Origin of the sequence: Agromyces aerolatus, from assembly GCF_031432255.1 — a bacterium.
GTDB lineage: Bacteria > Actinomycetota > Actinomycetes > Actinomycetales > Microbacteriaceae > Agromyces.
Map to the genome: position 1 here is coordinate 593597 of NZ_JAVKGQ010000001.1, position 54221 is coordinate 647817.

At 71.3% G+C, this 54221-nt stretch carries 40 protein-coding genes and 2 pseudogenes; 17 read left to right on the forward strand and 25 right to left on the reverse strand.

What is annotated here, in order from left to right:
• The first annotated feature begins 178 nt into the window (after positions 1 to 178).
• From purD to RH864_RS02715, 3 genes are all read left to right on the forward strand, one after another.
• Entirely contained in the window at positions 179 to 1504 is a 1326-nt protein-coding gene (purD, locus tag RH864_RS02705) for a phosphoribosylamine--glycine ligase (protein WP_310515957.1), read from the forward strand.
• A gap of 48 nt (positions 1505 to 1552) precedes the next feature.
• The gene (locus tag RH864_RS02710; protein ID WP_310515958.1) at positions 1553 to 2494 is read left to right on the forward strand and encodes a phosphoribosylaminoimidazolesuccinocarboxamide synthase; all 942 of its coding nucleotides are present in this window, start codon (positions 1553 to 1555) and stop codon (positions 2492 to 2494) included.
• A gap of 83 nt (positions 2495 to 2577) precedes the next feature.
• On the forward strand, positions 2578 to 3426 hold the full coding sequence (locus RH864_RS02715; RefSeq protein WP_310516017.1) for a VOC family protein: 849 nt from the start codon (positions 2578 to 2580) through the stop codon (positions 3424 to 3426).
• Between the two features lie 108 nt (positions 3427 to 3534).
• Here RH864_RS02715 and RH864_RS02720 read toward each other — a convergent pair whose 3' ends face one another.
• A complete protein-coding gene (locus tag RH864_RS02720) occupies positions 3535 to 4164 on the reverse strand; it encodes a TetR/AcrR family transcriptional regulator (protein ID WP_310515959.1) in 630 nt (209 codons plus the stop codon).
• 219 nt (positions 4165 to 4383) lie between these two features.
• On the opposite strand from RH864_RS02720, the gene RH864_RS02725 reads away from it, so the two are divergent.
• Entirely contained in the window at positions 4384 to 4968 is a 585-nt protein-coding gene (locus RH864_RS02725; RefSeq protein WP_310515960.1) for a TetR/AcrR family transcriptional regulator, read from the forward strand.
• Positions 4969 to 4978: 10 nt separating this feature from the next.
• Positions 4979 to 5845 (forward strand): tryptophan 2,3-dioxygenase, encoded by an 867-nt coding sequence (gene kynA, locus RH864_RS02730; RefSeq protein ID WP_310515961.1) that lies wholly within the window; start codon positions 4979 to 4981, stop codon positions 5843 to 5845.
• Between the two features lie 43 nt (positions 5846 to 5888).
• On the opposite strand, the gene RH864_RS02735 is transcribed toward kynA, so the two are convergent.
• Positions 5889 to 6383 (reverse strand): hypothetical protein, encoded by a 495-nt coding sequence (locus RH864_RS02735; protein ID WP_310515962.1) that lies wholly within the window; start codon positions 6381 to 6383, stop codon positions 5889 to 5891.
• Positions 6384 to 6524: 141 nt separating this feature from the next.
• Here RH864_RS02735 and RH864_RS02740 point away from each other — a divergent pair, with 141 nt between their 5' ends.
• The 3 genes from RH864_RS02740 to RH864_RS02750 all read left to right on the forward strand — a co-directional run bounded on the left by RH864_RS02740 (position 6525) and on the right by RH864_RS02750 (position 9607).
• Positions 6525 to 7565 (forward strand): amidohydrolase family protein, encoded by a 1041-nt coding sequence (locus tag RH864_RS02740; protein ID WP_310515963.1) that lies wholly within the window; start codon positions 6525 to 6527, stop codon positions 7563 to 7565.
• Positions 7566 to 7603: 38 nt separating this feature from the next.
• Positions 7604 to 8863, forward strand: a complete 1260-nt coding sequence (locus RH864_RS02745) for a kynureninase (RefSeq protein WP_310515964.1) — start codon at positions 7604 to 7606, stop codon at positions 8861 to 8863.
• A 201-nt stretch (positions 8864 to 9064) separates the two neighbouring features.
• Positions 9065 to 9607 carry a hypothetical protein gene (locus RH864_RS02750; RefSeq protein ID WP_310515965.1) on the forward strand — a complete coding sequence of 181 codons (543 nt, stop codon included), beginning with the start codon at positions 9065 to 9067 and terminating at the stop codon, positions 9605 to 9607.
• Positions 9608 to 9624: 17 nt separating this feature from the next.
• On the opposite strand, the gene RH864_RS02755 is transcribed toward RH864_RS02750, so the two are convergent.
• Entirely contained in the window at positions 9625 to 11142 is a 1518-nt protein-coding gene (locus RH864_RS02755) for a DHA2 family efflux MFS transporter permease subunit (RefSeq protein ID WP_310515966.1), read from the reverse strand.
• A 168-nt stretch (positions 11143 to 11310) separates the two neighbouring features.
• On the opposite strand from RH864_RS02755, the pseudogene purS reads away from it, so the two are divergent.
• Positions 11311 to 11544: pseudogene (gene purS / locus RH864_RS02760) on the forward strand (phosphoribosylformylglycinamidine synthase subunit PurS); the annotation flags it as partial.
• Positions 11545 to 11651: 107 nt separating this feature from the next.
• Complete coding sequence (purQ, locus tag RH864_RS02765) at positions 11652 to 12350, forward strand: phosphoribosylformylglycinamidine synthase subunit PurQ (protein WP_310515968.1); 699 nt, start codon at positions 11652 to 11654, stop codon at positions 12348 to 12350.
• Between the two features lie 193 nt (positions 12351 to 12543).
• On the opposite strand, the gene RH864_RS02770 is transcribed toward purQ, so the two are convergent.
• The 5 genes from RH864_RS02770 to RH864_RS02790 all read right to left on the reverse strand — a co-directional run bounded on the left by RH864_RS02770 (position 12544) and on the right by RH864_RS02790 (position 19897).
• Positions 12544 to 13896: a mechanosensitive ion channel family protein gene (locus tag RH864_RS02770; protein ID WP_310515969.1), complete on the reverse strand. Its 1353-nt coding sequence runs from the start codon at positions 13894 to 13896 to the stop codon at positions 12544 to 12546.
• 319 nt (positions 13897 to 14215) lie between these two features.
• The gene (locus tag RH864_RS02775) at positions 14216 to 15739 is read right to left on the reverse strand and encodes a catalase (RefSeq protein WP_310515970.1); all 1524 of its coding nucleotides are present in this window, start codon (positions 15737 to 15739) and stop codon (positions 14216 to 14218) included.
• A 90-nt stretch (positions 15740 to 15829) separates the two neighbouring features.
• Positions 15830 to 16297 carry a Fur family transcriptional regulator gene (locus RH864_RS02780; protein WP_310515971.1) on the reverse strand — a complete coding sequence of 156 codons (468 nt, stop codon included), beginning with the start codon at positions 16295 to 16297 and terminating at the stop codon, positions 15830 to 15832.
• A gap of 70 nt (positions 16298 to 16367) precedes the next feature.
• Positions 16368 to 19223, reverse strand: coding sequence for an RHS repeat domain-containing protein (locus RH864_RS02785; protein ID WP_310515972.1), 2856 nt, complete (start codon positions 19221 to 19223; stop codon positions 16368 to 16370).
• A gap of 140 nt (positions 19224 to 19363) precedes the next feature.
• Positions 19364 to 19897: an adenine phosphoribosyltransferase gene (locus RH864_RS02790; protein WP_310515973.1), complete on the reverse strand. Its 534-nt coding sequence runs from the start codon at positions 19895 to 19897 to the stop codon at positions 19364 to 19366.
• Positions 19898 to 20095: 198 nt separating this feature from the next.
• Between RH864_RS02790 and RH864_RS02795 the strand changes: the two genes are divergently transcribed.
• Together RH864_RS02795 and RH864_RS02800 are read left to right on the forward strand one after the other, a co-directional pair.
• Positions 20096 to 20557, forward strand: coding sequence for a DUF3817 domain-containing protein (locus RH864_RS02795; protein ID WP_310515974.1), 462 nt, complete (start codon positions 20096 to 20098; stop codon positions 20555 to 20557).
• Between the two features lie 33 nt (positions 20558 to 20590).
• Positions 20591 to 21406: a shikimate 5-dehydrogenase gene (locus RH864_RS02800; RefSeq protein WP_310515975.1), complete on the forward strand. Its 816-nt coding sequence runs from the start codon at positions 20591 to 20593 to the stop codon at positions 21404 to 21406.
• 116 nt (positions 21407 to 21522) lie between these two features.
• Here RH864_RS02800 and RH864_RS02805 read toward each other — a convergent pair whose 3' ends face one another.
• On the reverse strand, positions 21523 to 21936 hold the full coding sequence (locus RH864_RS02805; RefSeq protein ID WP_310515976.1) for a DUF7144 family membrane protein: 414 nt from the start codon (positions 21934 to 21936) through the stop codon (positions 21523 to 21525).
• A gap of 224 nt (positions 21937 to 22160) precedes the next feature.
• Between RH864_RS02805 and purL the strand changes: the two genes are divergently transcribed.
• The 3 genes from purL to RH864_RS02820 all read left to right on the forward strand — a co-directional run bounded on the left by purL (position 22161) and on the right by RH864_RS02820 (position 27414).
• A complete protein-coding gene (gene purL / locus RH864_RS02810) occupies positions 22161 to 24491 on the forward strand; it encodes a phosphoribosylformylglycinamidine synthase subunit PurL (RefSeq protein ID WP_310515977.1) in 2331 nt (776 codons plus the stop codon).
• Between the two features lie 173 nt (positions 24492 to 24664).
• Positions 24665 to 26794: a putative Ig domain-containing protein gene (locus RH864_RS02815; RefSeq protein WP_310515978.1), complete on the forward strand. Its 2130-nt coding sequence runs from the start codon at positions 24665 to 24667 to the stop codon at positions 26792 to 26794.
• Between the two features lie 107 nt (positions 26795 to 26901).
• Positions 26902 to 27414, forward strand: a complete 513-nt coding sequence (locus RH864_RS02820) for an NUDIX domain-containing protein (RefSeq protein WP_310515979.1) — start codon at positions 26902 to 26904, stop codon at positions 27412 to 27414.
• A gap of 95 nt (positions 27415 to 27509) precedes the next feature.
• Here the strand turns inward: RH864_RS02820 and RH864_RS02825 are convergent, their stop codons facing one another.
• The 8 genes from RH864_RS02825 to RH864_RS02865 form a co-directional block, all read right to left on the reverse strand.
• A complete protein-coding gene (locus tag RH864_RS02825; protein ID WP_396129936.1) occupies positions 27510 to 28430 on the reverse strand; it encodes a ribosomal RNA small subunit methyltransferase A in 921 nt (306 codons plus the stop codon).
• A 333-nt stretch (positions 28431 to 28763) separates the two neighbouring features.
• A complete protein-coding gene (locus RH864_RS02835; protein WP_310515980.1) occupies positions 28764 to 29435 on the reverse strand; it encodes a hypothetical protein in 672 nt (223 codons plus the stop codon).
• Complete coding sequence (locus tag RH864_RS02840; protein ID WP_310515981.1) at positions 29432 to 29854, reverse strand: pilus assembly protein CpaE; 423 nt, start codon at positions 29852 to 29854, stop codon at positions 29432 to 29434. The genes RH864_RS02835 and RH864_RS02840 overlap by 4 nt, the downstream gene beginning before the upstream one ends.
• Before the next feature lie 46 nt (positions 29855 to 29900).
• On the reverse strand, positions 29901 to 31502 hold the full coding sequence (locus RH864_RS02845; RefSeq protein WP_310515982.1) for a gamma-glutamyltransferase: 1602 nt from the start codon (positions 31500 to 31502) through the stop codon (positions 29901 to 29903).
• Positions 31503 to 31534: 32 nt separating this feature from the next.
• Complete coding sequence (locus RH864_RS02850) at positions 31535 to 33349, reverse strand: ABC transporter ATP-binding protein (protein WP_310515983.1); 1815 nt, start codon at positions 33347 to 33349, stop codon at positions 31535 to 31537.
• Positions 33346 to 34260: an ABC transporter permease gene (locus RH864_RS02855; RefSeq protein ID WP_310515984.1), complete on the reverse strand. Its 915-nt coding sequence runs from the start codon at positions 34258 to 34260 to the stop codon at positions 33346 to 33348. Before RH864_RS02855 ends, RH864_RS02850 begins: the two co-directional genes overlap by 4 nt.
• Positions 34261 to 34266: 6 nt before the next feature.
• Positions 34267 to 35223: an ABC transporter permease gene (locus RH864_RS02860; protein WP_310515985.1), complete on the reverse strand. Its 957-nt coding sequence runs from the start codon at positions 35221 to 35223 to the stop codon at positions 34267 to 34269.
• 42 nt (positions 35224 to 35265) lie between these two features.
• Positions 35266 to 36849: an ABC transporter substrate-binding protein gene (locus RH864_RS02865; protein WP_310515986.1), complete on the reverse strand. Its 1584-nt coding sequence runs from the start codon at positions 36847 to 36849 to the stop codon at positions 35266 to 35268.
• Positions 36850 to 37091: 242 nt separating this feature from the next.
• On the opposite strand from RH864_RS02865, the gene RH864_RS02870 reads away from it, so the two are divergent.
• A complete protein-coding gene (locus RH864_RS02870) occupies positions 37092 to 38195 on the forward strand; it encodes a LacI family DNA-binding transcriptional regulator (RefSeq protein ID WP_310515987.1) in 1104 nt (367 codons plus the stop codon).
• Here RH864_RS02870 and RH864_RS02875 read toward each other — a convergent pair.
• From RH864_RS02875 to RH864_RS02895, 5 genes are all read right to left on the reverse strand, one after another.
• Entirely contained in the window at positions 38183 to 39817 is a 1635-nt protein-coding gene (locus RH864_RS02875; RefSeq protein ID WP_310515988.1) for a hydantoinase B/oxoprolinase family protein, read from the reverse strand. The two genes, RH864_RS02870 and RH864_RS02875, sit on opposite strands and share 13 nt — an antisense overlap.
• Positions 39814 to 41877, reverse strand: coding sequence for a hydantoinase/oxoprolinase family protein (locus RH864_RS02880; RefSeq protein ID WP_310515989.1), 2064 nt, complete (start codon positions 41875 to 41877; stop codon positions 39814 to 39816). The genes RH864_RS02875 and RH864_RS02880 overlap by 4 nt, the downstream gene beginning before the upstream one ends.
• Complete coding sequence (locus RH864_RS02885) at positions 41874 to 42743, reverse strand: PfkB family carbohydrate kinase (RefSeq protein WP_310515990.1); 870 nt, start codon at positions 42741 to 42743, stop codon at positions 41874 to 41876. The genes RH864_RS02880 and RH864_RS02885 overlap by 4 nt, the downstream gene beginning before the upstream one ends.
• Before the next feature lie 21 nt (positions 42744 to 42764).
• Positions 42765 to 43790, reverse strand: a complete 1026-nt coding sequence (locus tag RH864_RS02890; protein ID WP_310515991.1) for an SIS domain-containing protein — start codon at positions 43788 to 43790, stop codon at positions 42765 to 42767.
• A 243-nt stretch (positions 43791 to 44033) separates the two neighbouring features.
• A complete protein-coding gene (locus RH864_RS02895; RefSeq protein WP_310515992.1) occupies positions 44034 to 45239 on the reverse strand; it encodes an NAD(P)/FAD-dependent oxidoreductase in 1206 nt (401 codons plus the stop codon).
• A gap of 345 nt (positions 45240 to 45584) precedes the next feature.
• Between RH864_RS02895 and RH864_RS02900 the strand changes: the two genes are divergently transcribed.
• On the forward strand, positions 45585 to 46964 hold the full coding sequence (locus tag RH864_RS02900; RefSeq protein WP_310515993.1) for a putative Ig domain-containing protein: 1380 nt from the start codon (positions 45585 to 45587) through the stop codon (positions 46962 to 46964).
• 30 nt (positions 46965 to 46994) lie between these two features.
• On the opposite strand, the gene RH864_RS02905 is transcribed toward RH864_RS02900, so the two are convergent.
• From RH864_RS02905 to RH864_RS02915, 3 genes and pseudogenes are all read right to left on the reverse strand, one after another.
• Positions 46995 to 49790, reverse strand: a complete 2796-nt coding sequence (locus RH864_RS02905; RefSeq protein WP_310515994.1) for a hypothetical protein — start codon at positions 49788 to 49790, stop codon at positions 46995 to 46997.
• Entirely contained in the window at positions 49787 to 52576 is a 2790-nt protein-coding gene (locus tag RH864_RS02910) for a hypothetical protein (protein WP_310515995.1), read from the reverse strand. The genes RH864_RS02905 and RH864_RS02910 overlap by 4 nt, the downstream gene beginning before the upstream one ends.
• A 14-nt stretch (positions 52577 to 52590) precedes the next feature.
• Positions 52591 to 54221: pseudogene (locus RH864_RS02915) on the reverse strand (hypothetical protein); the annotation flags it as partial.

Consider the following 54221-nt stretch of genomic DNA (forward strand, 5'->3'; position numbering starts at 1 on the left):
CGCCATGGACGACGGACCGCGCCACGCAGAACCGTCGGGCCTGGCGCGATCGGTAGAAGACGGCGCGGACGACGAGAGGGCCTGGCGCGGACGACGAGAGGGCCTGGCGCGGACGACGGGAGGGGCCTGGCGCGGACGACGGAAGGTGGCGCGGCCGGCGCTCCGGTAGCCTGAACCGGTGCGTATCCTCGTCCTCGGTTCCGGTGCACGTGAGCACGCGATCATCCTGGCGCTCCTCGCGGAGGAGGTGGGGCACGAGATCGTGACGGCTCCCGGCAACGCCGGCATCGCGGCCAGCCCGACCTCGTCGTCGCGCGGCAGTGTGACCCCGGTCGCGCTCGACCCGAACGACCCAGTGGTCGTCGCCGACTACGCGATCGAGCACGATATCGAGCTCGTGGTCGTCGGCCCCGAGGCCCCGCTCGTCGCGGGCGTCGCCGACGCGCTGCGCACCCGCGGCATCGCCGTGTTCGGCCCCGGCAAGGAGGCCGCCCGCCTGGAGGGCTCGAAGACCTTCGCCAAGCGCATCATGGAGGCCGCGGGCGTGCCCACGGGCCGCGCGACCCTCGCCGACACGATCGACGAGGTCGCGACCACGCTCGACGAGTTCGGCGCCCCGTACGTCGTCAAGGCCGACGGCCTCGCGGCCGGCAAGGGCGTGCTCGTGACCGAGGACCGCGACGCGGCGCTCGCGCACGCCGAGCACTACCTGCACCAGGGCCCCGTGCTGATCGAGGAGTTCCTCGACGGTCAAGAGGTCTCCCTCTTCCTGCTCTCCGACGGCACGAACGTGCTGCCGCTCTCACCCGCGCAGGATTTCAAGCGGCTTCGCGACGGCGACGCCGGCCCGAACACCGGCGGCATGGGCGCGTACTCGCCGCTGCCGTGGCTGGCCGACGCGTCGAACGGCCGCGGCGGCAGCTTCGGCGACGAGCGGGCCTTCGTCGACGAGGTGGTCGAGACGATCGCGCTGCCGACCGTGCGCCGCCTCGCGGAGGAGCAGACCCCGTTCATCGGCCTGCTCTACGCCGGGCTGATCCTCACCGGCCGCGGCATCCGGGTCATCGAGTTCAACGCGCGCTTCGGCGACCCCGAGACGCAGGTCGTGCTGCCCCGTCTCGCGACCCCGCTGTCGGAGCTGCTGTTCGCGGCCTCGACGGGCCGCCTCGCCGAGCAGCCGCGACCCGAGTTCCGCGACGACGCGGCGGTCACCGTGGTGCTCGCGAGCGAGGGCTATCCCGAATCGCCGATCACCGGGCGCCCCATCGAGGGCGTGGAGGACGCGGCATCCGTCGACGGGGTGCACGTCGCGCACGCCGCGACCGCGCTCGCGCCCGGCGAGTCGGGCACCGATCTCGTCGCGACCGGCGGTCGCGTGCTCAACGTCGTCGCCGTCGGCGACGACCTGGCCGACGCGCGGCGTCGCGCGTACGACGCGCTCGAGCGCATCCGTCTCGACGGCGGCCAGTACCGCACCGACATCGCGGCGCGCGTCGCCGACTGACGAGCGGATGCCCCGGCCGGGGCGTCCGACCTGGGGAAGGAGCCGACCATGGCGAACCCGTCCGAGCTTCCCGGCTGGACCCACGTCTACTCGGGCAAGGTGCGCGACCTGTACGTGCCGAGCGCCGTGCTCGATGACGACGACACGTGGACCGGCGACCCGCTGTCGCTCTCACCCGTCGTGCTCGTCGTCGCGAGCGATCGCGTGAGCGCGTTCGACCACGTGCTCGAGCCCGCGATCCCCGGCAAGGGCGCGCTGCTCACCGAGCTCACGCGGTGGTGGCTCGAGCGGCTGCCCGATGTGCCGAACCATCTGGCGTACCCCGAGGACGACCGGCTCGACGTGCCCGGGATCCCGGCCGAGCTCGCCGACCGGGCGACCCTCGCACGCACGCTCGACATGTTCCCGGTCGAGTGCGTCGTGCGCGGTTACCTCACCGGCAGCGGCTTCAAGGAGTACCGGGCGACGGGCGCGATCTGCGGCGTGGCCCTGCCCGCGGGGCTCGAAGACGGCGATCGGCTGCCCGAGCCCATCTACACGCCCGCCTGGAAGGCGCCCATGGGCGAGCACGACGAGAACATCACGTACGAGCGCACGGTCGAGCTCGTCGGCGAGACCGTCGCCGAGCAGCTCCGCGCCATCTCGCTCGAGGTGTTCGCGCACGCGTCGACCGTCGCGGAGGCGCGCGGACTGATCCTCGCCGACACCAAGTTCGAGTTCGGGGCCGACCGCGGGACCGGCATCGTGACGCTCGCCGACGAGGTGCTCACGAGCGACTCGAGCCGCTACTGGGACGCCGAGGCGTACCACACCGCGCCGACGCCCGAGCTGCGCATGGCGAGCTTCGACAAGCAGATCGTGCGCGACTGGCTCGCGGCGAACTGGGACCAGGATGCGTCGGAGGTGCCGCCGACCCTGCCGCACGAGATCGTCGCCCAGACGGCCGAGCGGTACCGTGCGCTCGTCGACCGCCTGACGACCGGCGCGTAGCGGGCGGCGGGAAGCTTTCCGCCGAGGCATCCGTTGCACCCTGTGTGACGACCTCTTCGAACCTGCTCGCCGCCGACACCGGCATGGGTGCGGTGACGCTGCGCGTCGCCGACCTCGACGCCATGATCGCGTACTACCGCGACGGCGTCACGCTCGAACTGCTCAGCCACGACGGCCCGGTCGCGGTGCTCGGCCGCGGCGCGACGCCGGTCGTCATCCTGCAGCACTCGCCCGAGCTGCGGCACGCGTCGCCGCGCGACGCCGGACTCTTCCACACCGCGGTGCTGTTCGACTCGCGCGAGTCGCTGGCGACGGCGATCTTCTCGGTCGCGTCACGCTACCCGGGCACGTTCACGGGCAGCGCCGACCATCTCGTGAGCGAGGCGTTCTACTTCACCGACCCCGAGGGCAACGGCGTCGAGCTGTACTTCGACCGCGACCGGTCGACGTGGAGCTGGGTGCACGGGCAGGTCGAGATGGGCACCGTGTTCCTCGACCCGAACGGGTACCTGCGCGAGCACCTCACCGAGGCAGGGCAGGCTGCCGCGGGCGGTGGCGCCGGGCTGGGCGACGCCGTCGTGGGGCACGTGCACCTCTCGGTGGGCGACATTCCGAGCGCCCGCGAGTTCTACGTGAACCGGCTGGGCTTCGAGACGACGGCGACCTTCGGGCCCTCGGCGCTCTTCGTCTCGGCCGGCGGCTACCACCACCACATGGCGATGAACACCTGGAACAGTGCGGGCGCGGGCAAGCGGCAGCTCGCCCTCGGGCTCGGCAAGGTCGAGATCGTCGTGCCGACGGCCGACGATCTCGGCGAGCTGGGCGAGCGGATGTCTCGCTACGGGGTCGCGGCACGCGACGACGGTCGCACGCTCGCGTTCGACGACCCGTGGGCGAACCTCGTCGAGGTGCGCACCCCGTCGGTCGAGTAGCGAGCGCCAGCGAGCGTATCGAGACCTGCCGGGCCGATCTGTGCGCTCGACCACCGGGTCTCGATACGCGTGCTCGTTCCTCGCGCGCTACTCGACCAACGAAGGAGACTAGCGGCGGTGCGCCATGTCGTGGAAGTCGGCGAATGCCTGCGGCGCGACGGGCAGCGGTTCGAGGTCGGGCCGGGCACGCAGGCCGTCGAGCACGATCGCGAGCTGGCGCCGCCAGTGCGGCAGGTAGTCGCCGCCGAACTGCCCAAGCGAGCCGAGCATGTTCACGAGCACGTTCAGGTCGACGCCCGTGACGTCTTCGCGTAGCGCGCCCTCGGCCTTCGCCCGCTCGACGACGCCGTCGAGCGCGGCCTCGAACTCGAGACCCGGCCGGTACTCCGGGTCCTGCTCGGCGACCCGGCGCATGAGCTCGGGGAGGTACGGCGTGGTCGCGACCCATTCGCTCAGCCGCTCGAGGAACAGCTCGATCGAGCGCCAACCCGTCTCACCGCCGACGATCTCGGGCGCGAGGTCGTGGAACATGGTGATCGATTGCTCGTAGAGTTCCCGGAAGAGCGCGTCGCGGGTCGGGAAGTGACGGTACACGGTGCCGGCGCCCACGCCGGCACGACTGGCCAGCTCGTCGAGCGGGGCGTCGATGCCGCGCTCGGCGAACAGGGCCTTCGCCTCCGACAGCAGCCGCTCATGGTTGCGGCGGGCGTCGCGGCGGGAGGATGTTGCTGAACTCACCCTTCGAGACTACTCCCGTTACCCTCCGCTTATCCGGAGAGCGTTTTCCGATTCTCAGGATTGCGCTTACCAACAGACGCGCCGGGTTGCATACATCGGCATCAATGAGCGGGAGTTCTCCGCATTTCCCCGCGGATGTCCGCCGAAATGACGACTGGATGACGCTCGGTGACGTCACAGGCCTTCCTCAGGCGGATCAGTGAGTGTACAGTCACTCACATGGTGAGACCGCTCTCCACTTCCGATGCTCGGCGACCGATCGTCGTGCAGGCCGCGATCCACGCCTTCGCCCGCACCGGAATCCGTGCGACCGTCGCCGACGTCGCGGCCAGGGCCGGCATCTCGACGGCCTACGTCCTCAAGCTCTTCCCCCGCAAGGAAGCGCTCTTCGCCGCGGCCGTCGACAGCAGCTTCGGGCGCATCCTCGACGTGCTCGGCGAGGGTGCGCGCCGGGCCACCGACCACTCCCCCGACGCGATCATCGCCGCCATGCGCCGCGCGTACGCCCACCTCCTCACCGAACCCGATCTGCTCTGCCTGCAGATGCACGCCCAGTCCGCGGCGGACATCCCCGAGATCGGGTCGGCACTGCGGCGCGGCTACGCGAGCGTGACCGAGTTCGTCTTCTCCCGCAGCGGGTCGACCGACGCGAGCGTGCAGCGGTTTCTCGCCTTCACGCAGCTCTGCCAGCTCATCGCCTCGCTCGGCATCACCGAGGCGACCGAGCACTGGACGCGCGTGCTCACGCACGGCTTCGCGCTGCAGCACGGCGATCCCGAGCAGCGCTTGACCACCGGCGGCTAGGCTGACCGTCGTGCCAGACCTCGACGGCGTGACCGCCAACACGCGCGACATCGAATCGACGGTGATCACCGACTTCGCGGATCGCATGAGCTACGCCGGCTATCTCGACCTGCCGACGCTGCTCTCGGCGCAGCGGCCGCTCTCGCGGCCCGAGCACCATGACGAGCTGCTGTTCATCATCCAGCACCAGACGACCGAGCTCTGGCTGAAGCTCGTGCTGCACGAGCTCGAGACCGCGTGCGAGCTGCTCAGGGCCGATCAGCTCGCGCCCGCGCTGAAGTGCATCGCGCGCGTCAAGCACATCCAGAAGACGCTGACCGAGCAGTGGTCGGTGCTCGCGACGCTCACCCCGACCGAGTACGCCGAGTTCCGCGGCATCCTCGGTCAGGCGAGCGGCTTCCAGTCGTACCAGTACCGCGCGGTCGAGTTCGTGCTCGGCAACAAGCACGCGGGCATGCTGCGCACCTTCGAGGCGGATGCCACGGCCACCGCCATGCTCACGCGCGCCCTCGAGGCGCCGAGTCTGTACGACGAGGTCTTGCGACTGCTCGCGCGAGCGGGGCATCCGGTGCCTGCGTCGGTGCTCGAGCGGGACGTGACGCTCGCGTGGACCTTCCAGCCCGAGCTCGTGCCCGTCTTCCAGGCGATCTACAGCGATGCGCGCGGCAACTGGGACGCGTACGAGACGTGCGAGGAGCTCGTCGACCTGGAGGACAACTTCCAGCTCTGGCGCTTCCGCCACCTGAAGACCGTGGAGCGGATCATCGGCTCGAAGCCAGGCACGGGCGGCTCGAGCGGGTCGGCCTTCCTCGCACGCGCGCTCGAGCTCACCTTCTTCCCCGAGCTCTACGCGGTCCGCACCGAGATCGGCGGGTGACGGATGCCTCCGGCCGCCGCTGCCCTTCGTCGCCGCTGATCGCTCAGAGCGGGCGGGGGTCGTCGCCGGCTCCATCGAGGGGATTCGCGACGCACTCGATCTGCAGTGCGAACTGCTCAGCGCCGAACGGGTTGTAGGTGTGCACGCGGACGCTCACCCCTCGATAGACGCGCCAATCGACGCCGGCCGATGCCACGCGATTCTCGGCATACGCGAGATACGAGTCGAAGATGATGACCGGTTCGGCGGTCACTCTCACCCCGCCGGGGTTGCCGGGCCGGTCGGGCGCCAGGTCGTTCTTGATCAGCGTGCCCGGCACGAAGCGCTTGAGCCACGGGTGCGACGAGGGGCAGCCGAGCACGTGGGTCTCTTTCTCGTTCGGCGGTGCGGTGAACACCTGATACGCGGTCCAGACCCCGTCGGACGACTCGCCGCCGACGGCAGCGCTCGCGGACAGCGGCGTTGCCGAAAGGACCGCGACGAGGGCGACGGTCGCTGCAGCGAACGGCAGACGTGGTGGGGTACGGGATGAGCTCATGTGCATGGCCTCCTCAGAGCTGCGGAACAGACTCGCTCAGTATACTGCTATCCACAGCTCGTCGAGTCCGCGACGGCCCCGCGGCGGGGCATACGATGGCCGCAGCGCGGGCGTCCCCCGCGTGGGCGATTGAGGGGCGACATGGATCACCGTGACGGGCGCACGCAGGAGCCGGCCGAGACGCTCGATCTCGGGCCGCACGCGCAGCGTGCGCGGCGGTCCCTGAACGGGGATGACCCGGGCGAGACCGGCACAGTGCTGCCGCCGTTCATCGACCATCACGTGCACCTCGAGCTGTTCGAGCCCGACCATCTCGCGGCGGGCGGCATCGCCGCGGTCGTCGACCTCGGCGCGAACCCGTCCGTCGTCGCCCGGTTCGCCGCGCGGGATCCGCTGCCGCACGTGCGCTTCGCCGGCCGGTTCCTCACCGCGCCGGGCGGATACCCGGCGGGCCGGTCGTGGCTCCCCGCGGGCGCGCTGCGCGAGGTGCAGTCCGTGCCCGAAGGCCCGGCGCACGCGCACGGCAGTCTCTACGACGACGCCGAGACCGCGGTCGACGAGCAGGTGCGGTTCGGGGCATCCGTCATCAAGGTCGCGTTGCACGCCGGAGGTCCCGCCTTCGACCGGGCCACCCTCGATGCCGTGGTGCGCGCCGCGCACGCCCGGAGCCGGCCCGTCGCCGTGCACGCCGAGGGCCGTGGCATGGCCGAGCTCGCGATCGACGCCGGGGCCGACGCGCTCGTGCACACGCCGTGGACCGACGAGCTGCCGCCCGCGCTCGTGGCGCGCGCTGCGCGCGCCGGCCAGGTCTGGATCTCCACGCTCGACATCCACGGCCACGGTGCGGCGAACGCCGGTGCCGCGCGGGCGCGCGCGAACCTGACGCGCTTCGCCGGGGCCGGCGGGCGCGTCGTGTACGGCACCGATCTCGGCAACGGCGTGCTGCCGATCGGCGTCAATGCGCGCGAGGTCGCCGCGCTCGTGAGCGCGGGCCTGCCGGCCGCCGCGATCGTCGGGGCGCTCACCGACCCGTGGCCGCACGCCGACCGCGCCGCCTGGTCGATGGACAGCCTCGCGACGTTCGTGCCCGGCCCGCCGCCCACGCGGCTCGACGAGCTCGGCGCGTGGCTCGCCGCGGCCCGCGTGCTGCCCGCCGACGGGCTCGACCCGCTCGACGACTGAACGCGTAGTCTGCGGGGAGACCCACCAGGAGGCCATCGATGACGCTCGACCCGCTGCTCGCCTACGCCCGCCGCCAGGACCGGGCCGACGGGCTCGCCCACTACCGCGCGCGCTTCCACGACGCGTCGAGCGACCTGGTCTACTTCGACGGCAACTCGCTCGGCCGCCCGCCGGTCGCGGCCATCGAGCGGATGCAGCACTTCATGCGCGAGGAGTGGGGCGGCCGGCTCATCCGCGGCTGGGACGAGTCGTGGCTGTCGCTGCCCGTCGAGCTCGGCGACAAGATCGGCCGGGCGGTGATCGCGGCGAAGGCCGGGCAGACGGTCATCGGGGACTCGACGACCGTGCTGCTCTACAAGCTCGCGCGCGCGGCCGTCGACGCGCAGGTCGCGCGCGACCCCGCACGTCGTGAGATCGTCGTCGACTCCGACAACTTCCCGACCGACCGGTACGTGCTCGAGGGCATCGCCCGCGAGCGCGAGCTGCGGCTGCGCTGGATCGAGGTCGACCCGGCGACGGGCGTGACCTCCGAGCAGCTCGCCGAGGCGGTCGGCCCCGACACCGCGCTCGTCGTGCTGTCGCACGTGGCGTACCGTTCCGCGTACCTCGCCGATGCCCGCGAGCTGACCCGCATCGCGCATGACGCGGGCGCGCTCGTGCTCTGGGACCTGTGCCACTCGGCGGGATCGGTCCCGGTGCGCGCCGACGAGTGGGGGTTCGACCTCGCGGTGGGCTGCACGTACAAATACCTCAACGGCGGGCCCGGGTCGCCCGCGTTCGCGTACGTGCGTGAGGACCTGCAGCGCGCCCTGTCGCAGCCGATCCAGGGCTGGTTCGGCGCGGTCGACCAGTTCCAGATGGGGCCGAGGTACGAGCAGGCGCCCGGGATCCGCGGGTTCCTCTCCGGGACGTCGCCCATCGTGGCGATGCTGCCGATGGACGAGACGCTCACGATGATCGAGGAGGCGGGCATCGCGGCGATCCGCGCGAAGTCCGTCGCGCTCACCTCGTACGCGATCGAGCTCGCCGAGGCCTGGCTCGCCCCGCTCGGCGTGACCCTGGCCTCGCCCGCGGACCCCGAGGAACGCGGCGGGCACGTCACGCTGCATCACGACGCGATGCGCGAGGTCACGGCGCGGCTGTGGCAGCGCGATGTGATCCCCGACTACCGCGACCCGGGCGGGCTTCGCATCGGGCTGTCTCCGCTGTCGACGAGCTTCGAGGAGGTGCACCGCGGTCTGGATGCCACGCGCGAGGTGCTGCGCGAGGTGCTCGCCGAACGGGCCGGGCTCGGGTGACGCATGCCTCGTGGCCGGTCGCGTGCCGGGGCCCCGTCGGGTCGCACCCGGTCGCACCCGGTCGCGCCGGGTCGCCGGCAGGCGTAGCGTCGACGGTACCGGCGCGCAAGCCCGTCGGCCGATCCGGGTACGTACGGGCCGCCGGCTCTACCATGACGGAGTCGGGGTCGTGGGCCCCGGCCGCAGGCGAGGGAGGGCATCATGACCGATCGTGAGGACCAGGCGAAGGACGCCACCGAGACGACTCGCGAGGCCGCAGCCGAGATGAAGGATGTCGCGGCCACAGCCGCTGAAGACGTGACGACGCAGGCCGGCACTGCCGCCGCCGATGCGAAGAGTGCGGCGGCCGAGGCATCCGCCGACGTGAAGACCGCCGCGGCCGACGCGGCGGCGGGCGCGGCCGATGCCGTGAAGGACGCGAGCGGCGACGCCGCCGAGCAGATCGCCAACGCGAAGCAGTCCGCGGCCGAAGCGATCGACACCGCCAAGCAGGCCGCGGCCGACGCCGCGCAGCAGGTGGCCGGAAGCGTGAGGTCGGCGACCGAGCAGGTGAAGGACTCGGACGCCTTCGAGTCGGTTCAGGAACAGGCACAGCACGCCGTCGACCGCGGCCGGGAGCTCGCGAACGACGGGGTCGGCTACGTGAAGCGCAAGTACCGCGAGAACCCGGGTGCGGTCGTCGCCGTCGGCGCCGCCGCGGGCATTGTGCTCATCGCGATCGTGCGGAGGCTGTTCAGGCGCTGAGCGAGGTTCGTGCGCGGCTACGGAGCCGGATCGGCGACCTTCGCCGCGTCGGCGTCTTCGGCGCCACGCTCCGACCAGTCGACGGTGACCTTCGGCCGCGCGAACCAGAGCACGACCACCGCGCCGGCGAGAAACGCGGCGACGGGCAGCCAGAGCGACTGGCTCATGGCGGCGCTGAAGCCCTCCGCGACGGCGGGCGGCAGGCCACCCGAGCCGCCCGCGCCGGCCTGCTGGGCGGTGGCCGAGTCGAAGCCCGGCAGCTCGGCCGCGAGGCGTGCGTCGAGCAGCGCGGCGATGGCCGCCGAGCCGAGCACCGCGCCCACCTGACGGGTCATGTTGTAGACGCCGGATCCGGCGCCCGCCTGCGCGGGCGGAAGGTTTCTCGTCGCGGTCGAGGCGAGCGGAGACCAGATGCCGGACTGGCCGAGGCCGAGCAACGCCGACGGGATCAACAGCACCCAGAGCGGCTGGTCCGGCGTCAGCAGCACCGCGTAGAGCGCGAGCGAGGCCGCGACGATGAGGAAGCCCGCGACCGCGAGCCACTTCGGGTTCATGCGGTCGTTGAGCCGGCCGACGACGGGTGCCATGACGCCCGCGAGCACGGCCATGGGCACGAGCATGAGCGCCGCCTGCGTCGGCTCGAGCCCCCGCGCGACCTGGAAGTAGAACGCGAGCGGAAGCGGCATCGCGGTGATCGCCAGCCCGACGAGGCCGATGCCCGCGTTCGACAGCGCGAAGTTGCGGTCGCGGAACAGCGTGAGCGGCAGCAGCGGCTCGGCGCGGTTGAAGTGCTGCCAGACGACGAACCCCGCGAGCACCACGAGACCCGCGACGATCAGGCCCCACACCGTGATCGGCCCGGCGACGACGCCCCAGTCGAAGGTCTCGCCCTCCTGGATGCCGAACACGAGCAGGAACATGCCGGCCGCCGAGAGCACGACGCCGAGCCAGTCGAACCGGTGCGAGTGCGTCTCCAGGTGGGGCACGAGCCGCCAGGCCAGCACGAACGCGACGATGCCGACCGGCACGTTCACGAAGAAGATCCACTCCCAGCCGAGCGAGTCGACGAGCACGCCGCCGAGGATGGGGCCGACGAGCGTCGCGACGCCCGCGACCGCACCCCAGAGGCCCATGGCCGTTCCGCGCTGCGTCGGCGGGAAGATACGCGTGATCACCGCCATCGTCTGCGGCGTCATGAGCGCCGCACCGAGCCCCTGCACGGCCCGCGCCGCGATGAGCCACTCGACGGTGCCCGAGAGCCCGCACCACAGCGAGGCGAGCGTGAACACCGTGAGCCCGACGAGATACACGTTCTTGGGCCCGAACCGGTCGCCGAGGCGGCCCGTGATGAGCAGCGGCACGGCATAGGCGAGCAGGTAGGCGCTCGTCACCCAGATCACCGCGGTCAGCGTCGTGTCGAGGTCGGCGAGGATCGCGGGGTTCGCGATCGACACGATCGTCGAGTCGACGAGGATCATGAAGAAGCCGATGACGAGCGCCCAGAGCGCCGGCCACGGCCTTCGTTCGGTCTGCATGAGGCGTCCTTCGTACCGGGGTGCGCGGGGAATCCTACGCCTGCCCGCGGCCATCGCCGACCACCGAGGACCGACCACGCGAGCGCCGCGCCGCCGCCCGGAGAACCCGCACCGCCGCAGCGGATAGAATCGACGCATCCCACACCCGCCACCGGACGGAGAAACTCGGTGCCCACCATCGTCGTCGACGTGATGCCCAAGGCCGAACTGCTCGACCCGCAAGGCAAGGCGCTCGCCGGAGCGCTCGCCCGCACCGGCCACTCGGGCTTCGCCGGCGTCCGCATCGGCAAGCGCTTCGAGCTGACCGTCGACGGGCCGGTCGACGACGCGCTCAAGGCCGACGTCCGCAAGATCGCCGAAGAGATCCTCTCGAACTCGGTCATCGAGGACGTCGTCGGCATCCACTACGAGATCTCGAACGCGGAGCTCGCCGAGGAGGCCTCCGACGAGGCATCCGTCACCGGCGCCGGATTCGGCGCGCCCGCCGGCGAGACGCACTGAGGCCCGCCATGCGCATCGGTGTCATCACGTTCCCCGGCTCGCTCGACGATCGCGACGCGCAGCGCGCGGTGCGCCTCGCGGGCGCCGAGCCCGTCGCGCTCTGGCACGGCTCGCACGACCTCGACGGCGTCGACGCGCTGATCCTGCCCGGCGGGTTCAGCTACGGCGACTACCTGCGCTGCGGCGCGATCGCGTCGCTCAGCCCGATCATGACCGAGGTCGTCGACGCGGCGAACCGCGGCATGCCCGTGCTCGGCATCTGCAACGGCTTCCAGATGCTGACCGAGGCGCACCTGCTCGAGGGCGGCCTGATCCGCAACGACCACGGCGGGTTCGTCTGCCGCGACCAGGTGCTGACCGTCGAGAACGCCTCGACCGACTGGACGAGCGAGTTCGAGGCCGGCCAGCAGATCACGATCCCGCTCAAGAACGGCGAGGGCGGGTTCATCGCCGACGAGGACACGCTCGACCGGCTCGAGGGCGAGGGTCGCGTCGTGTTCCGCTACGTCGACGTGAACCCGAACGGGTCGCTGCGCCGCATCGCGGGCATCACGAACGCGCGCGGCAACGTGGTCGGCCTCATGCCGCACCCCGAGCACGCGGTCGAGCCCGGCTTCGGCCCCGACACCGCGGCCGCGATGCGATCAGGCGTCGACGGGCTCGGCTTCTTCACGAGCGTCATCACGCGCGCCCTCGTCGAGGCGTAGCCCGCGCGCAGCGCCCCTCCCACGCGCAGCGCCACTTTCTGCACGCAGCGCCAGCCCCGACGAACCGCGCCACCTCCAACTCGCCGCGCCACCTCCTGCGCGCAGCGCCAGCCCCGACGAACCGCGCCCGGCACGACGGTCGGGACGGGCGCAGTTGGTCGAAGGCGGCGCACTTGGGCAGAGCGATATGCGGTCAGCGCGGGTCGGGGTCGCGCGACGGGTCGGTTCCGAGCACGGATGCCTCGGTGGTGAGCGTCGGCTCGTCGAGCGGCTCCTCGGGGTCGGCGCCGTCGGGGTCCGCGGACCGCACGATGGGGATCGCCTGCGTGAACTGGCGCCCGCGCGCCTCGGCCTCGGGCGTGCCGGTGAACAGGCCCGAGCGGCCGCCGTCGCCGGCCGCGGCCGGAGCCTCCGCTGCGCGCTCGGGCTCGGCGTCGTGCACCGTATGGCGCTCCTCCGGCTCGAGGTCGGTGATGCCGCGCGTGCCGCCCGAGGCATCCGTCGCCGCCGCGCCCTCGTGCACGAGCACGCGCTGCGCGGGTGCCGACTCGGGGTGGGCGCGCTGCACCCAGTGCACGAGCTCTTCGCGCACGAAGCAGCGGAGGTCGAACAGCGTGCCGGCGTCGGCCGCGGTCAGGAGCACACGGACGCGGACGAGCCCGCCGACCGCGTCGGTGACCTGGAGCACCTTCGCGCGACCGTCCCAGAGGTCGGTGCGCTCGAGGATGCGGTCGAGCTCGTCGCGCATCTCGCCCGGCGAGACGCGCCAGTCGAGGTCGAGCTCGACCGAGCCGAGCAGCTCGCTCGTGGTGCGGGTCCAGTTCTCGAACGGCTGCGACGTGAAGTAGGTGCAGGGCAGCACGAGCCGCCGGTCGTCCCAGATGCCCACGACGACGTAGTTGAGCGTGATCTCCTCGATGCGTCCCCACTCGCCCTCGACGACGACCACATCGTCGACCCGGATCGCATCGCTGAATGCGAGCTGGATGCCCGCGAAGAGATTGGCGAGCACCGACTGAGCGGCGAGACCCGCGACGATCGACGCGATACCGGCCGAGGCGAGCACCGAGGCGCCGAGCGCGCGCACGCTCTCGAACGTGAACAGGATGACGCCGACCGCGATGACGATCACGATGACGACGACGAGCCGCCGCACGATGGCCAGCTGGGTGCGCGCGCGGCGCGCGAGGCGGTTGTCGGCCACATCGACGCGGTAGCGCCGCATGCCGAGGTCGGTGAGGAACAGGAACAGCTGGCAGACCAGCCAGGCGCCGACCGCGATGACCGCGATCAGGAACGCGTGGTCGACGCCGGGCCGCCACTCGGCAGCCGGGAACGAGATCGCGACCGCGATCCAGACGCCGACGACCGCGATGACCGTGCGGAACGGCCAGCGCAGGCGCTGCACGAGGAGGCCGCCCCACTCGCGTCCGCGCGCCGCGGCCCGCACGATGAGCGAGGCAAGCGCCGACACGGCGACGATCGCGACGACGACCGCGACCAGGGAGATGCCGAGCATGAGCCAGGACTGCCAGGTGGGAGTCATGCCTCCAGACTCACCACGGGCGCGGTCGGGCCGCAAGCGGCGTGCGGGGATTTGACAGGTCGAGGGCGGACACACGTCGGGGCCGGCCACGCGCGTGACCGGCCCCGACGATATTCGGTACCCGACTATTTGGCGCAGTATGCCAGCCAAGCGATCATGGCGGGTGGGAACAGCATGGCGAACGGCAGTGATGCAGCGCAGTCATTGCTCATGATCGAACCTCCTTCCATGTAACATTCTAATATCCCAGTCGAGTTTTGGAAAGCCGGAGGGCCGGCCGCCCGACGGCGACCGGCCCCTGCCCTGCGTTCGTGCGCGACTACGCTGCGGCGCCGTCCTCGGCGGGCACGCCCGTCTCGGGGTTCTGCGGCGCGTCGGCGTTCACGCCGGCGGCGTAGGCCTGACGGAGCGCGTCGCCCAGCGAGGCATCCACATTCGTCCAGTACTGGAAGAAGCGCTCGCGGATCGCCCCCACACTGATCGCCGAAGCCTGCCCGGCGAGCGTCTGCTGCAGTCGCGCCTTCGACTCGTCCGAGTACACCTCGCGGTAGAGCGTGCCGGCCTGGCCGAAGTCGGAGTCCTCGGCGTGCAGGGTCGCGGCGCTCCGCACGAGCTCGCCGTCGGACTCCCAGCTGCCCTCGCCCGCGGCGACCGCGTCGGCGACCGGTCCGCCGAACGAGTTCGGCGCGTACACCGGCGTCGACGGCGGGTTGTATCCGTGCCGCTGCGCGCCGTCCTGCGAGTAGTTGTGCACGGGCGCCGCGTGCGGCGCGTTCACGGGCAGCTGGTTGTAGTTCGTGCCGACCCGGTAGCGCTGCGCGTCGGGGTAGCTGAACACGCGGGCCATGAGCATCTTGTCGGGGCTGATGCCGATGCCGGGCACGGTGTTCGCGGGCGAGAACGCGGCCTGCTCGATCTCCGCGAAGAAGTTCTGCGGGTTGCGGTCGAGCGTGAGCGTGCCGACGGGCACGAGCGGGTAGTCGCCGTGCGGCCACACCTTCGTGAGGTCGAACGGGTTGAAGCGGTACGTCTTGGCGTCCTCGTACGGCATGATCTGCACGAACAGGTCCCACTTCGGGAAGTCGCCGCGCTCGATCGCCTCGTGCAGGTCGCGCCGGTAGAAGTCGGCGTCGGCGCCCGCGATGGCCTCGGCGGTCTCGGCATCGAGGTGCAGGTCGCCCTGCTGGCTCTTGAAGTGGTACTTCACCCAGAACCGCTCGCCCGCGGCGTTGATCCACTGGTACGTGTGCGAGCCGTATCCCTGCATCTCGCGCCACGACTTCGGCAGCCCGCGGTCGCCCATGAGGTAGGTGACCTGATGCGCCGACTCGGGCGAGAGCGTCCAGAAGTCCCACTGCATGTCGGCGTCGCGGAGGCCCGAGCCGGGCAGGCGCTTCTGCGAGTGGATGAAGTCGGGGAACTTGATCCCGTCGCGGATGAAGAACACGGGCGTGTTGTTGCCGACGATGTCGTAGTTACCCTCGCTCGTGTAGAACTTCAGCGAGAAGCCGCGCACGTCGCGCCACGTGTCGGGCGAGCCCTGCTCACCCGCGACCGACGAGAACCGCAGCAGCGTCTCGGACTCGGCGCCCTGCTGGAACACCGCGGCGCGCGTGTACGCCGACACGTCGTGCGTGACCTCGAACCGGCCGAACGCGCCGCCGCCCTTCGCGTGCACGATGCGCTCGGGGATGCGCTCGCGGTTGAACTGCGCGAGCTTCTCGACGAGGTAGCGGTCGTGCAGCGCGGTGGCGCCGTCGGTGCCGCTGGTGAGCGAGTGCGCGTCGCTCGCGACGGGCGTGCCCGTCTGGGTGGTGGTGGGCGGGGTCGTGGGATTCGACATGTCGTCCTGTTCTTCTCGAGGGGTGGCGCGCCCGTCTCCGGGCGCGACGAACAGCGCCCTGGCCGGGCGCCGGTGAACGGATGCCTCGGGCTAGCCTCGCGGCTCGCCCGCGGCCGTCCGCTGACAGTCGCCGCAGAGGCCCCAGAAGGTGACCTCGGCGGTGTGAATCTGGAAGCCGTCGGTGTTCGACGGCGTGAGGCACGGCGCTTCACCGACGACGCACTCGACGTCGACGACCCGGTGACAGCTCGTGCACGCGAGGTGGTGGTGGTTGTCGCCGATGCGGCTCTCGTAGAGCGCGGGCGAGCCGGCGGGCTCGATCTTGCGGAGCAGCCCGGCGGCGGCGAGCGCACCGAGCACACCGTAGACGGCCTGCAGCGAGGTCGTCGGCAGGTCCGCGCGCACGCGCTCGAACACCGATTCGGCGTCGAGGTGCTCGCCGCGACCCGACAGCGCCTCGAACACCGCGACGCGCGACGCCGTGACTTTGAGCCCGGCGGCGCGCAGGCGCGCGGCGGCGCCGTGCGCCTCGAGCTCGGCCGTGGCATCCGTGGTCATGTCATCGACCGTAGCAGTTGTCTTGAATCATTCAAAACAACTGACGATTCGTCGGGCTCGTGCGGTGATCTCAGAGGACGGCATGCCCCCAGGTGATGTACTTGGAGAAGAACCCGTGCTCCTGGAAGTGTTGCACCACCCCTCCGCGGCCGCTCCAAGCGAACGTCACTCCAGAGCGATATCCGCCCTCGAAGACGCGCCGCCCGGTGTGCATATCGGTCGCGTTCTCGAGTTCCCGCCCCATGTTCCGTCTGGCACGCTCGAGCGCCTTCGAATAGCCTGCGATGTCGCCCAATTGCTTTTTCCACGCCTCCACGTGCGACATGGCATTGAGCCTGCGCCCCGTCGATGCCGCGAGATTGGCTACTTCGATCGTCTCGTCGACCGCGCGGAAAGTCGCAGCGAATTCGCGCAGATCGTGGGTCAGCGCATTCTCGATCGAGGTGAGCTCGTCAGCGTGTCCGGCGGCGGTCCACGTCTTCCCATCATCGCTCTGTTGTTTTGCCGCTCTGATCGCCCGGGCATTCAGGCCGAGCCGGAATCTATGCTCATCCAGGCGCACTCCGAGCTTGCGGAATTCGCCGACCACGCTCTCCACGATGCGCTTCTCTCGTCGATCGATCGTCCGAGCGCCTCGCTCGCTCGCGCCCTTCGCCATGAGCTTGTTGATGGCGACGCGGCCGACGGCACGGGTGAAGACGGCGGCGAACATGGTGCTGCCGCCGAGAGCGGCGCTGGAGGCGCCCAGCGCGAAGGCGGCGTCCTCATCCATGAACTTTGGCCCGAAATCGTGGACGCCGGTCAACACGCTCGCCACGACGTCGAAACTGGCGACGACGACCACCGCGCCGAGCGCGACCTTGGATCCGATCATCCCCGCCAGAGCGGAGGTGGTCGCCGCGGTCGCGACGGCGGTCGAATAGGCGCTGATCGCACCCCCGAGCCCGGTGAACGCGGCAGCGACACCCACCATCGCGAGCACGAAGTTCGCCCAGGTGGGCAGCGCCGGAAACCGGCCACTGGGATCGGCGAGGGTGATCGGGTTGAGGTCGGCATAGTGGTACGTGTTGAAGCGAGGTTCAGGATCGACGGTGGTCATCCGCATGGTGACCGGGTCGTACGTGCGCGCTTGGAGGTGCTGGGTGCCGGCGGCGTCCGTGTACTCCCCCGCGTACTGGAACGGATTCCGGTGCGCGTCGCCGGCAGGCCGGGCCGCGTCGGCGTCGGCATGCGGCGACTCGGCCGCGACCCCGTAGTCGGTGTAGTCGTAGCTGGTCGTGAGGCGCGCGTCGGCATCGGTCAGCTCGGTGACGTTGCCGTGGTGGTCGAGCTCGTAGTACGCGGTGGTCGCCGCGGTGCCGAGTGTGCGGGCGTGGCGGCCAGCACCCATGAGGTACGCCGCGGTCACGGATTCGTCGGCTCCGCCGGTCACGTGCGTGTCGTTCATCAGCGACGCGTCATCCCAGTGGAACGTGGTCGTCGCACCGGTGCCCGGTTCGGTGCGCGTGGCGCGCTGCCCCGACGCCCAGTACGCGGTGTCGACGGCGCCGCCCGTGGCGGCGGTCACGCTCACCGGCTGGTTCATCGCGTTGTACGCGTAGGTCGTCCCGTCGAGCGCGCGCATCAGCCGGCCCAGCTCATCGAACTCGAACGACTCGGAGGTGTCGTGTCGACCCCCGGCCGCGTCGAGATGGGTCACGGTCGCCCCGGTCGGCTGGGCGTATTGTGGCGACAGCGGCGCATCGCCCTCCGGCTCCGGATAGTCGTAGGCCTGCCGCTGGACCAGCCTGGAACCCGAACGAGTCGTAACCTCGACCTCGCGCCCCCGCAGCAGATGGTTTCCATCGAACTCGGAGACCACCGTGCTCGCCCCATCGGTGAGCGCGGTCGCATACCGGTCGTCGTTCGCCGCCGCCGAGGGCGCGACGAGGCCGGCGACCGCCGGCCAGCCCGAGGCCAGCCCGCCCTGGACCGTCCAGCGCCGGGCCGACAGCTCAGTTCCCGTGGCGACCTCGAGCACCCGCACCCGGTCGACGGCGACCCGGCCATCGGCCAGGCTCTGCCAGCTCACCTCGGTCGCGGCACCCGACACCCCGGCCAGCCGCCCCACGAGCCCGGCAGGGCTGTAGCCGACCTGCAGGCGACCACCCGTGGCATCCACCACCGCGGCCACGCGGCCGTCGCCGAGCTCGATCACGCCGGTGACGCGACGAGCCGGACCGACCGAGCTCGTGACCTGCACCCTCGCCGGATCCGCCCAGTCGAGCGTCGTCACCACGCCGTTCACGCCCATGGTGCGCACGAGCCGATGGCCGGGCTCCCACTCCCAGTCGGTGCGATTGCCGTTCGCATCCATGCGCACCAGCGGGTCGCCGGCCGCGGAGAACCACGTGCGCACGCCACCCAGCTCGACCAGCTCGAACGTCGCCTCCACGGCCGGCCTGAGGCCGTCGGCTCTCACCGGGATCGTCGCCGGCTCCTGGCGGAACACGACATCGCGCAGCAGGTAGCCGTCCAGTCCGCTCGGCGCCGTCGAGTTCGCGGGGTACGACCCACCCGACGACGGCGACACCCGCACGCCGCCCTCGGTCTCGACGTGCGCGACGCCCGCGATCGACCAGCCCGCACCGAGGCCGGACCGGTCGACGCCCGCCGCTCGGGAATCCCACCCGATCGACGCCCCGGCCACCGGCAGCGTGAACGAGAACGCACCCGTCTGCGGGTCGACCAGCCCCTCGACGTCGTCGCCCAGCGCGAAGCCGCCGAGCACGGCCGGCTCGATGGTCTCGCCCGCGCTGGCCCAGGACGGCGCGACCATGCCGGTCGTGATGACGGCGCCGCACACCACGGCGCCGACCACGGCGAGCATCGTGCGGACGCCGAGCAGGCGGGGGGCGAGCGGGGACGGCGGTGTCGGCTGTCGCATAGCATTGCAGTATACAGTTGCGGAGGCGGCGCGGTAGGTCTCGATACGCGTGCTCCTCCGTCGCTCGCTACTCGACCAACGGGTGGGCGCGAGCCCGTCGCTCGCTACTCGACCAACGGGCGGGCGCAACCCGTGGCGCGTCAGAAGCGGAAGAGGCTGTACGTCTCGAGCTCGCCGCCGAGGGCGGCGCGGCCACCGAGCGCTTCGAGCTCGATCGCGACGGAGATGCCGGCGACCTTCCAGCCCGCACGGGTGACCAGCCGCGCAGCGGCGCCGACCGTGCCGCCGGTCGCGAGCACGTCGTCCACGATCAGCACGCGCGTGCCGGGCGGCAGCTCGTCGCGGTGCACCTCGAGCGCCGCGGCGCCGTACTCCAGGGCGTACTCCTCGGTGAGCACCGCGCGCGGCAGCTTGCCGGCCTTGCGCACGGGGAGCACCCCAGCACCGCACAGCGCCGATGCGGCGCCCGCGAGCAGGAACCCTCGCGCCTCGACGCCGGCGAGCACGTCGAACCGGCCCGCGAACGGCGCGGTCAGCGCTTCGGCGAGCGCGTGGAACGCGGGCCCGTCGGCGAACACCGGCGTGAGGTCGCGGAACACGATGCCCGGCTCGGGGAAGTCGGGGATGGTCGCGATGCGGGGCTCGACGATCGCTCGGGCTTCGGACTCATGCACCGCCCAAGGCTAACGCCCCCGCCCTCCCGCCCCACCCGCATACCCCCTCAACCCACGAACGGGGTCCACACCGCAGGCCGCAGGCCCCAGACCGCAGGCCCCGCGTCGCAGGGCGTCGGCCGCGCACTCGGCTCGCCCGCAGGTCGGCACGTCATGATGGAATCACCCCCGTTTCCGCCTGCCCCGTCTGGAGCATCCGTGTCACCGAAGCGTCTGTTCCGCACCCTCGCGATCGCCGAGGCGATCACCTGGACCCTGCTCATCACGGGCATGATCCTCAAGTACGGTGCCGGCATCGACATCGCCGTGACGATCGGCGGCGGAATCCACGGGTTCGTCTTCCTGGCCTACGCGTTCACGGTGCTGCTCGTGGGCGTCAACCAGCGCTGGAGCGTGGGCCTCATCGCGCTCGGCGTGGTGACCGCGATCGTGCCGTACGCCACCATCCCGTTCGAGATCGTCCTCGCCCGGCGCGGTCGCCTCGAGGGCGGCTGGCGCCACGAGGCATCCGATCACGCGTCCGACGGAAATCTCGTGAACCGGATGCTCCGCTGGTTCCTCGCCCGCCCGGTGCTGCTGACCGTGGTCGCGGCCGTCGGCGTCGCCGCGGTGTTCACCGCGCTGCTCGTGATCGGCCCGCCCGGCGGCGCCAAGGCGTAGTCGGCGCTGCCGCGAGCGGCGAGAATGGGACGCATGCCCATCCTGAACAAGGACATGTCGGTGTGCATCTCGCTCGCCGGCCGCCCGTCGAACCTCGGCACGCGCTTCCACAACTTCCTGTACGACGAGCTCGGCCTGAACTTCGTCTACAAGGCGTTCACGACCGACGACATCGAGGGTGCGATCCGCGGCGTGCGGGCGTTGGGCATCCGCGGATGCTCCGTGTCGATGCCGTTCAAAGAGGCGGTCATCCCGCTCGTCGATGTGATCGAGGAGTCGGCGCGCGCGATCGAGTCGGTGAACACGATCGTGAACGACGACGGCGTGCTGACCGCGTCGAACACCGACTACGAGGCGATCGCGCTGCTCATCGACGAGCACCGGCTCGACCCCGCGCAGCGGGTGCTCGTGCGCGGTTCGGGCGGAATGGCGAAAGCGACGGTCGCGGCGTTCCGCGGCGCGGGGTTCAGCAAGGTGACGGTGGTCGCCCGCAACGCCGAGCTCGGCCCGGCGATCGCCGGCCAGTACGGGTACGAGTGGACCGCGACCGACCCCGAGCCCGGCACGGCCGACCTCATCGTGAACGTGACCCCGCTCGGCATGGCCGGCGCCGACGCCGACGCGCTCTCGTTCTCACGTGCGCACGTCGACGCCGCGCAGGCCGTGTTCGACGTCGTGGCGTTCCCCGCCGAGACGCCGTTGATCCGCGCTGCGCGCGACGCGGGCAAGACCGTCATCACGGGCGCCGAGGTGCACGCCCTGCAGGCCGCGAAGCAGTTCGAGCGCTACACGGGCGTCGCGATCACCCGTGAGCAGGTGCGGCGCGCGGCGGCGTTCTCACGCGAGTAAGTCGCTGGTCGAGTAGCGAGCGAGGCACGAGCACGCGTATCGAGACCCGGTGATCCAGTCCTGAGATCGGGTCACGGGGCCTCGATACGCTTCTCGCTACTCGACCAGCGAAGACGTCAGCGCGCGGCTTTCAGCTCGCGGCCGTGCACCGTGAGCGCGTAGATCACGAGGATGTCGAGCGTGAGCACGATGAGCGACCACCACGGCTGCACGGGGAGCAGGGCGAGCTGGCCGATCGCGTTCAGCACGACGAGGATGATCGCCACGACGCGCGCCCAGGTGGCGCCCGTGATCAGCGCGGCGCCGACCAGGATGAGCAGCACGCCCAGGATCAGGTGCCACCAGCCCCAGCCGGACGTGTCGAACAGGATGAGCCCGCCCTCGGCCGTGACGAAGTAGGCGCTGTTCGGCATGAGGATCGCGACCAGTCCGTAGATCGCGTCGAAGACGCCCGCGACCATGATGACGATGGCGGCGAACCATCCCCATCCGACCCAGCCCGTCGTCTTCTCGGTGTCCGCTGTCGTCATCTGAACCCCTTTGTTCGAGCATCCCTCACGGAATGCGGATATCCGCATCATCCACCCAGCGAACATCCAGGGTCAAGCACCGTCGCCGCGGGTCTCGAGACGCGAGCTCGTCCCCCGCGCGCTCCTCGGCCAGCGAACACCACCACCACGCGCGGGTAGACTGGGCCGGTCAGGCACCCGCCCCGCGGCATCCGCTCGCCGCCGTTCTCTGGAGCTCGCCACCTGTGACCGCTGAAGCCGCACCCACCGCTGCGCCCACGAAGCCCGTGCTCGACACCGTCGAGGTCGCCGCGGCCACTCCCGAGAAGGAGCAGCCGTACGCGGCGCTCGGGCTGAAGCCCGACGAGTACGAGCGCATCCGCAACATCCTCGGCCGACGCCCCACGAGCGCCGAGCTCGCCATGTACTCGGTGATGTGGAGCGAGCACTGCTCGTACAAGTCGTCGAAGATCTACCTGCGCCAGTTCGGCAAGAAGGTCACGCCCGAGATGCAGCAGCACCTCATGGTCGGCATGGGCGAGAACGCGGGTGTGCTCGACATCGGCGAGGGCTGGGCCGTCACGTTCAAGATCGAGTCGCACAACCACCCGAGCTACATCGAGCCGTTCCAGGGCGCCGCGACCGGCGTCGGCGGCATCGTGCGCGACATCATCTCGATGGGCGCCCGCCCGGTCGCGGTCATGGACGCACTGCGCTTCGGTGCGATCGACCACCCCGACACCGCGCGCGTCGTGCACGGCGTCGTGAGCGGCATCAGCTTCTACGGCAACTGCCTCGGCCTGCCGAACATCGGCGGCGAGACCTGGTTCGACCCGGTGTACCAGGCGAACCCGCTCGTGAACGCGCTCGCGGTCGGCGTGCTGCGGCACGAGGATCTGCACCTCGCGAACGCGAAGGGCGCGGGCAACAAGGTCGTGCTGTTCGGCGCGCGCACGGGCGGCGACGGCATCGGCGGCGCGTCGATCCTCGCGTCGGACACGTTCGCCGAGGGCGGCCCGACCAAGCGTCCGGCGGTGCAGGTCGGCGACCCGTTCGCCGAGAAGGTGCTCATCGAGTGCTGCCTCGAGCTGTTCGCGGGCGACCTCGTCGAGGGCATCCAAGACCTGGGTGCGGCCGGCATCTCGTGCGCGACGAGCGAGCTCGCCTCCAACGGCGACGGCGGCATGGCGATCGTGCTCGACGACGTGCTGCTGCGCGACCCGACGCTCACGCCCGAAGAGATCCTGATGTCGGAGAGCCAGGAGCGCATGATGGCCATCGTGGAACCTTCGAAGCTCGAGGGCTTCATGAAGGTCGTCGAGAAGTGGGACGTCGAGACGAGCGTGCTCGGCGAGGTCACCGACACGGGCCGGCTCAGCATCATGTGGCACGGCGAGGAGATCGTGAACGTCGACCCGCGCACGGTCGCGGTCGACGGCCCCGTCTACGAGCGCCCCGTCGCCTACCCGAGCTGGATCGACGCCGTGCAGGCCGACTCAGCCGCGGGCCTCGCGCGCCCGCAGACCGGCGACGAGCTGCGCGACCAGTTCCTGCGCCTCATCGGCTCCCCCAACCAGGCGGATGCCTCGTGGATCACGAACCAGTACGACAAGTACGTGCTCGGCAACACCGCGCTCAGCTACCCCGACGATGCGGGCATGGTGCGCGTCGACGAGGCATCCGGTCTGGGCGTCTCGGTCGCGACCGACGCGAACGGCCGCTACTCGTACCTCGACCCGCGCCAGGGCGCGAAGCTCGCGCTCGCCGAGGCGTACCGCAACGTCGCCGCGACCGGCGCCGTGCCCATGGGCGTCTCCGACTGCCTCAACTTCGGCTCACCTGAGAACCCCGAGGTCATGTGGCAGTTCAGCGAGACCGTCGAGGGCTTGAGCGACGGATGTCTCGAGCTGGGCATTCCCGTCACGGGCGGCAATGTGAGCTTCTACAACCAGACCGGCGACGTGCCGATCCACCCGACCCCCGTGATCGCCGTGCTCGGCGTGATCGACGACGTCGCGCGCCGCATCCCGAGCGGCTGGCAGGACGACGGGCACAACATCTACCTGCTGGGCGACACCGCGGCCGAGCTCGACGGGTCGGCGTGGGCCGGCGTCGTGCACGGGCACCTCGGCGGGCGGCCGCCGGCCGTCGACCTGGGTCGCGAGAAGGCGCTCGCGGAGCTGCTGAACGCGGCCGCGATCGAGGGTCTCGTCGACTCGGCGCACGACCTCTCCGACGGCGGCCTCGCGGTCGCGCTGGCCGAGGCGGTCGGTCGCTTCGGCGTGGGTGCGCGCGTGTTCCTCGGCGAGGTGACCGAGGATGCCGGGCTGGATGTGGCGACGGCGCTGTTCTCGGAGTCGACCGGGCGCGTCATCGTGACCGTGCCGCGCGAAGACGACGTGCGCTTCCGCGGCCTGTGCGAGGGGCGCGGCTACTCGGTGCGCCGCATCGGCGTGACGGATGCCTCGTCGCAGGCGCTCGAGGTGCAGGATGCGTTCACCGTGTCGATCGACGAGCTGCGCAAGGTGAACCGCGCGCCGTTGCAGGACGCGTTCGGCCCGGTCGTCGGGTACTGATCGGGGCTCTCGAGCGTCGCTTCGCGCTCGGGTTCGAGAACGCCGGATATTTTCTGCGCGAAGCGCGCTACAGGTATTGCGGTGTATCGGCTTCGGGGTGTAAGCCATCATCGACGCCGTGGTCCAGGGGTGGGTGCGTTAGCTGAATTACCGACGCCGCAAAGGAGCCCCTCATGTGGAAGACCGCACCCCATCAGCCGGTTACGCCGTCGCGACCGACGGCGCATGACGATCCACCGCGCCGGCCGCGCTGGAGGCGCGCCGCCGTCGCCATCGGCCTCGCCGCGGCACTCGTCGGCGCCGGCACCGCCCCCGTGTTCGCTGCCCCCGGGACCCAGGGCGTCATCGAGTGGGGTGCCGCCAACCGGCCGCTGCCGGTTCCCGCCGAGGCGGGATCGAACGTCACCGCCGTGGCGGCCAGCAAGTCCAATCCGCCGCATGCCTTGGCCCTGCGCGCCGACGGCTCGGTGATCGGCTGGGGCAACAACGGCAGCGGCCAGGCGACGCCGCCGCCCGCGGCCCAGTCCGGCGTCATCGCCATCGCGGCAGGTTCCAGCCATTCACTCGCGCTGAAGTCCGACGGATCGGTGATCGGCTGGGGCTCGAACGGGCAAGGCGAGACGACGATCCCGCCGGCCGCACAGTCGGGAGTGGTCGACATCGCTGCGGGCTCCCTCGTCTCACTCGCCGCGAAGGCGGATGGAACCGTGGTGGCCTGGGGTGCTTCGACCCAGGTCACCGCGCCGAGCGGTGGCTTCCCGACGGGAGTGACCGCGGTCGAGGTGGCCTTCGGCTGGGCCGTGGCGCTGAAGTCCGACGGCACGGTCGTCAGCTGGGGCTCGCCCGGCTCGCCGACTCCCCCGCCCGGGCTGTCCGGCGTGGTCGCGATCTCGGCCGGGCTCGACCACGCGCTCGCGCTGAAGTCCGACGGATCCGTGGTCGGCTGGGGCAACAACTTCGCGAATCAGGTCCCCCCGCCACCTGCGGCGAGCTCGGGCGTCATCGCCGTGGCCGCCGGAGTGTCGCACTCACTGGCCCTGAAGTCCGACGGCTCGGTCATCGGCTGGGGCAACAGTGTCGCGGCGACGCCGATCCCCGAGGCCGGCAGCGGCGTGGTCGCGATCGCGGCCGGGTCCGACACCTCCCTGGCGGTGAAGGATCTCGGCGCCGCCCCCACGATCGCCGGAACGCCGCCGGCGGGCGCGGTCGGCGAGCCGTACTCGTTCGCGTACACCGTCACGGGGGTTCCCGCCGCGACGACCACCGTGACGAGCGGATCGCTTCCGCCCGGGGTGACGCTGTCCGCCGATGGGGTACTTTCCGGGGCGCCGACCGCCTCCGGCGAGTACGCGTTCGAGGTGACCGCGTCGAACGGGGTCAGCCCGGATGCCGTCATCGCGTCGACGATCACCGTGCAGCAAGCGCCGACGATCTCGGGCACGCCGCCGAACGGCGCGGTCGGGACCGCGTACTCGTTCGCGTACTCCGTGACCGGGGTTCCGGCGCCGACCGTGACGCTGCAGGCGGGCGCGCCGCTCCCACCGGGACTGTCGCTCTCGCCCGAGGGGGTGATCTCGGGCACGCCGACCACGGTGGGTACGTACTCCTTCGCCGTGGAGGCCTCGAACGGGGTCGACCCGACCGCGCTGCTCGGGTCGACCATCACCGTGAACGAGGGTCCGGCGATCTCCGGGACGCCGCCGGCGGGCATCGTCGGCAGCGGGTACTCGTTCACGTACACCGTGACCGGGACCCCGACGCCGACCGTGTCGTTGGCCTCCGGCACGCTGCCGCCCGGACTGACGCTCTCGTCTGCCGGGGTGCTCTCGGGGACGCCGACCACGGCCGGGACGTTCACCTTCACGGTGGGCGCGTCGAACGGTGTGGGGTCGGACGCGACGGTGACGTCGACGGTCACGATCCAGGCGGCGTCCAAGCCGAAGGCGGATGTCTCGGTGGCGATCACGGGTCCCAGCACGGCGAAGAAGGGCACGCCCGTCTCCTACGTGGTGACGGTGCGCAACGCCGGCCCGCAGCAGGCGGTGAACGTGCACTCCACCCTCCTGGTGTCGTCGGACTTCACCATCCAGACGATCCCGTCGGGCGCGACCAAGGTCGGTCAGCTCGTGATCTTCCCGACCGCGAGCTTCGCCACCAACCAGCAACGCCAGTACTCGGTCACGCTGCTGCCGAAGGCGAACTCCGGCACCGCGCACCTGGCGGCGGCGACCGCGTCACTGGTCACCGGTGACCCCAAACTCACCAACAACGCCGCGGCGCTGTCGGTGAAACTCACCAAGTAGCCCACCCCGGGCCGGTAGCGGGATCCTCCTCGGAGCGATCCCGCTTCCGGGTGCCCCGACCGTGCCAGACTCGTCTCGAGCACGCACTCGCGGATGGAGGCAGGTCGATGGCTGATGGGCGGCAGGCGTACTCCGACGGGTACGCGGCCTCGCACGGGCGGTTCGCGCTCATTCCGGCGGCGTACGTGTTCCTGTTCGACGGCTCCGCGGGCGACGGTGACGAGCGCGTGCTGTTGCAGCGTCGCGCCAACACCGGGTACTACGACGGGTGGTGGGCGGCGTCGGCCGCGGGGCACGTCGAACCCGGTGAGTCGGTGTTCGCGTGTGCGGCACGCGAGGCGGCCGAGGAGATCGGCGTCGAGCTGTCGGAGTCGGCGCTGCAGCCGCTGACCGCCATGCACCGCACGACCGTCGGCGGCGGCCCGATCGAACAGCGCGTCGACGTGTTCTTCGCGTGCCTCTCGTGGGCCGGCGAGCCCGCGCTCCGCGAGCGGAAGGCCGACGCCCTCGAGTGGTTCGCGCTCGACGCGCTGCCCGACGAGATCGTGCACCACGAACGCTTCGTGCTCGAGGGCCACCGCGACGGCACCCTCCTACCCGTCACCGCCTTCGGCTTCTGAACGGCGCTCCCCTCTGATCCTCCATCGAGAAGTCGCAGATGGCGGGTCCGCGGCGAAAGCACCCGCCATCCGCGACCGTTCGGAAGGATCTGGGGTCACTGACGGGTGCGGCGGACGGCTTCCCAGAGGGCGGACCAGTCGGCCGGGGTGAGGCGGGCGGGGAGGGCGTCGGCCGGGATGCCTCGGCGGGCGAGCCAGGTCTTGGCGTTCGGCAGCGGATGCGGCGCGCGGGACAGGACCTGCGCGAGGCCGCGACCGCGACCGCTGAACAGCGCGGCGACGTACGCCTGGTAGGCCCGACGGTCGCGGTCGGGCACGAGTGGCTCGGCGCGGCGGCGGATCGTGAAGAGTCCGCCGTCGACCGACGGTGCCGGCCGGAACGCGCGAGCCGGTACACGCCGGTCGAGCGCGAACTCGAACCACGGCGCCCATTGCACCGTGAGCTGACTCGTGCCGCCGACGCCGCACCGGCGCCTGGCGACCTCCCACTGGGTGAGCAGGATCGCGTCGGTCCACGCGGGTTCGGCGAGGACGCGTCGCAGGACGGCGGTCGTGACGTGGAACGGCACATTGCTCGCGATCACGTGCGGCGTCCCGGGGAAGCGCCAGGACAGCGCATCCGCGGTGACGACACGCACCGGCGACGGCGCGTTCGGCGAACCGGGCGGAGCATGTTCGCGCTGCGTCGAGCGGCGGTCGGCGCCGCTCCGAGGCATCCGCCCAGGGTCGTGCGCCGGGGCCGAGTGACCCGCCGGGCCAGCGCGGTGCGAGCCGCCGTCGCGGCGGTCGGCGCCGCCGCCGCCGCCGAGCTCACGCCGGAGCGCGTCGGCGCGTCGGGGATCGAGCTCGACGGCCGTGAGCGGACGGCCCAACCGGGCGAGCGGCCGGGTCAGCGCACCGCCGCCCGCGCCGAGCTCGACGATCGGGCCATCGGTAGCGCCGACGAGCTCGGTGACGCGATCGATGACGCGGCGGTCGACGAGGAAGTTCTGACCGAGCTCATGCCGGCCGCCCACGGGTGGCGAGACGGGACCGCGCGGCCGGTGCGGGCTCGATGGGTGACGTGAGAGATCTGAGGATCGATGGGTGTGCAACTGCTGCTCCGCTGGCGAGAAGACCTGCAGCCGGGCACGCCGAACGCGCACCGGCCATGGACAGGTGGCCGAGGCGAAGAGTCGCGAAAGAAGGGCCGGACGCTCCGCCTCAGGCGGTGCGGGGCCGAATGATCATCGCGGAGAAGTCAACTGACACGGTTCGAGAGCCTAGCAAGGCACGCCGACCCGTCACAATCTGCGGGTGCGGAGCGCGCAACACCCGCAAATTGTGACGGATTCGAGCGGATGCCTCGGTCAGGCACCCTGCGGCGGGTGGGCGAGCAGGTCGGCGCGCTCGGCGAGGTATCGGTCGAGGGGGACGAGGGCGTTCGCCTGAGTCGGGCTCCAGCGGACCTGCACCACGCCGTCGCGCAGCTGCACGTCGGCGTCGGGGTCGGTGAGCGCGCCATCGGCGAGCGCGGCGGGGTCCAGGGCGACCGGGCGCGCGTCGAACACCACGGTCTCGCCCTCGGCGATGCCGCCCTTCACGGCGGCCGCCCGATAGGCGCGATGCTCGGCGACGGCGTTGGCCGTGATCGACCGACGCGCCGGACGTTCGGCGCGGACGACCCGGCCCGCCTCGTACACGCGCCCGGCGTCGTCGAGCACCAGCACACCGAGCCGCCACACACGCCCGACGGGGCGCAGCCGCGCCGGCCGCGGGAAGCCCAGGACCCTCCGCGCGGGCTCGTAGTCGGCCAGCACCTCGGTGCGCGCGCCGGCGGCCGCGAGCGTCGCGACCGCGTCGGTCACCGCCCGCCGTGCGACGGCGAGCGCGAGCGCCGCGGCCTCGCCACCCGAGCCATCCGGCCAACCCGAGGCATCCGGCCCACCCGACGCATCCGCGCCACCCGAGGCATCCGGCCCACCCGACGCCTCCGCGCCCCCCGAGCCATCCGGCCCGCCCGAGGCATCCGGCCCGCTCATCGCGACCGCTCGATGAGGTCGAGCAGCCCGAGGCCGTAGGCCTCGGCGGGGTCGGGATGCTCGAACCGGCGCCGCTCACCGGCGAGCTCGAGCTCGACCTCGAACGCGTCGTCGAGGCGCCGCAGCGCCTGGAACGTGTTCCGGAGCAGGTCCCGCAACTGGTCCTCGCGCGGCAGCCAGACGGCGTCGCCGAGACTCAGCGAGTCGAGCGCCCACTCGGTCGTCCCATTGAACCCGAGGATCGTCGCCCCCGACGGCGTGCGGTGCGACTCGATGGTCATCTCGCTCACCGTGAAGACCTGGGACTCGAACTCGTGCTCGGTCTGATCGGGCAGGTCGAGCTGGAAGCGATCACCCGAGGTCGGATGCCATTCGAGGCCCGCGCGTTTCAACGCGACGGCGAGTTCCCGGCTGATCATGGTTCCAACGTACGCGCATCGAATCGGCAGACCGATCCGTGCCCCGCTACGCGGCGACCGCGATCCCCATCCGGCGCGGGTCGCCGCATGAGCGCATCTCGCCCGTGGCCTGGTCGATGGTGATGCCGTCGAAGTTGCCGGTCATCGAGTTCCAGGGGCCGATCTCGCGCGTCCACAGCCGGTTGCGGCCGGCCCACCGCTGCACGTCGGCGAGCACGGCGTCGGGGAACCCGGACTCGAGCGTCGTGCCGGGCACCCAGCCGCGCGCGGGGTCGTGCGGGCGTGCGCCGAAGCGCGGCTCCGCGACGCTCTGCTCGATCGGCATGCCGAAGTCCATGAGGTTGACGAGGTTCTGCAGCACGCACGCGACGAGCGAGACCGACGGTGAGCCCGAGACGATCACGGGCGCGCCGTCGCGCAGCACGAGGCTCGGCGCGAGGTAGATGGTCGCCCGCTCCCCCGGCTGCGGCATCACGCGCTGGAAGAACGAGCCGCCGCCGGCCAGCTGGAACCCCTCGGCGTAGAGGCCGTTCACCCACGGCGACGCCATGTGCGAATGCGTGAGCGTTGCGACGTTGTGGTCGGCGTCGATCACCGAGAGGTGGATCGTCCCGGGTGAGGGCGGCGTGGCGCCGGCCGGCGCGGCGAGCGTGTCGAGCAGCGCGAAGCGCTGCCGCGCGTACTCCTTCGAGAGCAGCACGTCCATCACGCGTGCGTCCTCGCGGAAGCGGCGCTCGCGCGGCGCGGCGTAGTAGACGGCGTTGTGCACGGCGATGAGCGCCGAGAGCGTCTCGGGTGAGGCGCTGGCCGGTCCCAGGGCCGCGAGGTCGAGCTGTTCGAGCATGTTGAACGCCTCGACCAGCTGCAGGCCGCCGTCGTCCGGCGGCGCCGACCCGATGAGCTCGAAGCCCCGGTAGGTCCCGCGGACCGGGTCGGCCCACTCGGGCTCGTAGGCCTCGAAGTCGGCGATCGTGATGACGCCGCCGTCGGAGTCGCTCGCCGCGCAGAACGCGCGCGCGAAGTCGCCCAGGTAGTAGTCCATGCCCTCGTCGCGCAACCGCTTGAGCGTGCGCGCCGTACGCTCCTGCACGAGCGCCTCGCCGGGGCCGATGAGCGAGCCGTCACGGAAGAACATCTCGCGCGACTGCGGGTTCCGGCCGAGGTTCTGGCGCGCGTGGTACATCTCGCCGAACAGGTACGGCGACACCGCGAACCCCTCGCGGGCCGCGTCGATGGCGGGCGCGAGCAGCCGCCCGACCGGCATCGTGCCGAATCGTTCGTGGGCGGCCGCGAAGGCCGGCCACCACCCGGGCACGGGCACCCCGCGGGCGCGCGTCAGGTCGGCGCCCCCGAAGTCGGGCAGCTCGGCGAGCGGCGCATTGATGTTGCCCGACAGGTACGACGCCGTGCCGGTCGCGGCCTCGCGGTAGACGAGCGAGATCCCGCCCGTGATCGAGGTCATGTGCGGCTCGGTCACGAGCTGCGTCGCCGCGACGGCCAGCGCGGCGTCGAGCGCGTTGCCGCCCTCGCGGAGCACCGCGGCGCCCGCCTCGACAGCGATCGGCTCCGAGCTGACCACCATGCCCCGGGTGCCGGTGACGACGGACTTCGCGCCGAACCGGCCGGGGGTCGCGTACTCAGGCTTCACCAGATCCTCCTCGTCGCCGCGTCGACCGCGGCCTATCCCACCTCGACGGCTTCGCGACGCGCGCGCTGCGCCACCGGGTCCGGCACCGGGATGGCGCCCAGCAGCGTGCGCGTGTACGCGTTCTCGGGGTCGTTGATGACCGCGTCGGTCGGGCCGTTCTCGACGACCTGCCCGTCCTTCATCACGAGCACCCGGTCCGAGATGGTCGACACCACGTAGAGGTCGTGGCTGATGAAGATGCAGGCGAAGTCGTGCTCGCGCTGGAGCCTGGCGAGCAGCTCGAGCACCGTCACCTGGACGGTCACGTCGAGCGCGGAGGTCGGCTCGTCGGCGATGAGCACGTCGGGCCGGTGCGAGATCGCGCGCGCGATGGCCACCCGCTGGCGCTGCCCGCCCGAGAGCTCGTGGCGCCGCCGCTCGATCCACGTCGGGTCGAGATCGACGGCCGCGAGCAGCTCGCCCGCGCGTCGCCGCAGCTCGCGCGTGTCGCGCACCGTGCCGCTCCGCCAGAGCGGCTCGGTCACCACACGCCAGAGCGGCAGGCTCGGGTCGAGCGAGGACGTCGGGTCCTGGAACACGACGCCGAGGCGCGAGAGCGCCCGCCGGCGGTTGCGCCCGCGGAGCCCGACCAGCTCGGTGCCACCGAGCGAGACCGACCCCTCGGTCACCGGGGCCAGGCCGAGGATGGCGCGCGCGATGGTCGACTTCCCGGATCCGGACTCGCCCACGATCCCGAGCGTCTCGCCGCGCGCGACCGTGAGCTGCGCGCCGCGCACGGCGGCACGCCGGTTCTCCTCGGTGCGCGGGCGCCGCAGGCCCGACCGGCGGTACTCGACCACCAGGTCGCGGACCTCGAGCGCCGGTTCGGCGGCGCGATCGGCACGGCTCGGCGCCGAGGCATCCGGAACCTGCGCGGTCGCGACCTGCGCGCCCGGCTCGGTGGCGACCTCCGCGCCCGGCTCGGTCGCGATCGTCGCGCCCTCGGTCACCTGACCGGATGCCGCGCCCGCGGCCGGCTCGGACGCGACGCCCGAACCCGCCGGGGCCGCCTCGGGCCCGTCCTCGCCGTGCAGCGCGCGTGCCGCGGCAAGCAGCGACCGCGTGTACTCGTGCTGCGGGTTTTCGAAGATCGAGAACACGTCGCCCGACTCCACGACCCGCCCATTGCGCATGACGACGACGGAGTCGGCGATGTCGGCGACCACGCCCATGTCGTGCGTCACGAAGACCATGCCCATGTTCTCGCGCTGGACGAGCTCGCGGAACATCGCGAGCAGGTTGCGCTGCGTCGTCACGTCGAGCGCCGTGGTCGGCTCGTCCGCGATCAGGAGCGCGGGCTCCCACGCGACGGCACCCGCGGCCATGATGCGCTGACGCTGCCCGCCCGACAGCTGGTGCGGGTAGCGCTGCAGCAGGTCGTCGTAGCCGCCGAGCCCGACCAGCTCGAGCAGCTCCTGCGGCTCGCGCCGCCGACGCGAGGTCGCGGACTCGTGCGCGCCGATGGCCTCGGCGAGGAAGTCACCGACCGTGTGCAGCGGGTTCAGGGCCGTCATCGGCTCCTGGTAGACGCACGCGATCTCAGCGCCGCGGTACCGCCGCATGTCGGACTCGGACGCGCCGATCAGCTCGGCGCCCCGGAAGCGGATCGAACCGTGACGCTCGGTGCCGGGCGGCAGCAGGTTCGGCACGGCCATCGCCGTCATCGACTTGCCCGCACCCGACTCGCCGACGAGCGCGACGACCTCGCCGGGCGCGACCGTGAACGACGTGCCGTGCACGATGGGCTTGCCCGAGATCTCGATCCTCAGGTCCGAGACGGTCAGCAAAACCTCGTCGCGTGCGTTCATGCGTTGACCCCCGTTCCGACCGACATGCCGTCAGGGCGCTGCGCGGCGGCCGTCCGCGCGGGGCGGCGGCGCCGGGTGACGCCGCGAGGGTCGAGCAGGTCGCGCACCCAGTCGGCCACGTAGCCGAGCGCGACCAGCAGCGCGACCAGGACGATGCTCGGGATGAGCAGCTGCCACGGGCTCTGCATGAAGTACTGCTGCCCGGTCGCGATCATCAGACCGAGCGAGGGACGCGGCGGCGTGATGCCGAGCCCGAGGAAGCTGAGCCCGGACTCGAGGCCGACCGCGAACGCGAGCGTGAGGAATCCCTGCGCGAGCACCAGCGGGCCCACGCCGCGCAGCAGCGGCCCGCGGATGATCTGCCAGCGCGTGCCGCCGAAGAGCTCGGCCGACTCCACGTGCAGGGCCTGCCGGAGCGAGAGCACCTCGCCGTAGGTGAGGCGCGCGAAGGTCGGGAAGAACGCGATCGCGACCACGGCAACGACCGTCAGGTCGCTCGCCCCGTAGAGCGAGACGATGAGCATCGCGAAGACCAGGTTCGGGAACGCGAGCACGACGTCGACGACGCGCATCAGCAGCAGGTCGGCGAGGCCGCGGAAGTAGGCGGCGAGGATGCCGATCAGGGTGCCGATGACGGCCGCCAGCAGCGTGCCCGAGGCGCACACGATGATCTCGGTGCGCAGCCCGACCACGAGCCGCGCGAACGTGTCACGGCCGAGATTGTCGGTGCCGAGCGGATGCCCCGGGGTGCCGACCGGCGCGAAGGCGTTCGAGACGTCCTGGGCGAGCGGATCGACCGTGCTGAAGATGGGGTAGATGAAGATGAACAGCACCACGAGGGCCATCACGCACGTCGTGATGAACAGCCCGGGGCTGGACCGGTTCCAGATCGTTCGGAACGCGTTTCGCATCGCGGGTCACGCCTCCACTCGGGGGTCGAGGGCTCGGTACAGGAGGTCGACGAGCAGGTTCGTGAGGATGAACACCACGGCGAAGACGATGACGATGCCCTGGACGAGCGGGTAGTCGCGGCCGTTGATGGCGTTCAGCAGCGTGCTGCCGATGCCCGGCCAGTTGAAGACCTGCTCGATCAGGACCGTGGCGCCGAGCAGCCCGCCGAGCTGCAGACCCGAGACCGTGATCACCGGGTTGACCGCATTGCGGAACACGTGCCGGCGGAACACCCGCGTCGGCGGAAGCCCCATGCCGCGCGCCGTGCGCACCCAGTCCTCACGGCGCACCGAGAGGATGGAGGTCCGCGTCACGCGCCCCACGATCGCGAGGAAGCCGAACGAGAGCGCCAGACTCGGCAGGAACGCGAAGTACAGGAACTCGCCGATGCCGTCCTCGGGCGACCGGTAGCCGAGCGAGGGGAACCAGCCGAGGCTCAGCCCGATGACGAGCGACAGGAAGATCGCGATCACGAAGCCCGGCGTCGAGACGGCGACCGAGATGAAGCCCGAGAGCACCCGGTCGAGCACGCTGCCCGGCCAGTTGCCCGACAGCAGGCCGAACGCGAGGCCGATGACGCCGCCGATGACGATCGCCAGGAGCACGAGCGTCACGGTGTTGCCGAGCGGCGACACGATGATCTCGGTCACGGGCGCCGAGTACTTGATCGAGTTGCCCAGATCGCCTCGGAGCAGGTTGCCGAGGTAGGTGACGTACTGCACCAGGATCGGCTGGTCGAGACCGAGCTCCTGCTCGAGGGCGGCGACGGCCGCGGGGTTCACGTCCCCGCCGCCGGCGCCACCCTGCAGGATGATCGATGCCGGGCCGCCCGGGACGGCGCGCACGGCCAGGAAGACCAGTGTCACGACGCCCCAGACGGTGACGACGCCCAGTCCGAGTCGAAGCAGTATGTAGCGAATCATTGAGAACCCATTCGAGTCAGAGGGCGCCGTCCATGGCGCGGCTCAGTCCGTGAGGTGCGCTCCGGCGAGGCTGTACATCGACGAGTAGACGGCCGGGCCGTTGATCATCTCGAAGCCCTCGAGCGCGTCGGTGTAGGCGTACGCCGCGGTGCCCTGACCCCAGGTCACGAAGGGCACGTCCTGCAGGTAGATCTCGCCGAGCTCGTGGTAGATCGCCTTGCGCTCGGGGCCGTCGGGCGTCTTCGCGCCCTCATCGAGCAGCCCGGCGTACAGGTCCTGGTTGATGCCGAAGCTGCGCACGAACGTCGGCTCGCCGATGAAGGCACCGGTGAGCGCCGACGGGTCGTCGATCGCCGCGGGCGGGCCGCCGATCATGAGGTCGTAGGAGCCGGCGTTGCCCTTCGCGATGAGGTTCGCGTAGTCACCGGTCTCGATCTCGGCCGTGATGCCGATCTCCTCGAGGTTGCTCTTGACGACCTGTGCGCGCTCGCTGTGACCGAAGTACTGCGAGTTCGTCAGCAGCGTGACGGTGAAGCCGCCGCCCGGGAAGCCGGCCGCCGCGAGCAGCTCTTCCGCCTTGTCGAGGTCACGCGCGTAGTGGTTCGCCTGCTCCTCGTCGAAGTACTCGCTCTCCTGCGAGATGGGCAGGCCGCCGTTGGCGGAGCCGTAGCCGAGCGTGCCGACCTCGTTGATCGCGTCGAGGTCGACCGCGTAGGCGATGGCCTGTCGCACCTCGGGGATCGCGATCGGGCCCTCGGTGAGGTTGAACTGCAGCGCGCCGTAGAGGCCGTAGGCGGTGTCGAGCGTCACGCCGTTCGCGTTCTCGAGCGTCGCGTAGTCGGCGGCGGGCACGTAGTCGATGAACTGCACCTGCCCGCTGATCAGCGCCTTCACGCGGGTCTGCGCGTCGGCCATGAAGGTCATCTCGATCTCTTCGAGCTCGACCGAGTCCGCGTCGTAGTAGGTCGGGTTCGCCTCGAGCGTGTAGGAGACGCCCTTCTGGTAGTCCGTGATCATGAAGGGGCCGGCACCCACGGGAACGCCGTCGGCGTCGACCTCCTCCTCGGGGACGATCGAGTTCAGCGGGTTGGCGATGACCTTCGGCAGCGCGGTCTGCGGCTCGCCGAGGGTGAGCACGACGGTGGTGTCGTCGGGCGTGTCGATCGCCGAGATGTTCGCGAACGACGTCTGGTCGGCGGCGCCGTTCTCGGGCACCGCGAGGTATTCGTAGGTGCGCTTGACGTCGGCTGCGGTCAGCGGGTCCCCGTTGGAGAACTCGAGTCCGTCGCGCAGCGTGAACGTGTAGGTGAGGCCGTCCTCGGTCACCTCGTACTCGGAGGCGAGCGCGGGGACCACTTCGCCGTCGGGGCCGTAGGCCAGCAGGCCGCGGCGCACGAGCGTGGTGACCTGGCGGTTGGCGGAGCCCTGGTCGACGCCGGTCTTGAAGCCGGGGGGCTCGGCCGAGAAGCCGATCGTGAGGGTCTGGTCGGCCGCGGCTTCGCCGCTGCCGCCGTCGCTCGAGCCGCTCGCGCAGCCGGTGAGGCCGAGGGCGAGCGCGAGGCCGCCGGCGAGGGCGACGGCGCCGAGCCGGGAGCCGCGCGGGCGCCGGGGATTGAGGATGTTCATGCTGTGGTGATCCGTCTCTTGAGGGCCCCGAGGGGCATGCGGAGGGGAAATGCGTGCCCGGCTGCAATGCCGAGGACCGGCGCCGTATTGGGAACGTTCCCGATCGGCGTTCGTCCCACTCTGTCGCAGGTTGGGAACGATGTCAATATCATGGGGGGAAGATTTGCCGTGAGCGCCTGGTCTGCCTCGGTGGCGGCGCACGGCTCGTCCGCTACGATTCATCGACCGAACAGGAGCGACGCATGGCGCACGGAGCAGTGACCATTATCGACGTTGCACTGGCCGCAGGCGTATCCAAGTCCGCGGCGGCCCGCGTCCTCGCGCAGAGCGGGTCCGCGAGCGAGAAGACCCGGAAGAAGGTCCTCGAAGCCGCCGACCGCCTCGGCTACCGCCCGAACCAGCTGGCCAGGGCCATGAAATCCGGGGCCACGAACACCATCGGCATCGTGGTGCCCGACGTCGCGATCCCGTTCTTCTCAGCGGTGGTCCGCGGGCTCGCCGACACCGCGAGGGCGGCCGGATTCGAAGTCCTGGTCAGCAACACCGACAACGACGCCGACATCGAGGCCAGGGCCCTCGAGCTCCTGGCCGAACAGCGGGTCGACGGCATCGTCATCGCCCCCGTGTTCCAGCGCGACCCCGCCGCGATCGTCCGCCTGCACCGCGAGGGCATGCCGATCGTCCTGCTCGACCGCAGCATGCCGGGCCTCGAGCTCCTCCCCCTCGTCTCGGTCGACCACGTCGACGCGACCGAGTGCGCCGTGCGCGCCCTCATCGACGACGGCCACCGTCGCATCGCGCTCGTCACCGAGGCATCCGCGGCGCCGTCCGAGCTCGCCCAGCTGACCGACCGCGCGACGGACGACGCCGACCGCTCCCTGCTGCGCCCCTCGGCGCAGCGACTCATCGGCTACGTGCGCGCGCTGCGCGCCGCGGGACTCGACGTCGACGACGAGCTCATCATCCGTTCGGGCTACACGACCGCGGATGCGCAGCGGGCGGTTCACGACTTCCTGGGGCGCGGCATCGACGCCACGGCCCTGCACGCCACCGACGCCGTGCTGAGCTCGGGCGCCTACCGAGGCATCCGCGCCTGCGGCCTGAGCGTGCCCGACGACCTGTCCTTCATCGGCTTCGACGACCAGGACTGGACGACCATGGTCGAGCCGGCGGTCACGGTCGTCGAACAGCCGCGGCAGCGGCTCGGTGCCACCGCGACCACGATCCTGGTCGGGATCATCCGTGGCGGCGCGACGGAACCGCTGCGCCAGATGCTCGCTCCCGAGCTCCTGGTGCGCGGTTCCGTCGCCGCCCCGTCCGCACGCGCGACGGTTCAGTCGCGGTAGCTGCGAGCCGTCTCCGCGGCGACGCGGCCGTCACGCACGTCGGCCTCGAGCGCCGCGTCCGGTCGCGCGGCCGGGTCGCCGTAGCCGCCCGCGCCGGCCGTCTCGATCGACGCCCACTGGCCCGGCTGGAGGACGGTGTAGCCGTGATCGATGGGCGTCGCGTCCTCGCTGAGCACACACCGGGCGGATGCTCCTGGGCCGCCGCCGAACACGCCCCACGGCTGCGACTTCTGCCGGCTGGTGTCGAGCCAGAAGTGCACGTTCTCGGCCTCGGCCCGGATGCGGCGACGGATGCCCATGCCGCCGCGGTGCTCGCCGATGCCGCCCGAGTCCTCGATGAACTCGTAGGCCTCGACCATGAGCGGGTACTCGGTCTCGAGGCTCTCGACCGGCAGGTTCGACGTGTTCGTCATGTGCACCTGCACGCCGTCCAGGCCGTCCTTGTTGTACCGGGCGCCGCTGCCGCCGCCGATGGTCTCGAGGTAGACGAAGTCCCGTCCGCGCGCGTGGTCGTGGCCCGAGAAGTGCACGCCCGTGTTGGCGCCGTTCGAGGCGCCCGTGATGCGCTCGGGCACGGCCGGCGCGAGCGCGCCCTGGATCAGGTCGACGATCCGCTGGCAGGTCTCGCTGCGGCCGTTGACCGCGGCGGGCGCCGAGCAGTTGATGATCGACCCCTCGGGCGCCTCGATCGTCACCGGGCGGTAGAGCCCGGCGTTCGGCGCGATATCGGGGTCGATCAGCGTCTTGATCGTGTAGTAGACCGCGGCGTACAGCCCCGTCCAGACCACGTTCACGCTCGCGCGCACCTGCGGCGGGTTGCCCGCGAAGTCGAAGAGCATACGGTCCCCCTCGACCACGATGCGCACCCGCAAGGTGAGCTCGTCGTCCAGCTCCGGGCAGTCGAAGCGGTCCTCGAACGTGTACTCGCCGTCGGGGAACTCCGCGATCGCGGCCCGCGTGCGGCGCTCGGTGTAGTCGAGCAGCTCGGTGCCGATCGCGCGCACGACCTCGACGCCGTAGCGCTCGCAGAGCTCGCCGTACCGCGTCACGGCGACGCGCAGGGCGGCCTCCTGCGCGCGCAGGTCGGCGATGCGCTCCTCGGGCACCTGGCAGTTCAGCAGGATCAGCTGCAGCAGCTCGTCCTGCCGGACGCCCTCGCGCACGAGGTGCACGGGTGGGATCCGGATCGCCTCCTGGAAGATGTGCGCGTGCCCGCGGTCGCCGAAGTCGGCGTGGTGCGCGAGCGTCGCGGCCCAGGCGGTGAGCTCGCCCTCCACGAAGATCGGGGTCGCGAGCACGATGTCGGGCAGGTGCGAGCCGCCGCCCGTGTACGGGTCGTTGCCGATGAACACGTCACCCGGGCGGATCTGCTCGAGCGGGTACTGCTCGCGCAGCGCGGCCACGATGCCCATGAGCGACCCGAGGTGCAGCGGCGAGCCGCCCTCGTCCTGCGCGATGGCCTGCCCCTCGGCGTCGAACAGGCTCGCCGTGCAGTCGCGGCGCTCCTTGATGTTCGGCGAGTACGCGGCCTTGACCAGCGTCTCGCTCATCTCCTCGACGATGGTCGACAGCGCGGAGCCGACGACCTCCACCAGCACCGGGTCCAGCTCGACGGCGGTCATTCCTGCTCTCCGATCTCCACGACGAGGTTGCGGTAGGCGTCCACGCGGCACGTGTCGGACGGGAGCAGGACGGTCGTGGTGTCCATCTGCTCCACGATGGCGGGCCCGGTGATCACGTCGCCGGGCGTGAGCTTCGACCGGTCGTAGACCGGGGTGTCGACGTAGCCGACGGCGGGATCGAAGCACGTGCTCCGGGTCGCCACGACGGCCGTGCTCGGGTCCGACGGCGACAGCTCGTCGCGCTGCACGTCGACGTGGGCGGCCGAGCCGGCCGCCTCGAGCCGGAACGTGACGACCTCGACCGCGGCCTCCTCCGAGCGGTAGCCGTAGACTCGCTCGTGGGCCTCGTGGAAGAGCTCGACCACGGCGTCGACGCCGTCGGCGGCGAACGAGTGGCCGTCGGGGATCTCGACCGCGAGCTCGAAGTTCTGCCCGCGGTACCGCAGGTCCATCCGGCGGGTGAGCGTACGGCCGCCTTCGGCGACCTCCTCCTCGACGAACCAGTCGGCGGCGCGCGTCGCGAGCTCGCCGAAGACCTGGTCGAGGTCCGTGGCCGTGCCGGCGTCCACCGCCGTGATCAGGGTGCGCATGAAGTCGGTCTTGACGTCGGTCATGAGCAGGCCGAGCGCCGACTGCGCGCCCGGGATCTCGGGGATCACGATCGTGCGCATGCCGAGCTCGCGCGCGAGCCGCGAGGCGTGCAGCGGGCCCGCACCGCCGAACGGCACCAGCGCGTACGCGCGCGGGTCGTACCCGCGCTGGACGCTGACCACGCGGATGGCGCGCGCCATGTTCGCCGTGACGACGCGGAGGATGCCGAGCGCGGTCTCCTCGACCGAGAGCCCGAGCGGCTCGGCGAGACGCTGGACCGCGGCGACCGAGGCCGACCGGTCGATCTTCATCTGGCCATTGAGCAGGTACTCCGGGTTGAGCATGCGCAGCACGACGTTCGCGTCGGTCACGGCCGCGTCGTCGCCGTTGCCGTAACACGCGGGGCCGGGGAAGGCGCCGGCGCTCTGCGGCCCGACGCGCAGGTGGTTGCCGCTGTCGATCCACGCGAGCGAGCCGCCGCCCGCGCCGACCGTGTGGATGTCGAGCATGGGCGAGCGGACGGGACGGCCGTCGAGCTCCATGCCGGCCGTGACCTTGGGGCGCCCCTCCTGCACGAGCGAGATGTCGGACGACGTGCCGCCCATGTCGAACGTGATGATGTCGTCGAATCCGGCGGCCGAGCAGATCTGGGCCGCGCCGACGACGCCCGTGCTGGGCCCGGAGAGCACAAGCCGGACGGGCAGCGACTCAGCCGTCGAGAAGGGGATCACGCCGCCGTTGCTCTGGGTGACGTGCGGCACGGCGGTGAGCCCGCGGTCCGCGAGCACGCCGCGCAGGCGCGCGAGGTAGTTCGCGACCACCGGGCCCACGTACGAGTTCGTCACGACGGTCGAGAGCCGTTCGTACTCGCGGAACTCCGGCAGCACGTCGCACGAGAGCGACACGTACGCGTCGGGCAGCTCCTCGCGGACGATCTCGCCGATGCGACGCTCGTGGGCGTCGTTGAGGTAGCTGTAGAGCAGGCAGACCGCGATCGACTCGACGCCCGCGTCGCGCAGCTCACGGACCGCCCGGCGCACATCCTGCTCGTCGAGCGGGGTCTCGACCTTGCCGGTGTGCCTGACCCGCTCGGTGACCTCCATCCGCAGGTGCCGCGGCACCTGTGGCGACGGCTTGTCAGCCTGCGGGTCGTACATGCTGGGCCGCCGGCCCCGGCCGAGCTCGAGCAGGTCGCGGAAGCCGCGCGTCGTGATGAGCCCGGTCCGCGCGCCGCGCCCGGTCAGCAGCGCGTTCGTGCCGACCGTCGTGCCGTGCGCGAAGTAGCCGACCTCGTCGATCGTGCGACCGCCGATCTGGTCGAGGATCTCGGTCACCCCCTGCACGATCGCGCGGCCCGGGTCGTCCGGCGTGCTCGAGACCTTGCGCACGTGCACGCGCCGGGTCTCCTCGTCGAACGCGCAGACGTCGGTGAACGTCCCGCCCGTGTCCACTCCGATGCGCAGGCTCATGCCGTCACCGCTTCCTGGTCGTCGTTGGTCTCGTGTGTGGTGTCGTGCGCGCGGCGCACGGCGTCGGCGTTGAACGGGATCCCGTGCTCGAAGGCGCCGTTGACCTGGCAGACCTGCGCGGCCTGCGCGCTCGCGGCGACGAGGGTCGATCGTATCTCGCGCCCGGTGCCGAGGCCGACGAGCAGGCCCGCAATGAAGGCGTCGCCTGCGCCGAGCGTGTCGCGCACGTTCACCCGGTCGGCCTCCTGGTGCTGGATGCCGTCGGCCGAGCCGAGCAGCGCGCCCTGCGCGCCGAGCGTCACGAGCGCGTACTCGGCGCCGCCGTCGAGCACGCGCCGGACGAGGGCGCGCGCCTCGGACTCGCCGAGGTGCCCGCCCGAGAAGCTCGCGAGATGCAGGTGCGGCAGGTACGGCTCGACCTCGGCGGCGTCGAACCGGGTGCCGAAGTCGAACGAGACCCGGGCCCGCTGCGCCATCTCGGGGACGCGGGGCAGCAACGACCCCGCGTACCCCGAGTGCACGACGTCGTACTCGGCCATGGCCTCCAGCTGCGCATCCTCGAGCTCGAAGAGCGCGGTCGTGCGGTCGGACCGGAGGAACACGCGGTCGTTGCCGATCAACTCCACATCGGCCGTGGCGTTGGGCCCGTGCACCACGCGCGTGAGCGAGGTGTCGACGTGCTCGGCCTCGAGCGCGCGCAGGATCTGCCGCCCGGCGGCGTCGTCGCCGAGCACGCCGAGGTAGCCGGCACGCGCACCGAGCCGGGCGGCGAAGACCGCGACGTTCACCGCGTTGCCGCCCGGGTACATCATGGCCTGATGCAGGTAGCGGTCGGCGACGTTGTCACCGGCACCGAGGACTCTCATGGAAAAGCTCCCGCCCGCCGGTCAGTAGGCGATCTTGTACATGTAGCGGCGCTGCGACGTGTCGTGTCCGCGCCGGGCGGCGACGTGGTCGAGCACGCGGCGCTCGGCGCTCATGAGGGCCAGCACGCTGAGGTCGGGGCGCGACTCGGCGGGGATGCCCGGCAGCGAGAACTGCGCCGTGTCGACCGCGGCCGAGTTGCGGGTCTGCTGCTCGGCGAAGCGCACGACGCGCTCGCCCAGGGCACGGCTGGCGTCCTCGGCGACCAGCGTGACCACGGTCGTGTCCTCGAGGACCATCTCGAGCGGCCCGTGGAAGAAGTCGCCGGCGTTGATCGCGGCCGAGTTCATCCAGCTCATCTCCTGGAAGTAGCACCAGGCCATCATCTTCGCCATCCCGTACGCGGGGCCGCCGCCGACGATGTAGCTGAGCGGCGCGTCCGCGGCGGAGAGCAGGTCGGCGACCCGCTCGCCGGCCTCGGCGACCTCGTCCTTGACGGCGCGGAGTGCGCCCGGCAGCGCGGGGATGCCCGCGCGGAGCTGCGCGGCCTTCTCGGGTGCGCCGTAGGCGTCGAGCAGGGCCGCGGCGATCTGCTCGTTGTGCACGAGCTTCGGCTCGGTGATCGAGATGGTGTCCGGGTAGTCGAGGTGCACGTCGCCGATGCGCGAGAGGCCGTTGTCGCCCTGCCGCGAGATCCCGGCGACGAGTGCGCCGCGCTCCTTCGCGAACTCCGCGGCGGCGACCGTCTCCGGGGTGTTGCCGGAGTGCGAGGCCGCGACGACGAGCGCCTTCTCGTTCAGCCCGACGGGCGCGCGCGAGGTGAGCTCGGCGCTCGTGATGCGCTGGGACACGATCGACGGCGCGTAGCGGTCGAGCAGGTCGAAGGCGGGATACGTGCCGAAGTGCGATCCGCCGCAGCCGACCAGGTAGACGCGCTCGACCCCGCGCTCCACCGCCCGCTCGACGAGCGCGCGCGCCTTGTCGTCCTGGTCGATGGCGTGCTGCACGCATGCCTCGAAGTCGTCGGGAACCGGGATCAAGTCGCTCATCGCTATCGCTCTCTGTTGCGTCGGATCGTGTGCGGGACGTGCGAACCAGAAAAGTGGAACGTTCCCACATCGAGTACTCTTCCGCAGATTGGGAACGGTGTCAACACCTGGATCCGATGGGATGCGGCCGTGGGCGCCGGCGAGACCCGGCCGACGCGGCGCGATCGGGCGAGCGCTGCGCAGCTGGATCAGCGCGGTCGGATCAGCGCGGTCGGGTCAGCGCGGTCGGGTCAGCGCGATGGGTCAGCGCTGCGCGACCGGCGTCCAGGCGCCGCTGCCGGCTTCGGCCACCGTCGCGCCCGCAGCGAACCGCTCGATGCGGAACGGCGCGAGCACCGGCGACGGCGCCCCCGTCGCGATCTCCTCCGCGAGCAACTCACCGAGGATGAGCCCGAGCGTCGCCCCCGAGTGCGTGAACAGCACCGACAGTCCGGGCACCGCGCCCACCGCACCGACCACGGGCTCACCGTCGCCCGGGATCGGCTTGGGCCCGATGCCCACGCGGCTCACGGTCAACCTCGGGCGAGCGGCGAGCACGGCGGATGCCTCGGCCAGCAGCCCGTCGATGGTGGCCGCCGGCACGGACAGCGCGCCGTCGGCGCCGACGACGACCGATCGCTCGGCCCACCCCGCGTCGAGCGACACTCCCCCGTCGGGCCTCGGCCGGACCGCGACGCGCGGCGTGTTCAGCACGGTTCGCACGGGCGCCGGCAGTGGGTCGGTGACGACGAGACACGCCGGCACCGTGGCATCCGGAACCGTCACGCCCAGGGCCGCGAGCTGGGCGGGCGCGCCCGCGCCAGTTGCGAGCACCACCCGGTCGGCGTCGATGCGCCGGCCGTCTGCGAGGCGCACGCCGCGCACCGCACCGTCGTCGATGACGACTTCGGCCGACCCGGCACCCTCGATCAGCTGCGCGCCACCGGCGACCGCCTCGTCGACGAGCGCGGCGACGAGGTACGGCAGGTCGACCCACCCCTCGCCCGGATTGAAGATCGCACCCTCTTCGGCGACCGCCTCGGCGCGGACCTCGGGCAGCCGCGCCGCGACCGCGGCGCGATCGAGCCAGACCGCGTCGTACCCTCGTGACCGCTCCAGCTCGAACGTCGCGCGGAGGCTCTCACCCGGCCGCGCCCACTTGAGGGCGCCGTCGAACCGCAGCCAGCGCGCGCTCCCGGGGTTCCGCGCGAGCCAGGTGCGGTAGCGGTCGATGCCGAGCAGGCGCAGGGCGTGGTACTCGGGCGAACGCGCACCCGACGAGTTGAGCCACGACAGCGAGCGGCCGGAGGCCCCGTCAGCCACGCTCCCGGCCGTGAGCAGCGTCACCTGCGCCCCGGCCCGGACGAGATGCGCGGCGGTCGACGCGCCGAGAACACCGCCGCCGATGACCGCGACCCGGATCGGGTGCGGGCCGGCCGGGCGCAGGTCGATCGGGCGCAGGGCGTGCATCGCTTCCTCCGTCGGCGGGCGCGGACGTCGACAGTCTGGAGGGGCCCCGTGACGAATGCAAGCCCGATACCGCCGGATACCGCGCTTAAGTGGCGTAAGCCCCACCGGGGTGAGGGGTGGGGCTTACGCGGTAGGCATCACTGCCTGACGCGAGCGACGGCTCCGGGGTGGTGAGGGTAGAGCGCCGATCGCGTAAAACTATAGTACCACACTGATATATTCTCTGCAAGGGGACCCGAGTACACTCATCGCCTCAGGGTCCGCAGGCGGATGTCGTGATCACATTTCGACCTATTCTGATATATTGAGATGCGTACAACGAGGTCATCCGAGGGGGAAACACCGGTGTTTTCACTCCGATCCGGCAGCGCGTCGATCCTCGCCGCGCTGCTCATCGCCACTCCGCTGCACGCCAGCACCGCCTCGGGGGCGGCCGAGCCCGACATCACCAGCCAGGCCTGCCTCGCGCGGGTCGGCGTTCCGGTCGCCTGCCAGGTGGCCGACGTCGGCGGCACCGACGCGTTCGGCGCGGGTGCTCGCGCCGCCGATCCGGAAGGCGCGGGCGCCGAAGACTCCGCGCCGCAGGCGACCGGCCTGCCGCCGGGTCTCGTGATCTCGGGCGACGGGCGCATTTCGGGCACGCCGACGCAGCCGGGCATCTCGACCGTGACCCTGACGATCGACGGCCGGCCCGCCGCGAGCGTGCCGGTCGTCGTCTCGAACGTCGACTACATGGCGGTGACCATGTCGGCCGACGCCAAGACGCTGCGGGGCACCCGCTGGGACGGCAGCCACACCGTGCTGCACGAGCAGCTCTACGGCAGCGACGTCCGCGATCTCGGCATCCACCCCGACGGGTCGGTGTACGTGCTCACCCGGCGCACCCTCTTGCGGATCGAAGGGCCGGGACTGGTCAGCGTGGTGGTCGAAGGTCTGGAGTCCGAGGCCATGGACATCGCCTCGAACGGCGACATCCACATCGCCACGCGCAACGAGGTGCTGACGATCCGGGCCGACGGCAGGGCCGTGAACCGGCTGCGCGGCGTCAAGGTCTGGGACGTGGTCGCCGACGACGCCGGCAACCTCTGGACCATCGAGTTCGTGTCCGGCGCTCGGGTCGTCCGGCACATCGACGTCGGCACGGGCGTCGTCCGGCCGCAGGCCGCGGGCGCCGACCCGATCTCGATCGCGGCCAACCGCGGATACGTCTACGTCTCGACCGCTCCCGTGCTGGGAGAGCCCCATCGGGTCGTCGCGATCGGCCCCGATGGCGCGTCGAGCACGGTGATGCCGGAACGTCACCTCCGCGTCGACTACAGCGACGCCTACGGCCTGCTCGCGACGGAGCCGGATGCGAGCTCGCAGCGCGCGTGGGCCGCGCCGCTGCAGCGCAGCGACCTCGCCGACCCGACGTTCAGCAAGATCGCGGTGGCCAAGCATCTGCGGTTCACGGGCGTCCCGCCCGCTCGCGCTCTCGTCGATGAGTTCGACGTCGGGTACGGGCGGGTCGTCCCCGGGGATGTGATCGGTTCGGTTCGTCCGGCGTATGGCACGCATGCGTGGTGGTCGATGCCCGGCGGCACGCCCCAGCATGGGGTGTCGGTCTCGCCGCAGGGTGTGCTCACCGCGGTCGAGGGCCTTCGCCTGGGCCGGCACACGCTGCTCATCGAGGCGCAGATGGACGGTGTCACCCAGCTCGTCCCGGTGGTCGTGAACTGCGCGTGAGCTGAGTCGAGCACACGACCGGTCTTCGACCTAGCGCGCCTTGACCGGGTGGTTCTCGGCAGCGACCCGCTCGCCGCGCGCGATGAGATCCGTGGTGATCGCGGCGTACTCGGTGAACTGGTTCGGGTTCGAGAGCAGCGCCCGCGCACCCTCGTAGCGGAACGTGTCTCCGACCAGCCGCAGGTTCTCGGCGAACTGGTCACGTTGCGCCAGCGGCAGGGAGGCGGTCCCGGGCACCGCGACCGTGCGGAACTGCACGCTGACCGTGCTGCCGGTGAGGCTGTGCAGTGCGGGCCCGGTGGCCGGATCCACGAGCGCACACTGGTCCCACCCTTGCGGGTCACACGAGCCTGCCGCGAGGCCTTGGGCGGCCGCGCCGTCCGCGAGCAGCGTGTTCGTCATCGGTCGGAGGGGGTGCGCGGCGGTCTTCTCGACCCGGTCGGCGGCCGTCCGCAGGACCCCGACGATCGAACGGTTCTGCTGCGTGTATCGCGCCGAGAGGTACACGCCGATCGAGTTGCTCGCCGCGGCGAGGCCCTCGTTCGCGTACTGGCCCGGTGCGAACGAGGCCATCACGAGCTGGTTCGGCTCCGCCGGGTTCCCGAGGCCCGTGATCAGCGCGTTGGTCGTGGCGTCTCTGAAGTAGATCCGCCGGTACAGGTCCGCGTGCGTCACGCTGTCGAGGCCCTGTGACGAGGAGTTCAACAGCGTCAGCCGCATGGGGGCCTGATCGAGCCCGTTCGGGCGAGGCGTTCCGGTGCCGGTCAGGTTCGGCCTCGCGACCTGCGCGGTCGCAAGCGGGGCCTCGAGCGCGCCAACGTCGATCACGTCGGACGCATAATTCTCGGCGACCACGCGGAAGAAGCGGTAGTCCTTCGCGGCGCCCGGTGCGGTCTGCCAGTCGAACGTCGACGTTCCCAGGGTGACCCGGTCGCCGTCGCGCGTCGGCGCGAGGGGCGAGGCCACGGTGCCCAGGGGGTCCCAGGTCTGACCGTCGATCGAGCCCTGGGCGATCGGGAGCGGGAAGGTGGCCGATGTGAGGTCGGCGGACGCGCCCGGGACCTGCCAGGTCACCGGCGACACGGCGAAGCGATACACCGGCCGTGAGGGGTCGTCGGGGCCCGACGGCGGCGCGCCCACCGGCGCCGGGGTCAGCTGCACCGCCTCGAGCGCCGGCCCGTCGACGATGGTCGGGGCGGCGTGCCGATCGGTGACGATGACGCGGAAGCCGAATAGTCCGGCCGCCTCCACCTGGACGACCAGCCGGCCGGTGCCGACCTGCTCCTTGACTCGCACGCCGTGCCTATCGGCCTCGAACTGCACGACCTGGCGATGGCCGGGCTCTCCCGCAGGCTCCACCTGAGCGAAGAAGATGCCGGGGTTGTCGCGGCACGCATCGCCGGAGAACAGGTGCGCGGTCGCGAACGGGCCGGCGGCCGCTCCAGCGGGGATGCTCGCCGGCTGGGTCGGCAGCGGGCCGGCGGCCGCACTCAGTGGCGCGCTTCGCCAGCACCCTTCGGCACGGGTCGGACCCGCGAACGTCCGGAATGCGACCTGGGCGCGCGAGCGGTTGTCGACCTGCACCGACCAGGGCCGGTAGCCGGGCACCATCCACGGGAGGTCGTTCGCGCCGGCGCTCTCGACGACGACGAGGTTGCCTGCCTGGTCGCGTTTGACGACGTGCGAGGACCACTGGTTGCCCAGACCGTGCCCGTACCCGACCCGGGCCTCACCCGAGACATCCGTGAAGAACCGGATCGCCCCGACCACCCCACCATCGATCTGACCGCGATCACCGCCGTCGACGGCCTCCAGGAAGCTCAACCGGCCCAACGTCGGCCACCCCACCGCAAGCTCGGTCCGACCACCCGCACCGAACGGACCGAACTCGATCTCCTGCGGCCACTCGAACTTCGCCGGATCATTCGGACGCAGATTCTTCGCCCACAACTCAGCCCCGGTCACCGCATCGAACGCCAGCAACGCCGGCATATCCCCCGTCAACACCCCCACGGCCAGCATCAACTTGTCTCCGACCGGCCCGAACCGCAATTGCGTGATCTGATCCCGCTCATTGGACCCATACACCGACCCGAACCGGTGCGGACCCGAGTAGTGGAGCATCAGCAGATGCACATCGGGCATCCCCTCGACGCTGTGGTCCACGATCCGCACCCCGCCGTAGTTGAACCCGATCGCCAGATACTCCTTGCCCTGCCACTCGATCCCAGCCAACGCCGTCACCGCGAAGTCCGAACCCTCGACCCGCTGGTTCAACACCACCCCGTCAACCGAGTACTTCGTCGTCACCGACCCATCCGGGAACTTCTGGCCGAGTGCCCCTCCGCCCCTGACGCGCAACACGCTGACGTAGATGTGCTCGCCCGCCACCGCGAGCCGGCTCGCACCCTGCCCGACCCGATTGGCCATATTGATCCCGCCGTAGAACACCGGACCGAACACATCCTTCGGCCACGCATGCGACGTGCCCGCCTCGAACGATCGCAACACCGCCGAACCCCGCGTCACCGGCTCCACGATCTCCACCCGAGACCCGTTCAAGCGCACCACCTGCTCATACCCCAGCCCGAGCACATCAGCAGCCACCGTGTTCGTCCCACCCACCGTCACCCCTGCACCGGGCGGCAGGGATCCGGCCGAGGCAGTCGAAGCGCTGGGCGGTTCGCCCGCCATGGCCGTCGGCACGTTCGCGCCGGTCACGAGCGTCAGCACACTCGCGACGACTGCCGTCCACAGCACACCGCGTGCTCGACGTCGCCTCGGCCCGCGCGCGAGCTGCAGGATCCCCGACTTCCTCTCGTTCATCGGATGTCCCGACTCTCGAAGGTCACCCGTTCACCGTGCGCGAGCAGGTGCGCGGTGATCGTCGTGACGCCTCCGAAGGCGTTCGGGTTGGTGAGCGTCGCACGACCCGCACCGATCTGGAGCACGTCGCTCGGCAGGCGCGGGAGCTCGCGCGCCCGCTCCGGGCGGATCAGCGGCAGGGACGCCGAGCCGGGGACGACGCCCGTGCGGAACTGCACGCCGACCGTCGTCGCCGTGAGGCTGTGCAGCGCGGGCGCGATCGCCGGATCCGCGAGCACGCAGGCGCCCTCGGCACACGAGCCGATGCTCAGACCGCCCACACCCGTGCCCTGGGTCGTGAGCGGGCCCTTCGCGGGCGACACGGCAACGCCGGCCCCTGAGTGGTACGCGGACTTCGTGGTTCCGACGTCCTTGAAGTTGGCGACGACCCGCGGGCCCGTCTCGCGCGAGCGTACCGAGAAGTACACCCCGGTGGAGGCGCTTGCCTGCGCGCTCAGGCCCTCGTTCGCGTACTGACCGGGCTGGAGCGAGTACATGAGCGCCCGGTCGGGGGCCGCCGGATCGCCGAGGCCGGTGATGAGGGCTTTGGTCTCGCTGTCCCGGTAGTAGATCCGCTGGTACAGCTCCGCGTGCGCGGCGGGGTCGAGCCCCTGGCCGAACGCGTCGAGGAGGCTGACCCGCATGGCGAGCTGATCGAGCCCGCTGCCCCGTGGCGCGCCGGTGCCTGACAGATTCATGTTGGCCACGAGCGAGGTCGGCGCCGGGGGCGTGAGCGTGGTGACGTCGACGATCTCCGAGTGCGCACCACCGGCCGCGATCCGGAAGTACCGGTAGTCCTCCGGTGTGCCGGGCCCGGTCTGCCACTGGAACACGGACGCGCCCATCGTGACCTGGTCGCCGGTCCGCGTCGGCGCGAGCGGCGATGCGAGCGTACCGAGGTCGCGCCAGCTCGAACCGTCAGCCGACCCCTGCGCGACCGCGAGCGGGAGCGTCGCATCGGCGAGCTCGGCCTCCGACCCCGGCACGCGCCAGGTCACATCGGTCACGGTGAACCGGTGCACGGGCCGGGATGGATCGTCGTGGCCGGAGCCCGGCACATGGCCGTCGACCGGGGCGGGGGTGAGGCGTGCGGCCTCGAGCCGCGGCGTACCGACGATCACCGGCGCGGCGTACCGATCGGTCACGACGATCCGCGACCCGAACAGCCCATCGGGCTCGGTGTGCACGGCGAACCGGCCCGCACCGACCTGATCGTGGACCCGCAGCCCCGATGCGTCGCCCGACACCTGGACCACCTGCCGGTGACCTGGCTCGCCGACGGGATCCAACTGGACCGAGAAGACCCCGGGCAGGTTCGGCCGGCACGAGTTGCCCGGTTGCTCTCCCCAGACTCGGTGAGCCGTCGCGAATTGCGCGGATCGTGTTCCCGCGGTCACCTGCAGCGGCTGCGTCGGCAGCGGGCTCGTCACTCCATGCATGCCGCTGGTCACCCAGCAGCCCTGCGCCTCGCTGTCGCCCGCGAACGGCTGGATCCGGACTCCGACGCGCGCTCGATTGTCGAACTGCACCGACCACGCGCGGTAGCCGGGAATCATCCACGGCAGGTCGTCACCGCCGCCGGCGGCGGCCGCGGCGAGTTCGCCACCCGCATCCGCCTTGAGCACGTACGTCTCGAACGTCTGGCCGAGTCCGCGGCGGACCGCGACCCGCGGGTCACCTTCGGTGTTCGTGAAGAACCTGGCCACGGCGAGCACCCCGCCGTCCCATGATCTCCAGGTCTCCCCATCGGACAGGTCGATGAAGCTCGTCGTGGCGCGGGTCGGCCAGCCCACCGCGGCCTGCATCTCCCCGCGCGGTCCGAACGTCCCGACCGAGATCACCTCCGGCCATTCGAATGGCTGATCCCATGGCCGGTGGTTCTGCTTCCAGACCTCCTTCCCCGTGATAGCGTCATGCGCCAGAAGCGCGGGAAGCTCCGTGGTGAGTGCGCCGATCACCACGAGGAGCCGACCGTCGTCGACGCCGAACTTCACCTCGGTGATCTGATCGCGCTGCAAGAAGGAACCGGCGCCCGTACGATGCTTTCCCGAGTAGTGCACAAGCAGCGGAGCCACGAGGTCGGGCATCGCGTGGGTCGTGGTGTCGGCGAGACGGACACCGCCCAGATTGAGTCCGAAGGCGAGATGCTCGCGATCGTTCCACTCATACGCGTCCAGCGCCGTGATCGCATAATCCCCGGCCACGGCCCGTTCCAACCCCTTGCTGCCGTCCGGCCGGTATTGCGTGATCACTGCTCCGTCCGCAAGCACCTCTTTCCACCCGGTCTGATGGTGGATCGTCTTGGTCCTGAGATTGCTGACGTAGATGTGTTTCGAGGTCGCGGTTACACGGCTTGCGCTGTGCCCGGCGAGCATGCCGATCATGTTGCTGCCGCCGTAGTACAGAGCCCCATCCTCGGTGCGCGGCCACGTCGCTTCTGCCCCCACCTCGAACGAACGCAGCACATTGGACCCTCGGGTGACCGGGTCCACGATCTCGACGCGGGAACCAGTGAGGCGAACGATCTGCTCGTAGCCGAGGCCGAGGATGTCGACGGTGGCCTCGTTCTTCTTGGCCGGCACCGTGAGGCCGGCGTCATCGGGAAGCGATGCGAGAGTGCCTGCGGCCGAGACATCCGATGCGGTCGGGGCGATCCCAGCCGCCCCCGCCGAAGGCACGCCGAGGCCGGCGATCAGCGCGGCACCGCCGAGCAGGGCGATCGTCGCCCGGTGCACCATGTTTTTCATGATCGTCAGCCTTCCTATTTCGCCCTGATCCAGTGGTTCTCGGCCACGAGCCGCTCGCCGTGGGCGATGAGGTCCGTGGTGATCATGCCGTTGTAGGCGAACTGGTTGGGGTTCTCGAGCATGGCTCGCGTGTGCTGGTAGATGAACGTGTCGCTGAGCAGGGGGAGCTCCTCGGGGACCCGGTTCGGCTGGGTCAGCGGCAGGGAGGCCGCGCCCGGGACCGCGATCGTGCGGAACTGCACGCCGACCTTCGTCGCCGTCAGGCTGTGCAGCGCCGGCGCCTCCCAGGGGTCGGCGAGCCCGAGTGCGCATCTGCTCTCGCCGCACGCCCCCACGCTCAGTCCGTTGGCCGCGGTGCCCATCGTCAGCAGCGAGTTCGCCGCCGGCGAGAGCGTGATGGTGCGCTGGTGCGTCTGGATCCTGTCGCCCGTGGGTTTGAAGACGGCCGCGATCTGGCGGGCGTGCGGCTGGCGCGCGGAGAAGTACACGCCGATGGATGTGGTCGCCGCCGCATCCAGCAGCTCGTTCGCGTACTGTCCGGGTTCGAGCGAGAACATCGTCAGCTGGTTCGGTTCCGACGCGGTGGCGAGCCCGGTGATCAGCGACCTGGTCGTCTCATCGCGATAGTAGATCCGGTCGTAGAGAGCCGCATGCTCGGCCGTGTCGAGCGCCTGGTCCCATGAGCCGCGCAGGCTGACTCGCGCGGGGAGCTGGTCGAGGCCGTTGGCGCGGGGCGCCCCGGCACCCGTGATCATGAGCGTCAGTACCGCGAGCGACGGGGCCGGGGCCGCGAGCTGCGTCACATCGATGACACTCGACGCCGCACCGCCGGCCGTGACCCGGAAGTACCGGTAGTCGTGCACCGCACCGGGGGCGGTCTGCCAGTCGAACACGGCATCGCCGAACGTGAGCCGGTCGCCCTCGAGCGCCGGCGTCTTCGGTGACGCGACGGTGCCGAGCTGGTCCCACGACGTGCCGTCGACTGAGCCCTCGGCGGTCGGGAGGTCGACGGTCGCCTCAGCGAGATCGGTGCCGGCACCCGGCAGCTGCCAATCGACTCCTGAGACCGTGAACCGGTACACCGGCCGCGACGGGTCGTCCGGGTCCATCGTCGCCTTCCAGCCCACCGGGGTGGCCGGGGTGAGTCGTGCCGCCGCCAGCACCGGGGCCGCCGCGATGGCGGGCGCCGCATGCTGGTCGCTGATCACGATCCGAGTTCCCAGGTCGACACCGATTCGCTCGAGCCGCATGGTCAGCCGGCCGCTCCCGACCTGGCTCTCGAGCTCCATCTCGTGCGCCTTCGCCATGAGCCGCACGACACGACGGTTGCCGGGCTCGTCTTTGGGCTCGACCTGGAGGTAGAACACACCCGGTGTGCTCTGATCGCAGGCCTGGCCCCGGGTCCGGTGGGCGGCCTGATACGGGCCGGCGGCCGCTCCAGCGGGGATCGCCTGGGGCGCCGCGGGGAGTGGAGCCGGCACGCCGTGCAGCGCGGCGCCGAGCCAGCACCCCTCGGCGCGGGATGAGCCGGCGAACGAGGTCACCGTGACCTCGGATCTGGAGCGGTTGTCGATCTGGACCGACCAGGGCCGGTAGCCGGGCACCATCCAGGGCAGGTCGCCCACGGGGCCGCTGTCGATCACGA

Excerpts from the sequence above, each read along its gene's own strand:
- RH864_RS02710 (WP_310515958.1), top strand. The coding sequence starts at position 1,553 with ATGGCGAACCCGTCCGAGCTTCCCGGCTGGACCCACGTCTACTCGGGC.
- RH864_RS02715 (WP_310516017.1), top strand. The coding sequence starts at position 2,578 with ATGGGTGCGGTGACGCTGCGCGTCGCCGACCTCGACGCCATGATCGCG.
- RH864_RS02725 (WP_310515960.1), top strand. The coding sequence starts at position 4,384 with ATGGTGAGACCGCTCTCCACTTCCGATGCTCGGCGACCGATCGTCGTG.
- RH864_RS02735 (WP_310515962.1), bottom strand. The coding sequence starts at position 6,383 with ATGAGCTCATCCCGTACCCCACCACGTCTGCCGTTCGCTGCAGCGACC.
- RH864_RS02740 (WP_310515963.1), top strand. The coding sequence starts at position 6,525 with ATGGATCACCGTGACGGGCGCACGCAGGAGCCGGCCGAGACGCTCGAT.
- RH864_RS02745 (WP_310515964.1), top strand. The coding sequence starts at position 7,604 with ATGACGCTCGACCCGCTGCTCGCCTACGCCCGCCGCCAGGACCGGGCC.
- RH864_RS02750 (WP_310515965.1), top strand. The coding sequence starts at position 9,065 with ATGACCGATCGTGAGGACCAGGCGAAGGACGCCACCGAGACGACTCGC.
- RH864_RS02755 (WP_310515966.1), bottom strand. The coding sequence starts at position 11,142 with ATGCAGACCGAACGAAGGCCGTGGCCGGCGCTCTGGGCGCTCGTCATC.
- purQ (WP_310515968.1), top strand. The coding sequence starts at position 11,652 with ATGCGCATCGGTGTCATCACGTTCCCCGGCTCGCTCGACGATCGCGAC.
- RH864_RS02770 (WP_310515969.1), bottom strand. The coding sequence starts at position 13,896 with ATGACTCCCACCTGGCAGTCCTGGCTCATGCTCGGCATCTCCCTGGTC.
- RH864_RS02775 (WP_310515970.1), bottom strand. The coding sequence starts at position 15,739 with ATGTCGAATCCCACGACCCCGCCCACCACCACCCAGACGGGCACGCCC.
- RH864_RS02780 (WP_310515971.1), bottom strand. The coding sequence starts at position 16,297 with ATGACCACGGATGCCACGGCCGAGCTCGAGGCGCACGGCGCCGCCGCG.
- RH864_RS02785 (WP_310515972.1), bottom strand. The coding sequence starts at position 19,223 with ATGCGACAGCCGACACCGCCGTCCCCGCTCGCCCCCCGCCTGCTCGGC.
- RH864_RS02800 (WP_310515975.1), top strand. The coding sequence starts at position 20,591 with ATGCCCATCCTGAACAAGGACATGTCGGTGTGCATCTCGCTCGCCGGC.
- RH864_RS02805 (WP_310515976.1), bottom strand. The coding sequence starts at position 21,936 with ATGACGACAGCGGACACCGAGAAGACGACGGGCTGGGTCGGATGGGGA.
- RH864_RS02815 (WP_310515978.1), top strand. The coding sequence starts at position 24,665 with ATGTGGAAGACCGCACCCCATCAGCCGGTTACGCCGTCGCGACCGACG.
- RH864_RS02820 (WP_310515979.1), top strand. The coding sequence starts at position 26,902 with ATGGCTGATGGGCGGCAGGCGTACTCCGACGGGTACGCGGCCTCGCAC.
- RH864_RS02835 (WP_310515980.1), bottom strand. The coding sequence starts at position 29,435 with ATGAGCGGGCCGGATGCCTCGGGCGGGCCGGATGGCTCGGGGGGCGCG.
- RH864_RS02840 (WP_310515981.1), bottom strand. The coding sequence starts at position 29,854 with ATGATCAGCCGGGAACTCGCCGTCGCGTTGAAACGCGCGGGCCTCGAA.
- RH864_RS02850 (WP_310515983.1), bottom strand. The coding sequence starts at position 33,349 with ATGAACGCACGCGACGAGGTTTTGCTGACCGTCTCGGACCTGAGGATC.
- RH864_RS02855 (WP_310515984.1), bottom strand. The coding sequence starts at position 34,260 with ATGCGAAACGCGTTCCGAACGATCTGGAACCGGTCCAGCCCCGGGCTG.
- RH864_RS02860 (WP_310515985.1), bottom strand. The coding sequence starts at position 35,223 with ATGATTCGCTACATACTGCTTCGACTCGGACTGGGCGTCGTCACCGTC.
- RH864_RS02865 (WP_310515986.1), bottom strand. The coding sequence starts at position 36,849 with ATGAACATCCTCAATCCCCGGCGCCCGCGCGGCTCCCGGCTCGGCGCC.
- RH864_RS02870 (WP_310515987.1), top strand. The coding sequence starts at position 37,092 with ATGGCGCACGGAGCAGTGACCATTATCGACGTTGCACTGGCCGCAGGC.
- RH864_RS02875 (WP_310515988.1), bottom strand. The coding sequence starts at position 39,817 with ATGACCGCCGTCGAGCTGGACCCGGTGCTGGTGGAGGTCGTCGGCTCC.
- RH864_RS02880 (WP_310515989.1), bottom strand. The coding sequence starts at position 41,877 with ATGAGCCTGCGCATCGGAGTGGACACGGGCGGGACGTTCACCGACGTC.
- RH864_RS02885 (WP_310515990.1), bottom strand. The coding sequence starts at position 42,743 with ATGAGAGTCCTCGGTGCCGGTGACAACGTCGCCGACCGCTACCTGCAT.
- RH864_RS02890 (WP_310515991.1), bottom strand. The coding sequence starts at position 43,790 with ATGAGCGACTTGATCCCGGTTCCCGACGACTTCGAGGCATGCGTGCAG.
- RH864_RS02895 (WP_310515992.1), bottom strand. The coding sequence starts at position 45,239 with ATGCACGCCCTGCGCCCGATCGACCTGCGCCCGGCCGGCCCGCACCCG.
- RH864_RS02905 (WP_310515994.1), bottom strand. The coding sequence starts at position 49,790 with ATGAACGAGAGGAAGTCGGGGATCCTGCAGCTCGCGCGCGGGCCGAGG.
- RH864_RS02910 (WP_310515995.1), bottom strand. The coding sequence starts at position 52,576 with ATGAAAAACATGGTGCACCGGGCGACGATCGCCCTGCTCGGCGGTGCC.